This window comes from Limosilactobacillus pulli (genome assembly GCF_947381555.1).
GTDB lineage: Bacteria > Bacillota > Bacilli > Lactobacillales > Lactobacillaceae > Limosilactobacillus > Limosilactobacillus pulli.
Window position 1 is genome coordinate 1 of record NZ_CANCWQ010000015.1, and the last position, 45,606, is coordinate 45,606.

Sequence of the window (45,606 nt, forward strand, 5' to 3'; positions counted from 1 at the left end):
CAGCTCCATCAACCAATAATCAATTGGTCAGTATTATTTATTTGAGTCCAGTGGCTAACTTATTCTTGAAATTTAGGGAAAAATAAAAATTTTTTTACTCTAAAATATTACAAAATCAGCTATTTTTCGGTCGCGATGAAAACAAAGCGATACAAGACTATTATAATACGATTTATAACAAGTTTAGGCCAACCTAAAACGCTAAATGAAAGCGGATTACATTACACGCTTTTACAGAATTCACGATTTTTGAGATATTCCGGTAATTGCACGGTAAAGCTGAGGGGTTATAGTATTCATCGTTGATAAAGATAAAGAGCAAAAAACCTGAACTACAGATAAAAAAGGATGAATCTATTTTATGAAAATTTCAAAGAAAGCTGTTAAAATCTCTGCTGCTGTTGCTGGTGCCGTAGCTTTGGGTACGGTAGGTACGGCAATTACTGCCAATGCCGACACGGTTTACACGGTTCAGTCCGGCGACACGCTGTCTGGAATTTCCACTAAGCTGGGTCACAATCTGGACTTTGTTGACCAACTGGCATCTAAGAACAACATTGCCAACAAGAACCTGATCTATGTAGGTCAAAAACTGGTTATCTCTGACGATGGCGAAGTATCCTCAGCAACTTCTGAACAAGCTGCTACGCTGCCAAGTGCTACGGCTGAAAATACGGCCACGGCAGAAGACACGACTTCTCAATCTGCAGGTGCTGCTGACTCTACGGCAGTTGACTCCAGTGCTGACCAAGCTACCAGTGATGCCGCTGCTGTTCAGGCTGCTAGTGACGCTGGTGCTTCTCAAGCGGCCGCAGCTCAAACACAAGCCGCTCAACAGCAAAGTGCTCAAGTTCAAGCAACTACTTATAACAACTACAACAATAACAACTACAGCACTACCACGACCTACACTTCTACGGTCAGTGGCGATGAAGCGAGTGCTAAGGCTTGGATTGCCAACAAGGAATCTGGCGGCAGCTACACGGCCCAAAACGGTCAATACTATGGTAAGTACCAATTGAGTTCTTCTTACTTGAATGGTGACTACTCAGCCGCCAACCAAGAACAGGTTGCTGATAATTACGTTAAGAATCGTTACGGTTCTTGGACAAACGCACAACAATTCTGGCAGACTCATGGCTGGTACTAAAAATCAGCTTAATTTAATAAAATGAAAAGCAATGGCAATTTTTGACCATTGCTTTTTTTGCATTGCCATTTTTTGAATCAGCGCGTAAGCTGGGACAAATTGATAAATTGGCGCAACTAGCAGTAATCGGCTAGTCTGGGATGCCAAAAGATGCGGAATCAATTTGATGCGGAGCGGGTGCTGCTTTAAATCGGCAGTTTAGTTTAGACAGGTCAGTATAAGTTAGATAGACGGAACGCGTGAATGGTTCGTCATGTTATAAGAAAGCTAAAGCAGATGTGCGGGCGATTTCTAGTAGTGATAGAATAAAACGCAGATAATAATTGAGAAGAGGGATTTGTGATGACTGTAATCAGCTGTCAACAAACACGAATTGAAACAACGCACCGGATTTTGAATGGCGACTTGAATGAGCATGGGACGCTGTTTGGTGGTCGCCTGCTGGAAGCAGTGGATGCGGAGGCTTCAGTCGCGGCAATGCGGGTTGCCAGAGCCACTTTAGTCACGGCAGCCATGGATTACGTTCAGTTCGTCAAGCCGTTTCACTTGCAGGATGCCATGATTGTTAGGGCAGTGGTTACTGGACTGGGGCATCGGTCAGTTGAGGTATTCGTAAAGGTTTTGGGCGAGCACTTGATGACTGGCGAACGTTTTGTTGGCTTTACCTGCTTTTTGACCTATGTAGTGCCAAGAGCAGAGTCGGGGTTGGCCTACGATGAATTGATTGCTGATAACGATGAAACCAAATATCTGTTGGCAGGCTATCAGGATCGTCGTGCGCAGCGGGCCACGGTTCGTCAACAGGAGCGCGATTTGTTGGCTCATTTGAGTGGCAAATAGGTGGGCAGATTGATTTACTACGGTTTGGAAATTATTAAGATGCTGGCGGGGTTTATCGGTATCTCACGAAAAAACTCAGATCTGAGATTATGATATTGTCATGCGATCGATTGTGATAATGGATTGTCAGCTTATTAGTGATGATAAATACCCCAGATGAAACTTTTATGCAGAAGAATTTGCATAAAATGCCCAAAGAAAAACGGATTACCTACTTTTCGCAAAAATCAATGTATAAGTAGGTAAAAATCAAAAGTTTGGTGCGATCGAATATGCAGTTATCTATTATTAGCTAAAAACAGCGAATAGTAGGTAGTCTTAGAACCCGCACCTAGATCAAGCCCGATTTTTTCACAAAATTAGTTGCTTAGCGGTGAAAAGATGGTCGCCGACTGAATTCACAGCAACTGGCAGTGGGGGATGTTCGTTCTGATCTGCTGATTCGTCAACCACCATCGATTAAAGTCATGGAATTTCCAGCTAGAAATAATTAAAATCTTGTTAAATGAAAAAGAGACATCCTGTTGTCCAAACAAGATGTCTCTTTTCTTTTATACTTAGAAGAATCCAGAATATGGCTTTTGGCAAACTGACTGATGCAGCCAATTCATAAGCGTAATGAAATCAAATACCGGTCGCTTGGCCGCTGCTTGAATGGCCGCGGCATATGGTGGCAAATCACTGCATTCCAATAAGATGGCCCCGACTTCGGGATGATTGGCAACTACCGCTTGAGCTTTTTGCATTAAGGCTTTAGTCAGCGCGCCATTATCAAGAACGGTTTGTCCATAGCGAATAGCGTGAAATTCGGGTAAGCTGCCAATGTCAACAAAAATCACATTACGGTCATCAGCGTTGACGTTATTCAACAGCTTTTGATCAGCACCATTAATATCAGCGACCAGTACGGCGATTTTTTGATTGGCTCGCAGGCTGAGTGAGATTAATGGCAATTGCGCAAGACTGGAAAGAATAACCGGAACGTGCACGCTGGCTTGAACCTGACGCTGAAAGTTGGCAAAGTAGCCACACGCGCCGACGATTGCCTTAACGCCTCTTGCTTCGAGATTTTTAGCCGCATTAACGATTACCTTGACGGTTGCTGGATCGTTTTCAAAGAGCTGTTCGATTTCAAGATCGATTACTTCACAGTCAACGGGAAAGTTGAAAGTCGTGGCATTGGCGACATTACCGGGAAGCTTGGGATAATTGAGATTAACCGCAATAATACCGATTGCGTTGCCAGCAATGGGACTGACGCTGGGCGAGACGGATTGATTTTGATTGTTAAAGTTAATGTAGCCGTATGGATCAGCCATGGTTCTGCTCCTTAAAGTTGCCATTTACCAAGTAGTCTAATAATTCTTCTTTATTAAGATGAGCGATGCCTGACTCATCCAGGGTGACGCCAGTTTGGTAAAAATCGGTGCCAACCATTGCTGATCCTAATGTGATGATGCTGTCGATTACTGGTGTTGCAACACCGAATTTCTTGCCCAATTCATGGTAAACGTGGCAACCGACAGGAATGTCTTCAGTAACGTAGCGATCATGAATACTGAATGGGCCGGTACCAAAAGCCATTGGAAACTGATCGTCAAACGGTGCCTCGGCCCCATTACCCATATATTCAGGTCCTAAAATATTTGAGCGTGAGAAGAAGGTCTTCTTTGGATAATGGGCAATGCCGACGCCAATTGTTTTGGCCAGTTGAATTTCTTCTTGGTAAAAGGCATATTGAACTTCAGAGACGGATTCCGTATAAACATGAGAGTAAATGGAAAAGTCGCTCTTATCATTACCACCAAAAACGCGTCCATAGTTTTCCATTACGGCAGCGCCCAGGATCGTGCCAGGGCAGTGCAGGGTCGGATTAACGTTGCTAAAGCCAATATCGAGCACCGTCTTGCCGCCAACCGGACCATCTCCAAATGTAATCGAATCAAAACAGCCGATGTGCTGCGTACTTTCCAGGAATTTTTCTTGATCAGTCGAAGGCAGAGCTGCTCCCCGCAAAGAGATTGCTCGGTAGCGGAAGAATACCCGTTTAGTGTCAATGCCGGCTTCTTTAACAATCCGCGTGCCATACGGCGCACTTGACCAGCCGCCAATGATCACGTTGAGTTCGGGACGCTTTTCTCGCAACTGTTTGCGTAAACGCAGACTGCCAAAGTTGTCAGGGATGATATGGATGATTTGGCCATCTTCCAAGAGTGGCACCAGCTGTTCAAAGAAAGCGTTGTGGCCAACTGAAGGAACGGCGACCAAAATAATCTGTGCGCCGGCAACGACTTCTTTTAAATCATCAGAAACGAGATCGAACTTGGCAATACTGCTGCGTTTAAAGTTATAGCGGTTATATTCAAATCCTTGAATCTCAATGCCAGTTTTGTCGATATCCTTTAACGACGCTTTGGCAAATTCTGGCAGATCAAACAATCGGACGTGGTTGCCAGCCAGCTTACAGTCGGCGGCGACAGAACGGCCAACCGCTCCAGCTCCTAAAACGGCAATCGTATATTTGGATAAGTTTTGTGCTACCATTTGAATTCATCTTTTCTTAATAAACAAAAACGCCCCCAGCAATGCACTTAGTCACTGCTAGGGGCGTATTATACGCGTTACCACCCTAAATTCGATAAAGGATTACTCCCTTATCCTCAACTGGTGCCTCCAAATAGGAGAGACCAGAACGGAATGTCGACCGTTGACCGGAAACTGTTTACCATAAGCTCACAGTTTCTAAGACTCAGAGACCATCTTCATTAAGCATTTGCCAACAGTTTTCACCAACCACCGTCTCTCTAAAGGCATCCCCTTAATTACTCATCTCTTCGATGTCATTAATTAATTTTTCATAATTATATAATGTTAGATTAATTATGTCAACGGAAATTTTGAAAAAACAGAAGTATAACTCAAGCTGCCAGCAAAAATTCAAGAAAAAACCGTAATTTTGGGGCTGAAATCTTCAAAAATACAACTTTTTTATTACAAATTACGGCATCCCTAACTTTTTTAATGAAACATTTGTGAAAACAAGGCCAGTCGCCAATCAGGACGTTTTTACCACACATTGTTTAGAATCTTTGAAACCGGCTTACATTACGAAACATTACGAAAAAGGCTTATTTTGATATTTTTGATTAACCCACGTGTAACGTTGAACCTGTATAGTAGTCACCGTTGATAAACAAGCAAGACAAAAACAAACGAAAAAGGATGGATTTGACTAATTATGAAGTTTAACAAGAAAGCTATGAAGATTACCGCAGCCGTTGCTGGTGCCGTTGCATTGGGAACGGTAGGAGCAGCAACTACGGCCAACGCCGACACGACCTACACGGTACAAGCCGGCGACACGCTTTCCAGCATTTCATACAAGTTGGGTCACAACCTGGACTTTGTTGACCAACTTGCCCAAAATAACAACATCGCCGACAAGAATCTAATCTACGTTGGTCAACAGCTGACGATCAAAGACGATGGTGAAGTTGTAGTCAGTGATCAAAATGGTCAACAGACTACGGTCGCCCAAGTTCAAACTCAGCCAGCTGCTCAAACGACTGCTGTTGCGCAATCAGCTGCCAGCCAGGCACCAGCAAGCACGCAATCAACGTACACTTCCGCTGTTGCTGGTAGCGATGCCGCAGCCAAGGCCTGGATTGCTGCTCGTGAATCCGGTGGCAGCTACACGGCTCAAAATGGTCAATACTACGGTAAGTACCAACTGAGCTCATCTTACTTGAATGGTGACTACTCTGCCGCCAACCAGGAACGCGTGGCTGATAATTACGTTGCCAGCCGCTACGGTTCTTGGACGGCTGCTCAACAATTCTGGCAAAGCCACGGCTGGTACTAAAATCCAGCGGCATTTGCCTAATCATCCCTGATCATTTGATTTCCCAAAAAACGATTTTAATTAATAAACATATTTCCTTACCGAAAGAAGCGGCCGCATTTTGCGCGTCGCTTTTTTCGTACGTTGGATCGGGTAAAAGATGGTTCAGCCATGATAAAAAGTGGAAAACCGCCAATCCAAAGTGCTGACCTGATACAATCAAAGAAAACAATCTGTAAAGAGGAAAAAATGCTAACTATATTATGACTTGAAAAAACAAACCATGCTGAAACAGCCGGAATTCTTTGATCTGACAACGGCTTGTGATACCTTAAACGGCGTATTGTTTGTCGGTTTGTTAAGATTATTGAATAAGAGCTGTTACCGCGCTTTAAGCAGATTAAGCTGATCAGGATCAAAAGACGGGCCAGAATCTGAATCAGTTTTTTGATCTTTCGCGGCGCACAAAAGAACTCAAGAATGCCAGTGAGAAACTTCTGCGACGAATCACGGATGAAACGCTGCAGCTGCATTTTACCAAGGATCATTTATTTCACAGTAAGTATTTTATCTTTGAACACGTCGCGTTTACTGAGGGGGATAACTAGCGATTCAGCGTTTCAAAGGCCATCTTCAATAATCTTAAAGGCAGCACCTACGAAAACATCAACCAGACCCTGGATAACTACTATAATATGTTCCCATGCGAAGCAGGCGTAGCACTTGATTAATACGACAACGTCATGGTTTTAGACATCGACCGCTTTAACCATTTTGTCGACGAGCCGTTGATTCGTCGCTACTATGAGCAACTGCATCAAAAAGAAAACCAGCAGGATCAATTAACGCAACTGTTAAAAGCACAGGCCCAGCAGTCTGCTGAACAGGCGGAGCGCCAGCAAAAGCATGATGAGATGATGCTCAAAGCTATGGAACAGTTGGCTCAAAAAGAACAGCGGCCTAAAAAGCATGGTATATGGTCGCAATTGTTTAGATCAGATGATGATTAGCGGATCTAAGCAAGTTGATCGTAAATGCCAAAAAATGTCTCATGCGCTCAACAGTAAAGAGCGGTCGCGACTACGATGTTTAGGGGGATTTGGTAATGATTAAACTGATTGCAGTTGATATTGATGGCACGCTGCTTAATGATCAAGGACAGATTCTGCCAGCAACGATTCAAGCGGTCAAGCAGGCAACCGCAGCCGGCAAAAAAGTCGTGCTGTGCACTGGTCGGCCGCTTTGTGGCGTGACCGATTATCTCAAACAGCTGGGATTATGGCAGCAGGCAGACCAGTACGTGATCAGCTATAATGGCTCACTGATTCAGACCACGAATCAAGTAACGCTTTTAAGCCACCAGCTGCAGTTTAACGATTATTTGGACCTGCTTGAGCTTGCCCATCAAAATAAGGCGGCCTTCAGTCTGTTGACGCCGGACTGCATGTATGTCGAGCCAGAAGACGTCAATGAGATTATCTTAAAAGAGGCTGCTACAGTCAGCATCGAGCTGCAGCAGCAATCAGCAGCAAAAATGGAGACGCTGTCTGATCTGGTACCGGTCAAGGGGATGGTTTTAGATGAGCCGGCTAAGCTAGATCAATTGGAAAAAGTCATGCCAACGGAATTCAAGCAGCGCTTTACGGTACTGCGCAGTCAGATCGATCATCTAGAGTTTACGCACCCTTTGGCCAGTAAGGAATACGCATTGCAGCAGCTGGCCAAGCGATTAGGAATTAAACCAGCTGAGGTCATGGCTATTGGCGATGAAAAAAATGATTTGGGGATGCTCAAAACGGCTGGTATGGGGATTGCAATGGGCAATGCCGTTCCTGAGCTGCAGGCGCTTGCTGATCAAATAACGACCGATAACAATCATAATGGTGTTGGTGAAGCGATTGCTAAGTGGCAATAGTTGGCAGACAGTCAGTAAGGCGGAAAATGATCCAGTAGCTAATTAAGAAAAAACGGGTTTGATCAATGTGCTCAAACCCGTTTTGTTTTTGCATACAATGGTATATTTTCAGAATATTATACATATAACGACGGAGAACAGTTTTTGCTCTTATGAAACCTGTTGTTTATTTATTAAAAATACATCCGTTATAAAAGCGCTTAAACCGCCTAAACATAATTATTATTCAAAGAATATTAGAAAATAATCAAGAAAAGGTTGTCGAATTTTAATTCCTGCGTTATATTACTACCAACGATTTTATTAATTATTTATGCAATAACAACCAAGGAGGTCACAGATTATGAACGCAGCCATCATCGGAGTGACTGGCTATAGCGGCACGGTTTTGTACCAACTGCTCAACCAGCACCCAGCTGTTGAAAACATTCACTTGTACGGTCATCAAAAAGATGTTGCCAAGCCGCGCTTTTTGAATGATGAAGTAGAGGCCTTCTGTGACCGACGAATCTTGATTGAGCCTTATGATGTCCGAAAAATCATGGCTGAAAATGACGTTGTGTTTTTTGCCACGCCCGCCGGAGTCACTTCTAAGCTGGCCAAGCCTTACTTGGAAGCGGGCTTTCCGGTAATTGATCTTTCCGGTGACATGCGCTTAAAAGATCCCGCTGCCTATGAAAAGTGGTACCACAAGGATGCGGCACCGGCTGCTGAGCTGGCTCAAGCACAATATGGACTGGCTGATTTTAATGCCGTTCAAAAAGGCTACGTTGCCAATCCCGGTTGCTATGCGACGGCTACGCTTTTGGGACTGGCGCCGCTTATCAAGAGTCATTTGATTGAGCCGGATTCGATTATCGTTGATGCCAAGTCAGGGCTTTCCGGTGCCGGCAAGAAATTGACGACTAGCTCGCATTTTGCCTGGATTAATGAAAACTCGCAGCCATACAAGGTTAATCAGCACCAGCACATTCCGGAGATTATCCAGCAGCTGCAGGTCTGGGATCAAAACGTCAAGGCATTGCAGTTTACAACGACTTTAATTCCCGTTACGCGTGGCATCATGGCCTCGATTTATGCCAAACCGTTGCCAGGCGTTGATGAAATTCAGCTGGATAAAGCCTTTGAAGAATGCTACGGCAAGCGACGATTCATTCGTTTGATCAAAAACGGCTGGCCAAGCATCAAAGAAGTCAGCCATTCCAATTTCTGCGACCTGGGTTGGGCACTGGATCCAAACAGTCACACGATCCTGGTCGTTTCCGTAATCGATAATTTGATGAAAGGGGCTGCCGGTCAAGCAGTCCAAAACCTGAACCATATGTTTGAACTGGATGAGACGCTGGGGCTGCCAATGATTCCCAGCTGGCCATAATGAAAGGATGTCTTTAATATGATGGAACCACAAACTACACCTAATATTGCCTCAATTACCGAAACTGCCTTTACCTGGCCAAAGGGATTTTACAGTGACGGTCTGCATGCCGGTCTTAAAGCCGAAAAACCGGATCTGGGCTGGCTGTTTTCCAAGGTTCCGGCCAGTGCCGCGGGGGTTTATACGACCAACCAATTCTGCGCGGCCCCAACTGCCTTGACGAAAGAAACGATCAATCATGATCATCAGCTGCAGGGAATCATCGTCAACAGTGCAATTGCTAATTCTTGTACAGGTCCCCAAGGTAAGCTGGATGCTTTGAAGGAACAGGCACTGATGGCTAAAAAACTGGGGGTCAGTCAAAATCTGATCGGGGTGGCTTCAACCGGCGTGATCGGTGAAATGCTGCCAATGGATAAGATCAAGGCTGGAATTGCCAAGCTGAAGCAAACCAAATCAGCTAAAGTCACCGAAGCCGTTTTGACTACCGATACGCATACCAAAACGATTGCCGTTACGTTTGAGATTGCGGGCCACCAATGTACAATGGCCGGATTTTGCAAAGGCTCGGGAATGATTCACCCTAAGATGGCAACCATGCTGGGCTTTGTAATGACGGATGCCAAGATCAGCGGGGCCTGCCTGCAAGATCTGCTTAGCGAAGAAGTCGACACGACTTTTAATCAAATTACGGTTGATGGTGACAACTCTACCAACGATATGGTCGTTACGATGGCTAATGGGCTGGCAATGAAAGATGAAGAAGCTTTAACGCCAAATCACCCCGACTATTCAGTCTTTGCCCAGGCCTATCATCAAGTTTTGAGTGCCCTGGCCAAAGAAATTGCCCGTGATGGCGAAGGGGCAACCAAGCTGGTCGAAGCCAACGTCAAGGGTGCGGCCAATGATTTGGATGCTCAGCACGTCGCCAAGGCAATCGTAGGATCTAATCTGGTCAAGGCAGCTCTGTTTGGTCAAGATGCCAACTGGGGCCGGATCATGGGAGCGATCGGGGCTACAGATGCCGACTTGGACGTCAATCGCGTGGATATTAAGCTCAATGGCATCAATATTGTCTTGAGCAGCCATGGTGTTGAATATGACGAATGGCTGCTGCGGCAAAAACTGGCTAAAGATCAGATCAAAATCGATGTTGATCTGCACCACGGCTTTGGTAAGGGACAGGCATGGGGATGTGATCTGACTTACAAATATGTACAGATCAATGCCTCGTACCGGAGCTAGGGGGCTTAAATGAAAGATCTGATCATTATTAAGATCGGCGGCCAGGCCATCAGTGAGTTGACTGAGGATTTTTTTGAGCAGCTGGCCATCCGGCATGCCCAAGGGAAAAAGATTCTGCTGCTGCATGGCGGCGGGCCATTGATCACTAAGCTTTGCCAGCAGCTGCAGGTCCCAGTCGTTAAAAAAGATGGCGTGCGGATAACCGATATGCAGACCTTGGCGTTGACCAAGCTGGTTTTGCTGGGACAGGCTCAGCCATTGCTTTTACAAAAACTCAGTGCACACCACTTGCCAGTCGTTGGGCTAAATGCTGCGGACAATCAGATGCTGGTGGGCAAGTATCTGGATCAAAGCGTCTATGGTCAAGTGGGAAAAGTCGTTAGCGTCAATCAGTCAGCCTTGCTGAAGCTTTTAGACAGCTACATCGGGGTTTTGGCACCATTGGCCGTTACTAAAAACGGTAACTGGCTCAATGTCAATGCCGATCAAGCGGCAGCCGACACTGCCAGTCTGCTGGGGGCCAAAAAACTTTATTTGATGACTGACGTGGCTGGCGTCTTGAACCATCATCAATTGATTGCGCACCTCACTAAGCCGATCTCACAAAAATTAATTGCTGAAAAAATCATCAAAAGCGGGATGCAGCCAAAAATCAAGGCTGCCTTTGCTGCCTGTGCCGCGGGTGTTGAGCAGGTTGCTATCACCAATTGTCTAAAAAATCCCGGCACGATTATTACCAAGGAGTAACGATATGAATCATCTATTTCCAACTTATACCCGGTTCCCATTTGAAATCGTAAAAGGAACCGGCGCCCATCTATTTGATGAACAGGGTAATGAATATCTCGACTTAACCAGCGGCATCGGCGTCTGTGGCTTGGGCTACAACGTCAAGGAACTCAACGATGCCGTCGAACAGCAATTGCATCAGGTTTGGCACACGTCCAATCTGTATGAGAGCTCGTTGCAAGAAAGCGTTGCGGCCAAATTAGGCGTTGAATCCGACATGCTGGTAAGCTTTGCCAATTCAGGGACTGAAGCTAACGAAGCAGCTTTGAAGCTGGCGCGCAAGGCAACGGGACGACTGGATTTTCTGGCGTTTGACCACTCATTTCACGGCCGTTCCGCGGGATCATTAACGGTTACGGGCAATCAAGGTATTAAAGAAGGCTTCTTGCCACTGGTGCCGGGTGCACGCTTTGCTAAATATAACGATTATGCGGCTTTAGATGAGATCAAACCGGATCTGGCTGGGGTGATCTTAGAAGTTGTTCAGGGCGAAGGCGGCGTGATTGCGGGGGATGCCAAGTGGCTCAAGGCTGTTGAAGAAAAATGCCATGAAGTCGGAGCTTTGCTGTTGATTGACGAGGTGCAGACCGGGATGGGACGGACTGGTTCATTGTTTGCCTTTGAGCAGTTTGGCCTGCATCCGGATATCTATACAGTTGCTAAAGGGCTGGCCAATGGAATTCCGGTTGGGGCCATGGTTGGCAAAAAAGAACTTGGACAATATTTTGGCCCTGGCAGTCATGGTTCAACGTTTGCCGGTAATCCATTAGCAATGGCGGCCGCTCAGCAGGTATTAAAAATGCTGGATAATGATTTCTTGAATGCAGTTGGGCAAAAAGCTGCCGTGATGCATCAGACAATGGAAAATGAGCTGTTAGATCTGGACATGGTTAAATCAATCAGTGGATTGGGGCTGATGATTGGCATTCACTTGGATCAGTCGGTACCAGTCGGTCAGGTGCTGGATCAGTTGCATGCTCAGCGCGTCCTGGCGCTTTCGGCTCGTGACAATACCTTGCGTTTGTTGCCGCCATTGATTGCCAGTCAAGACGAGCTGCTGACTGGTGTCGATGAGATCAAAAAGGCGCTGAATGCAGTTGAATCGGCGACCACTACCGCATAAATAAAATCCGCCAAGCCAAAAATGGTTTGACGGATTTTTATCGTTGGGGATGATGGCGTGCTGCTTAACAAATTGGCTTGATGAAAATTGATTTTCTGAGTGAATCTAGTGGATTGATCTTGAATGATACCGATTTATCGAATGAAAGAAAAATCATATGATACAAAAATATTTTATTAGCTAGGACGTTTAAAGCCAATCGTCCCAACGATGAAAGCTCTTACTAGAGTAGGAGCTTGAATGAAAAGGTCAGCAAAGGTCAAACTGATTTTGCTGAGGAGCAGTGAATTTAGCAAAGTGAAGGGTTGTATTTTTTAATATACAAACTAAGATGAAAGTGTACAAATGATATGAGTTATTATAGGAAAGGAAGTTTTGGATATGGCTAATGAAATTCAACGTCATAACAACATGTTTGACGACGTAATGAGCGCTGGCATGCGCAACCTGCTGAACGACAATTTCTTCTCTGGCTTTAATGCTAAGGCAGATCATATGAAGACTGACATTGCGGAAACCGAGAAGAACTACGTCGTTAAAGTCGACATGCCCGGCTTTGACAAGAAGGACATTCACATCAATTATGAGAACAACATCCTGACGATCACGGGTCGCCGTGACACGTTTGACGACCTTTCTGATAAGGATGGCAACATTCTGCACAGCGAACGCAACCATGGTCAAATGAGCCGTTCATTCCGTCTGCCGGAAGTTGACCTGAAGAAGGCATCTGCTCACTATAGCGATGGGGTTCTGGTTCTGACGCTGCCTAAGCTGGCACCAGAAGCCGGTACGGGCACGCATATCGAAATCGAATAATTTAATTGACAAGTAATCTTTAAATGAGTAGCAGTTTTAAATTGCTACTCATTTTTTGTTTTGTCTATGTAAATGCTTTCACGAATTTGCTATAATTAATTTGTATAATTTAACAATTCTATAATCACTTTATTATCTTTATAGCTAAAGGAGGGGACGTTTTGGAAAACGCAAAGCCAACCAAAAAAACCGGTTTAAGATGCCATCCGCGTTTACGATTTTATTTTTCATTATCGTCGTCTTGGCAGTCTTAACCTGGTTTATTCCAGCCGGTAAGTACGCTACCGATTCAGCTGGCAACATTATTGCTCATACCTACCATACCGTTTCGCCACACCCACAAGGCATCTGGGATGTCTTCATGGCAATGGTCATCGGGATGATTGGTGACAGCAAGACGGAAGGGGCGATTCAGATCGCACTGTTCATCTTGGTAATCGGTGGGTTCTTAGGCGTTGTTAACAAAACTGGAGCTTTAAACAATGGGATTTCGGCTGTCGTTCATCGTTATGAGGGCCGCGAACGGACATTGATTCCAATTTTGATGATTATATTTGCTTTGGGGGGTACAACCTATGGCATGGGTGAAGAGACGCTGGCCTTTTACCCCTTGCTGATTCCAGTGATGATCGGTTGCGGCTTTGACTCGATCGTTGCGGTGGCCGTGGCTTTAGTCGGCACGCAGCTGGGCTGTCTAGCATCAACGGTCAACCCATTTGCCACTGGGGTTGCATCTGCTACATTAAAGATCTCGCCAGGTGAAGGCTTGATTCCACGGCTGATCCTGCTGGTAATCGTCACGGCACTTGGTATCTGGTACACGATGCACTATGCTGACCAGGTAAAAAAAGATCCAACCAAATCATTAGTCTACGCGCAGCGGACTGAAGATGAAAAACGGTTTGACATTTCCGAAAAGACGCAGGACACGCAGCCATTAACCAAGGTGCAAAAACGCGTGCTGTGGCTGTTTGGGATCACGTTTGTAATTATGATCATGGGGCTGGTGCCATGGACTGATCTGAACAAGCATTGGACGGCCTTTGATACGTTTACCAACTGGCTGCATGGCATTCCGTTCCTGGGCGTTTTGATCGGTAAAGACATCCCAGCCTTAGGGACTTGGTACTTTAACGAAATTACGCTGCTGTTTATCTTCATGTCAGTAGTCATCATGTTTGTCGCACATATGAAAGAAAGCGAATTTATCGACGCCTTCTTAAAGGGAATGGACGACCTGCTCAGTGTTGCGATTATCGTGGCTGTTGCACGTGGCATTCAGGTTATCATGAACAATGGTATGATCACGGCAACTGTTTTGCACTGGGGCGAAGTTGGACTGGGCGGCCTGTCGCGCAGTGCCTTCATCATTTTGACCTACATTTTCTACATTCCAATGTCATTCCTGATTCCATCAACTTCCGGTTTGGCTGCCGCTACGATGGGCATTATGGGGCCACTGGGACACTTCTGTCATGTTTCCAGCAGTCTGGTTATTACGGCTTACCAAGCAGCTTCTGGCTGGATTAACCTGATTACGCCAACTTCTGGCATCGTGATGGGGGCATTGGCAATCGCGCACGTCAACATCAGCGTCTGGTGGAAGTGGATGGCCAAGTTCATGGTGATCCTGTTCCTGGTTACCTGCGTCTTCTTAGGCGTTGCCGCGGTACTTTAGATTTTTTGATCATATCAGGGGGAATTAATATGGGAGCAGAATTGGTTCAAGAACAAGAGCGCAAGGCAGCTTTAAAGGCCTTAAAGCGGCTGGTAGCCAAGCCCTCTTATAATGAGGCTCCAGCACCGGGCGCACCATTCGGATCCAAGATCAGGGTGGCCTTGGATGAATTGATGAAAATCTGTGACGAACTGGGCTATCAGACCTATGAGGATCCGGATGGCTACTATGGCTATGCCGAAACCGGTACGGGTGATGAGACGTTTGGCATCATTGGCCATGTTGATACGGTACCGGCTGGCGATTTAAGCACTTGGGAGCATGATCCGTATTGTGGCGAGACTTTTGGCGATGTGGTCTATGGGCGCGGCGTACAAGATGACAAAGGTCCCGTCATTGCGGCTTTGTTTGCGGTTAAGGCACTGGAGAATCGCGGCTTGCAGTTTAATAAAAAAATCCGCTTTATCTTTGGTACCGATGAAGAAACGCTGTGGCGCGGGATTGCCAAGTACAACCAAAAAGAAGCGCCAATTGATTTGGGATTTTCGCCAGACGCTGAATTTCCGGTTACTTATGCTGAAAAAGGGCTGCAGCAGTCGTATCTAGTCGGCCCCGGCAGCGAGCAGTTGGTCGTAGATACCGGCAGTGCGTTTAATGCAGTACCGGATCGTGCTGAATATGCCGGACTAAAACAAAGCGAGGTCAAGGTGGCACTTGAAAAACATGGGTTTAAATATCATGAGGAAGATGGCAAATTAGTCGTTGAGGGACGAGCTATTCATACCATGCTGGCTCCTCAAGGCGTGAACGCGGTCTTAAGGTTAGCCATTGCCTTGGATGACGTTTTTAAAGGCTTTGGACCATTGGACTTTATTGGTCAGTGCTTTAAAGAAGATGCCACGGGAACCAATCTGTTGGGTGATGTCAAAGACGAGGCATCAGGACACTTGACGTTTAACATCTCAAGTCTGAAGATCACGCCAAAAGAGACGCGGATGCAGATTGATCTGCGAATTCCGGTGGCGATTGATCGGGATGCGCTGCTGGAAAAATTAAGTCAAAACGTTGCCAAATATGATTTGAAATACGAGCATTTTGACTATGTGGCACCGCTGTATGTTCCGAAAGACACTGAGCTGGTTAAGACACTGATGGCGGTTTATCAAGATCAAACCGGCGACACTAAGTCTCAGCCGCAAGTCAGCGGCGGGGCAACGTTTGCGCGGACGATGCATAACTGCGTGGCCTTTGGCGCCATGCTGCCGACCACGCCTGACTTTATGCATCAAGCCAATGAGCAGTGGCCGCTCAAGGATATGTTCAAGGCCATGGACATCTTTGCCGAAGCAGTCAAACGTTTGTGCGTAGACTAAAGGATTTTAAATAAATTAAAAAGCAGTCACGAGTCTATGCTCGCGGCTGCTTTTTTGAAAATCGGGTCTGCTTTAGATGTGTTCTTTAATGCCGTTGGGAAAGTCCTTATCGATTTCCTTTAAGATTGGCAATAAAGTGTTGATGTATTCATGATAGGCCTCAATTGGCTTGCGGTCCTTGCCGTTTGCCTGCAAAAGTGCAATGGCAATATCATGTGCACGTTGTTCATTGCTGATCATATTATTCACCTCAATTACAGTTTAACAAATTTTATCGTCAGCTGCGAAATCCAGCCAGCCAGAACCGTCGTTTTTAAAATGACCATAGTATAAAAGCCAACCAAAACGCCCGCGGTATTAGTAATGACGTCATCAATATCGACAAAGCGTTCAACATGAAAAAGAAGATCGCATAAAAATTGCGTGGTTTCAATTGAGATTCCCAGCAGGATGCCAAACAGCAGTACAAATTTGCAATCATGCCGATCACTCAGCAGATACCAATAGATGCCCGCTGGAACCGTCATGACGATATTTAAGAAAAAATCAGGCGACAAGGCTTGAAACGGAATGATGTTGCAGGGAACACCTAAGACGTGATAAAAAATCTTATGCGGACCGCCCCAGTTATACTGGGTTGGCGTAAAACAGAGATAGGCGATTGCCAAAGTATAGATTAAGGCACTCAACATCGTAAACCATTGCCAGCCATGGAGCGGTAGACGCAAGGTCTGATTAAGCATGGTGCCCCAGATGATTAATAGTATTATAAATGGAATCCAAGAACGCAAAATTAAAAATCTCCCCAATAACTCTAACTAAAATTTAAAAACGTGGTACAATAAAGATTCTAGGTTTTACCCTCCAGTCTAGCAAAAAATGCTGGGCAGGTTAAGAGAAGGAGGAAATTAAATATGGCGGAAAAGCAACCGGATCAGCAAACGCTGTCACGGGGCTTAAAGGATCGTCACGTACAGCTGATTGCTCTTGGTGGTGCGATCGGTACGGGACTGTTCTTGGGTTCTGGGAAATCCATTCACGCTGCTGGTCCTTCCATTCTGCTGGCATATCTGATTACGGGGATCATGTGCTTCTTGTTGATGCGGGCGTTGGGCGAGCTCTTGCTGGCCGACCTGCATTACAATTCTTTTGTTGATGCGATTCGAGATTATCTGGGATCACGGGTCTCATTTATCACCGGCTGGACGTACTGGCTGTGTTGGGTCGCAATCGCAATGGCGGAAGTTACCGCGATCGGTATGTACGTTCAATTATGGCTGCCAAATTGTCCACAATGGGTGCCGGGGCTGATTACGCTGGCCGTACTCTTGTGTGTCAACTTGATTACGGTTGGTGCGTTTGGTGAGGTTGAATCTTGGTTTGCACTGATTAAGATTTTCGCGATCCTGCTGCTGATCGTAATCGGGGTCGGGATGATGCTGGTGCGCTTCAAAAGCCCCAACGGCATTGTTACCTCGCCAAGCAACCTGGTATCGCATGGCGGATTTTTCGCGACTGGTCTGGACGGCTTTTTGAAGTCTTTTCAAATGGTCATCTTCTCGTTTGCCGGGATTGAAATGGTTGGGATGACGGCTGCCGAAACGGCTAATCCCCGCAGGGTCATTCCTAAGGCCATTAACGACATTCCGGTTCGGATTCTATTATTCTACATTGGCGCTTTGCTTGTGATTATGAGCATCTATCCATGGAATCGCCTGAACCCCAATGCAAGTCCGTTTGTTATGGTCTTTAAGGATATTGGCATTTCTTCAGCAGCCTCAATCATCAATTTTGTAGTGTTAACGGCGGCCGCTTCATCTTGCAACAGTGCTTTGTATACGACTGGGCGCATGTTGGCCGAATTGACGTCAACATCACGACGGCCTTCAATTCGTAAGATCAGCCGCATTTCCAAGAATTCGGTTCCCGCTACGGCGATCGTTATTTCAGCACTTTTGATGGGGCTGTCTTCGCTGTTGAACTACCTGATTCCTTCTGAAGTATTTACGTTGGTATCCAGTGTGGCGACGACCAGCTTCCTGTTTATCTGGGGAACGATTGTTGCAGCTCACCTGCGCTATCGTAAACTGCACCCAGAAGGCAGTGGCTTTAAGATGCCAGGGACACCAGTAACTGACTGGATGGTCTTGATTTTCCTGTTTGCCGTGGGCGTGATCTTGATGTTCAGCTATGACACGAGAATTGCCTTGATCATCGCGTTAGTCTGGCTGGCATTTATGACGATTCTGTCTATGACGTTTAAAGAATATAAATATAACTAACTAAAAAACTTCTCGATTTTTGGTCGGGAAGTTTCTTTTTTTGCTTCTTAAGTTTAATCACGTTGGCTTTGGCAGTGACTGTTGCAATAGCAGCGTTTCTCATCCAGCATATCGCAGTGACAGATGCCATCTGCACTGGCACAAGGACAGCCTTTTTGGCAGGTCATACCAGCCTTGCAGTATTCTTTTTCCATTTTCATCTCTCCATATTTGAAATTATCAACATAATACGCTGTTTAATCGGGGTTGGCTCATTGTCTGCTCAAATCTTTAGATATTTTTAGCAAACTTGATGGCTGTCAATTACCAAACGGCAAAATCTCCTTAAACTGTGATTAAACATTTGGAGAGGAGAAAAAATCATGTTCTTTGCCAAGCATAAAAAAGAAAGCGTCGTTTTAATGACGGCTTTGCTGATTATTGCCTACATTGGCCGCTTCACCAATCTGATCTGGCTATTTGATGTCTCGATGATCGCAATTGCCATTATCGGTGGCCTGCCACTGGTCTTTCGAGCAGTCGGGGCCTTGAAATTTAAAATTATCTCAATTGAGCTTTTGGTTTCAATTGCCGTAATCAGTGCCCTGGCAATTGGTGAATACAGTGAGGCCGGCATCGTGGTCTGGCTGTTTTCGGTTGGGGATTTGCTGGAAGAGATTACGCTTAAAAAAACCCGCAAGTCGATTCAAGATCTGGTTGATATGGCACCCAAGACGGCACTGAAGATTGAAAGTCCCAGTGATCGTTCGTTTGAAGAAGTTGACATTGACGAGATTGAAAAAGGCGATTATCTATTGGTCAAAACTGGTTCGCAGATTCCAGTCGATGGCCAAGTCGTCGCTGGCAATGGTCATGTTGATCAGGCCAGCATTACCGGCGAGTCCAAACCCAGCCACAAAGAAATCGGCAGCAGTGTATTTGCCGGCACGATTCTTTCCAGCGGAACGTTGGTTGTACAAGCCGAAAAGGTAGGCGAAGATACCACGTTTGGTCGGCTGATTGAATTGGTTGAAGAGGCTCAAGATAGTCAAACAAAGACCCAGCGTTTTATTGACCGCTTTTCACAATACTACACGCCATTGGTATTACTGTTGTCAATTATCGTAGGCCTGATTACCAAAGACTTACGCTTGGCAATTACCATTCTGGTCCTTGGCTGCCCAGGTGCTCTGGTAATCGGGGTGCCAATCTCGACGGTTGCCGGCATCGGCAGTGCAGCCAAACGAGGCATGATTGCCAAGGGTAGTGCTGCATTAGATGAGTTAACCAAGATTGATACGTTTGTTTTTGACAAGACCGGTACGCTGACGACGGGTCAGCCGAGTGTGGGAAAGGTTGTCAATGTCAATGGCGATCAGAATGAAAATCTAAAGATCCTGGCCAGCATTGAGCATGAGTCCAATCATCCGTTGGCCAAAGCCATTTTGGACTATTGGCAAAAAGATGACGTCTACCCGGTTAGCGACAGCCAGATTATTGATGGGCGCGGCATTCAGGCTGTCGTTAACCAGCACTCGGTTTTGGTTGGTAATGAAAGATTGTTAAACGAAGCCGGAATCGAAACGACCACCGATCAGCTTTCAAAGACCAGCTCACACGTTTTGCTGGCTGTTGATCACGAGCTGCGGCTGGTACTGGAGGTCAGTGATCAACTGCGTCCTGGGGCCAAAGCAGCATTGGACAATCTGAGAAAAATCAAGGACTATCGCCTCATCCTGCTTTCTGGCGATAACCAGGCAGCTGCTGAAAACATGGTGGCCGACCTGAACTTTAATGAAGTACGCGGTGATCTTTTGCCGGTCGACAAAGCAGCAGTCATCAAACAGCTGCAATCAGATGGCCATCAAGTGGCTTTTGTAGGGGACGGAATCAATGACAGTCCGGCATTAAGCGTGGCTGATCTAGGCATTGCCATGGGCAGTGGTACCGAAGCCGCCATTGACGTGGCTGATATTATCCTGGTCAACTCCAGTCCGGCTCAATTACCGATTGCCGTTCGTCATGCGCAAAAGACGATGCGCAACATGTATGAAAACATTGCAATTGCACTTTTGACGGTATTACTGTTGTTCATCGGTCTGTTTACCGGCTACATCTACATGGCGTCAGGGATGCTGGTTCATGAATTGAGTATTTTGATCGTCATCTTAAATGGTATGCGATTAATTCGTCATAATTGACCGTAATCAATTATTTATTAGAGTAAATCGACTAAGCTATATTCATAAATAAGCAAAGGGGAAATGAATCATGAAAAAAGTAACGTTAAAACTCAATGATCTGTCTTGTCCATCATGCATGAGCAAGATTCAAAAAGCCGTCAGCCAACAGCCTGGCGTATCCAATGCCGTGGTAATGTTTAATGCCGGCAAGGTCAAGGCTGAAGTTGATGAAAGCCAACTTGCACCAGAAGCATTGGGCGATGTTGTCAGCCAGCTTGGCTATCAAGTCGAAAAGATCATCGTTAAGGAGGCTTAATCATGAGTGAAATTGAAATTCGTTATGCAAAAGAACAAGAACGCAGCGACCATGAGCACCATGTTCCAACTGCTGGTGCCATGATCGGTCACATTACCGCCAACCTGGCAGTGCATGCTTTAAAGATTGAGCAGGTAGTTTTATTTGCCAAAGGGCCAGCCGTACTGTTTTTAGATCAGTATGGGCGGGCCTGGATTCAAAAAGAACTGGCTTTTTGGGATGATATCAATCGTGCCTTGCATGCCGAAGCAGATTTGGTGCCAACGACCAGTGAGGAGCTGCTTAAGTACAGCATGCTGACCGAAAATGGTGCTACTAAGTATGCTGATGGTAAAGATCAGCTGTTTGAGCTGGTTAAAGATTTTGATATGCAGCTATTGTTTATTACACGGGCCATTAAGCTGACCGAAAAAGAAGGGCATGAGGCGCAAAATCAACTGATGAAAGAGCTGTATGCCTGGATTAAGGAACAGATCAGGTTGACACAAAGCTTCTTGGGCCACGAACCAACCGAGGGCCTGCCATCTGCTGCAGAAGATGATGGCGATGATGCAGAATAAAATGTCTGATTTATAAAAGAGCTAAAGACTAGTAATAGAAATTATGCTTAAAGTGCACAAAAGTGTTTACTAGTGTGTAAACCATGTTATAATAGACTCATCTCAATAAAGCGAGGTGAGTCTATTTTTGGATAAGAAATATAAGGCTGGCGAGGCGGCTGAAATCCTTGGAGTATCGGTTTCTACTTTACAGCGTTGGGATCGTGAAGGACGGCTGAAGTCATACAGAAATGCAGCTAATCGGCGCTACTACACCCAAGAACAATTGAACAAGTATCTGGGCGTTACTAATGATGGCAGAAAAAATGTCATTTATGCCCGTGTGTCATCAGCTGGGCAAAAGCATGACTTAAAAGATCAAGAAGAATTTCTGATCGAGTATTGCAATGCCAAAGGCGTTATTGTGGATGAACATCTAAGTGACATTGGCAGTGGGTTAAACTACAATCGGCCTAAGTGGAACCAGCTTCTGCAGGACGTTGAAGACCGTAAGATTGACAAAATTTATGTCACATACAAGGATCGTTTTGTGCGATTTGGTTTTGATTGGTTTGCTAATTTCTGCAAGCGCCATGGAAGCGAGATTGTTGTCGTCAATAACCCTAAGACCAGTCCCGACAGAGAACTGGTTGACGATCTGGTAAGTATAATTCATGTCTTCTCTTATCGCTTATACGGCTTGAGAAGATACAAAACCAAGATTGAAGAAGATCCTAATCTGAAAGGCGGTGATAGCAAATGATGGCGAAAGCAGAAGAAGTGAAACTAGAAGAAACAGAAGAATCTACTACGGTAATCCAGACGAGAGTCTATGAGCTGCATCCTAACAAGGTTATGAGGCAGGCTTTGAATGAGGCGTGCGACTATCGTCGCTACTGCTTTAACCAAGGACTTGCTTTGTGGAATGAAATGTATGAAGCAAGACGGATTGCCAAAGCCACAAAACAGAAAGCCTTGCTTAAAGCATATCCATCACCAACTGAGCGAAAAGTTCGTGATGAATTGGTCGCCAATAAAGCCGACTGGCAGTACCAGTATTCAGCACACTTATTGCAACTTGCTATTACTGATCTTGCTAATGCTTGGAGCAATTTCTTTAATAAAGCCCAGCCAGATTGGGGCAAACCTAAATTCAAGTCAAAAAAAGAACCTAGGCAAGGTTTTAAAAGTGATCAGAGCAAGATTAAAGATGGAATTCTTTATTTAGAACGGGCAAGAGAAAGTACCATTCCAAAAGATCAATGGCGGGGCTTTAAGTTAAATGAAGAACCCCTGTCTGAGGAATTTGGCGTTGTCAGCTACTTTAAAGAAAAAGGTCGTTATTACGCTGCTATTCCGTATAAGATCAAGGCTGAGAATATTAAGACTTTGGATAAAACAGGCAAGGCAACGGCGGTTGACGTCAATGTTGGTCACTTTGACTACACGGACGGCCGAATAGTCGTTTTGCCTAAGCGTCTCAACAAAGTTTACAAGCGAATAAAGCATTATCAACGTCAGCTTGCCAGAAAACGAGTTGAAAATGGACAAGCAGCCTACAATAGCAAGAACTACTTGAAGACGAAAGCCAAGCTTCAAGCGTGCTATCGGAAGGCTGGTAATATCCAAAACAACTTGATGCAGAAGTTTACTACTGAGCTGGTCAAGGACTATGACAAGATCGTGATCGAAAGTTTGTCCGTGAAGGGCATGCTTATGAGCCACGTTGCCTCAAAAGGCGTTCATCGGTCAATGTTCGGCAAGTTTAAGCAGATCTTGACCTATAAGTGCGACTGGTACGGCAAGGAACTTATTCTGGCTAACAAGCTGTACCCGTCTACTCAGCGTTGTGCAGTCTGTGGCAACGTCAAAAAAGGTGATGATAAGCTCACTCTTTACGGTAACGAGAAGCACGGAACTAAGCACAATGAGTACGTCTGCTACAACGAAAAATGCCCGAACTACAACAAGGCCGTAGATCGGGACAAGAATGCGATGCTTAGCCTTTTAGCACTGGCCGAGCATCCGGAATTAAATCATGCACTATAAATTTTAATAGAAAGGAAGTTACGGTTATGGCTCCAGTCATAACCATGCGGGTTGGCTGTACCCGGGGAAGTGCGAGAGCCTTTCCAAGAAGTTGCAAGAGTGGCGCGCAAGTGCCTGCACTGGTCAATGCGATTACTCCCTTGTTGGAATATCGGAATACCGGCGATAACGGCAATAAGAAAAACGTCTGTATTTAAGTCTTCGGATATGTAGTCAAAATCAAAAATTGCCTACATTACACATGTTTTTTGCAGCAGCAGGAACAACTGGACGAAACTAAAAACTTTTCCTCTCAATATGAAAACCCGGATGATTCGCTAAGTAATGGTGGATCATCCGGGTTTTATTATGTAGGTATTGTCAGTCGCAAGTTAGCATTACAATTGCGTTTAAATTATTCTAAAGCTGATTTTTACTTAGCGACTGGGATGATTTGTTAACACATGAGCCAGGCTATGAATACGTGCTCGCCTTAAATACAATCGTAAAAAGATGCTGAAAAATACAGATGGCGTCATTTCAAACTCAAAAGTCTGAGATGACGCCATATTTTTAGTTAAGTAGAAAGTCGTTTTTTCAGCTGTTTAGCCTATGCCAGGCCCAGTTTCTTTTGGCAGGCTGGACAGATGCCATGGACTTCAATATCGCTTTGACTCACCAAAAAATTGGTTTTCTGACGAGTGATCTGCTGCAGATCTTTGGTTAATTCAGCAAAGTGATCATCAAAAACGTCTTGAATTAAGCCGCAGTTATCACAGACAACGTGATAGTGGGGATGACCAAAATAGTCGTAATGGGAGCTGCCATCACCGTTCTTCAATTCAATGACCAATTCATCTTCAACCAGCAGATTGATGGTGTTGTAGATCGTTGCCATGCTGATGTTGTCGGCTTCTTTTTTTAGATCAGCGTAAATCATCTCGACGCTAGGGTGCGTATGGTGATCGATCAAATAGCGCAGAATCAGTTTGCGCTGCGGGGTCAGACGAACATGTTTTTCACGCAGATGCTGCAGTGCGTGTTCATATTCTGAATTTGCCATTGCAACGATCATGCTCCTTTCACAGACGATTGATTCGACAAGTCATAATTATAGCATTGCCAAGGCAGATAATGCATTAGGAAATTAAATGTTTCTTTTTAGATAATAATAATTCTAAATTGATAAAAATAAAAACAATCTGCATCGCTAAGAGTTAGGCCCAAAATGTCAGTACCGTTGCTAATAGCTGCAATAAATTATAAAAAATCTGATTATGCGGTTCTGGCATTAATCGCTGCAACAGCCACCAGCTTAAGATCACCACGGCAATCGCCAAAAAAAGCGTGATCTTAAGTGGCCGCGTCAGCATTGCCAAAATCAATGCGATGCCAATGCCCCCCTCGATTAATGAAAAACGGGCCTCGTGTCGTAAAAACAATGGGGCATCGTAGAAACAAAAGATCAAAAGCAGTGGTACCAGTTTGATTAAATAGCTCCAAGACAAGAACTTCACTGAGATAAAAGTAAATGCCACTGGAATGCTCAAGGTCATCAAAAAGGCAAAAACGAATAGCCCGATTGGATTTTGAAACTCATGCAGATAAAGCTCACAGATCAAAAGATAGCAAGGCGGCAGTAAAAGCAGGACGAACAAAAAAACGTTACCGTGCAAAAAGCCGCTGATGGCAAACAAAAAGCTGAGCGCCAGCGGAATAATTGAGTTCAATGAACCGGACTGCTGATCAGAGATGATGGTCAAAGCTAGCGCAACGCAGGCCTGATAGGCAAACAAACTGTACAGGTCATGAGAAAAGACGGTGGTTTTGATCTGAATGGCATAGGCAAATGGAACATAAGACCAACAGCACATGATCAAGAAAACGTTAGGCAACAGATCGCGCCAGTTGATGTCTTGAAACTGCAGCCGAAAGCGCGATAGTAGATTTTGCAAAAAGATTCCTCCTGAACGAGTCGATGAATAATTTTATATTATTATACCAAATCCAATATTAAAAATTGATTATTATCACGTGACTATGTTAGGATGGTGAACGTTATAAAGCAAATTCCCGATAGGATTCACAGATTGTGAAGATGCCTTGTAACCGCAATAACCGAACTTTTTAGTTTAGAAAATGGGGGAATTATCAAAATGACTGAACGACACTTATTTACATCCGAATCAGTTTCGGAAGGACACCCAGACAAGATTGCTGACCAAATCAGTGACGCAATCCTTGATGCTGTGCTGACGGAGGATCCGGATGCGCGCTGTGCGATCGAGACCTCGGTTACAACTGGCCTGGTACTGGTATTTGGCGAAATGTCAACCACGGCTTACGTCAACATTCAACAGATCGTTCGCGAAACCATTCGTCAAATCGGCTACACGAATGGTCTTTACGGCTTTGATGCCGACAATTGTGCCGTAATTACTGCCATCGATGAACAGTCGCCTGATATCGCGCAAGGGGTTGACGACTCTTTGGAAACGCGGGGCGGTAATATTGATCCATTAGATAAGATTGGTGCTGGTGACCAAGGGCTCATGTTTGGCTATGCCACCGATGAAACGCCAGAATACATGCCATTGACTTTAATGCTCAGCCACAAGCTGATGCAGCGGATTGCCAAGCTGCGCAAGGAAGGTACGATTGCCTACCTGCGTCCTGATGCCAAGGCCGAAGTAACCGTTGAATACGACGAAAATGACCAGCCGTTGCGTGTCGACACGGTTGTTTTAAGTACACAGCATGATCCAGAGGTTTCTTTGGATCAGATTCGTCACGACGTTATCGAACAAGTCATCAAAGAAGTAATCCCGGCTGATCTGTTGGATGATAACGCCAAGTACTTCATCAATCCAACCGGCCGTTTTGTAATTGGCGGTCCACAAGGCGATGCTGGTCTGACCGGTCGTAAGATTATCGTAGACACTTACGGCGGGGCAGCACACCATGGTGGCGGGGCCTTTTCTGGTAAAGACGCTACCAAGGTTGACCGTTCGGCAAGCTATGCGGCTCGCTACATTGCCAAGAACTTGGTTGCAGCTGGCTATGCCAAGCGCCTGGAGATTCAGGTTGCCTACGCAATTGGGGTGGCGCAGCCAGTTTCAATTTCAATCAATACGTTTGGCACGGGTACCAAGTCAGAAGCAGAACTGATTGATGCCGTACGCAAGACGTTTGATCTGCGGCCAGCCGGAATCATCAAGATGCTGAATCTGAAGCGGCCAATCTACAAACAGACGGCTGCTTATGGTCACTTTGGTCGGACCGACATTGACCTGCCATGGGAACACTTGGACAAGGTTGACGAGTTAAAGGCTATTTTAGGCTAATATTTTCATTAAACAAGAAAACCATCGCTGCGGTTGGCAGCGATGGTTTTTTTATTTAATCTGCAACGAATTCAATATCATAGCTGTGATCAAGAATACGTACCTGATCTTGCTTTAGGCCAACGATTTTAACGTGACGATTCTGATCAACAAAGACGGCCCCCATGACGTCGGGATGATCTTTGACCCAGTTGGGAATTGGCTGACCAGCAAAAAAGAGGCGTCCGGTCTCAATCTCACCAGTAATCGACAGTCCAGAAAAGACGGTTACCCCCGCCAATTGTGTTTTTCTAGGGTGACCGGTAGCTGGATCGATGATATGGTGATAGTCTTGCCCATCGGCTTGCAGATGACGCTCATAAATGCCGCTGGTAACGGCAGAACATTCGGGCAGGGCAGCGACTAAAATTGACTGACCGCGCTTGGCACTAGGATCTTGAACACCGATACGCCATAGGCCGTCTTGGTGCTTAGGAGCCGTGCCATGCATTAAAATATTGCCGCCCAGATCAATGATGCCGGCACGGATGTCACGCGAGCGCCACAGATCCCGGATGCGATCGGCGATATAGCCCTTGGCAATGGCGCCCAGATCGATTTCCATACCTGGCTTTTTTAAAAAGATCGTCATGTCATCATCATTTAACTCAACGTCATGCGGATCGATCAGCTGCAGACGCTCTTGAATGGCTTTTTCGCTGGGAACGTGGGCATCATCAAAGCCAATGTGCCAAAGCTTGACCAATGGCCCAATCAAGGCATCAAAGCCATTGTCTTCCAAGCTGATCTCAATAGCTTTTTTGGCCAGATGATAGCTGGCATAAGAAACCTGAACCGGGCACTTACCAGCAGCCTGGTTGACGGCCATTAACTCAGAATGATCGCGATTAACGGTCAAAATGTCTTCATAGCGAGCAATTAATGCATAGGCATCGTCCAAGTCGCGCTGACTTGCACTGCCAAATGCTGTTAAGACAATATTGGTGCCCAGTCCATAATAGGTTTTTGAAATGGTATGCTGTGTCAGCTGATTGATGATTTGGGGATGATCGTTAGACCAAAGCGGGGTTTGATTTTCCATGATGGTGTCCTTTCTTGGCTTCAAGAATACTACTGTAATTATAACCTTAGATGCTTTGTCAACGTAATCGAAAATAAGTTAATTAGTGAACAACCATAAGACGAGATAGTCAGCAATATTGAAAATTATATTTTTATAAAAGCCGTTTTGATACCAATGAATTCGTTTGCGTTAAATTTGTCAAACATCTGAGAAATTGTTCACAATATCCCTGGAAAAAACCATTTAAAACGAGTAAGATGGACCCGTAAAGGTTAAATCAAGGAAGGGGTCTAGAGTCATGCATTCATTCTTAAGTATCGATGTCGGAGGGACAACGATTAAGTATGCCTTGCTGAACAACGCCGGTCAGATTACCAAAAAAGACAAGGTACCGACGCCAACTTCCAGCTTGACAGAATTCATGAAGTCGATTTATGCCATTATCGATCAGTATCAGTCTGAAATCAGCGGCTTGGCAGTCTGCGTACCAGGCAAGGTTGATCCTAAAAATGAGGTCGTTGTATTTAGCGACACTTTGCCGTTTTTAAAGGGTTGGGATCTGCCAAAGCTCTTTAAGGAACATTATCGTAAGATTCTGCCAATTATCGTAGAAAACGAAGGACGCGCGGCAGCGCTAGCCGAGTCCTGGCTGGGCAACCTGCATGGTGAAACGGATGCCGCGGCCATTCTTTTGGGAACGGACATCAGCTCAGGAATTATCACCAATGGCCAATTAAACTATGGTGCACATGCTGGTGCCGGGATGCTGAATTTTGTACCAACCAACTTTAAAGCTGAAGGAACCGATCGCTTGGCCGGCTTTAACGGCTCATCGGTCAAGATGATTCAAGACGTTATCAAAGCTTCTGGCCTGCCAGAAGGTGCCGATGGCCAGGCCGCCTTTCGGATGATTGAGGCTGGCAACCCAGATGCAGCCAAGGTCTTTAACGAATATTGCTACCAGATTGCCTGCTTGATTTTGAGCATGCAGGCAATCGTCGATTTGAACAAGGTCGTGATCGGTGGCGGAATCTCAGCGCAGCCGGTTCTGATCAAGACCATCAATGATCAATATGACCAGCTGGTTGACTCAATGCCAATCGTTAAAAAAGAAATGGTCAAGCCAAAGATCGAACCTGCCAAGTTCAAAAATGATGCCAATCTGTATGGGGCTTTGGACGCTTTGCTGCTGAAACTCGACGAGCAAAATTAAAAAATTATTAGAAAAGGGACTTGCACTTATTGACAGTCCTTGCTAGAATAGTTTGTAATCTTTGATCGTAGAGGAGTTAGTAGCCGATTTTTCTGCTTAAAGAGACCGGACGGGGGTGCAAGTCCGGAGCAGACCTTGGTGAACTGGCCTCAAAAAATTGCTGCTGAATCAATAGTAGGCGGCAACGTGAAATTCGCGTTAAGAATCTCAAGTGCCATGCATAATGCGTGGAATTCAGGTGGTACCGCGGATTTTAGATTCGTCCTGCATTTGTTGCAGGGCGTTTTTTTATACGATCAAGCCTACTGAAAATTAGGATTTTAAAAGGAGCAATAGCAATGGCTTACGATCACAAAACGATTGAAAAGAAATGGCAGCGCTACTGGAAGAAGAACAAGACCTTTAAGGCCGAGATCAACAAGGACCAAAAGAAGTACTATGCTTTAGACATGTTCCCATACCCATCTGGACAAGGGCTGCATGTTGGTCACCCTGAAGGCTACACCGCTACGGACGTGGTTTCTCGGATGAAGCGGATGCAAGGCTACAACGTACTGCACCCAATGGGCTGGGATGCCTTTGGTCTGCCGGCTGAACAATATGCCTTAAAGACTGGTCATAATCCGAAAGGCTTTACCAACCAAAATATCGACCACTTCAGAGATCAGATTCAATCGCTGGGTTTCTCATACGATTGGGATCATGAAGTCAACACGACTGATCCAAACTACTACAAGTGGACGCAATGGATCTTTGAACAGCTCTACAAGAAGGGGCTGGCCTACGAAGACGAGATCATGGTCAACTGGGCCCCCGACTTTATGGGTGGTACGGTTGTTTCCAATGAAGAAGTCGTTGATGGCAAAACAGAACGTGGCGGCTACCCAGTTTACCGTAAGCCAATGAAGCAATGGGTCTTGAAGATCACGGCCTATGCTGATCGTTTGATTGATGATCTGGACCTGGTTGACTGGCCAGAAAGCGTTAAGGAAATGCAGCGCAACTGGATCGGCCGTTCTGAAGGGGCTTCCGTCTTCTTTGGTATCGATGGTCATGATGACAAGATCGAAGTCTTCACCACGCGTCCCGACACGCTGTTTGGGGTTTCTTACGTTGTTTTGGCTCCTGAACTGGACCTGGTCGATGAATTAACGACGCCTGAACACAAGGCTGAAGTTGAAGCCTACAAAGAAACAACGTCGCGCCGCTCGGATCTGGAACGGACTGACTTAAACAAGGACAAGACTGGTGTATTTACCGGATCTTACGCCATCAACCCGGTTAACGGCGAAAAGCTGCCAATCTGGATTTCAGACTACGTTTTGGCCTCATACGGTACTGGTGCGGTAATGGCCGTGCCTGCCGGTGACCAGCGTGACTGGGACTTTGCCAAGAAGTTTGATCTGCCAATCAAGCCAATCATCAAGGGTGCCGACATTTCCGAAGCTGCTTATGATGGTGATGGTGAGCACATCAACTCTGGCTTCTTGGATGGCATGAAGATCGAAGAAGCCAAAAAGGCGATGATTGACTGGCTGGAAGAACATGATGCCGGCCACAAGAAGGTCAACTACCGGTTGCGTGACTGGATCTTCTCTCGGCAACGCTACTGGGGTGAGCCAATTCCGGTTATTCACTGGGATGACGGTACGACTTCATTGGTTCCAGAAGACGAGCTGCCATTAAAGCTGCCTGACATGAAGAACATTGAGCCATCTGGTACCGGTGAGAGTCCACTGGCCAACGCAACTGATTGGATCAACGTTTATGACGAAAACGGTCGTCATGGTCTGCGTGAAACCAACACGATGCCACAGTGGGCCGGCTCATCATGGTACTGGTTGCGCTACACGGATCCGCACAACGAAAAGGAATTTGCTTCCAAAGAGGCACTGGACTACTGGTCACCAGTTGATCTGTACGTTGGTGGGGCCGAACACGCCGTCTTGCACCTGCTGTACGCTCGTTTCTGGCACAAGGTTCTCTATGACTTGGGCTACGTGCCAACGCCAGAGCCATTTATGAAGTTGGTTAACCAAGGGATGATTCTGGGCTCCAACCACGAAAAGATGTCCAAGTCCAAGGGCAATGTCGTTAACCCAGATGACATCGTAGAACAATACGGTGCCGACACGCTGCGGCTGTACGAAATGTTTATGGGTCCTTTGACTGAGTCCGTGCCTTGGGATACTAAGGGATTGCACGGTGCCTACAAGTGGATCAACCGGGTATGGCGTTTGATGATGGATGACAATAACCATCTGCGTGACCGTGTTTCCAACTTTAATGATGGCAAGCTGACGCACATCTACAACCAGACCGTCAAGAAGGTTACGGAAGACTTTGAGCGGATGCATTTCAACACGGCGATTTCCCAACTGATGGTCTTTGTTAATGAGGCCTACAAGGTTGATGATCTGCCGGTTGAATACATGGAAGGTCTGATCAAGATGATCTCACCAGTTATTCCACACGTTGCCGAAGAACTTTGGAGTCAGTTCCACGTTTCCGATACGATTGCCTACCAGCCATGGCCAACTTACGATCCAAAAGCCTTGGAAGAAGCCACGGTTGAAATGATCGTCCAGGTTAACGGCAAAGTCCGGGCCCGAATCGAAATGCCAAAGGATGCCGATAAAGAAACGGCTCAAGCAAAGGCATTAGCCAACGAACACGTACAAAAGTTCATTGAAGGTAAAGAAATCAAGAAGGTTATCGTCGTACCAAACCACATTGTCAACATCGTGGTGAAGTAAGCGATGATTAATCAAAAGGTCGGCATTCGGCATCGTCGAAGCTGGCCTTTTTACTTTTGAGAAAGGAATTAAAAATGGAATTAGCCAGTTACGCAGCGGTTTTTACACCGACGGCAAAAGAGATTCAAGTTGATTTTCCCGATGTACCAGAGGCTTTTACGCAAGGGCAGACCATGGATGAGGCCATTGAAAATGCCAAGCTGGGTCTGGCAATCGTGATCAACGATAAATTAGGGCATTTTGAACCGGCGCCAAAAGTCACCCCACTTGAGCAGGTGCAAAAAGCATTTCCTGATCGTGAGGTGCGCATGGTTGAGGTTGATCTGGAAAAATATTGAGATGCTTAATTTAATTGCCGTAATGCCGGGAATTAAACGTAGCGGGATGTGTTTGGTAAAATGACTTACTAAAGATAAGAGGTTGACATTTGAAAACCAGCTCGCTATAATAAAGTCATTAATTTTTTAAGAGAATTTTAATCATTAAATCATTGCGGAAGGGAGGAATTTTCATGTTGAGTAATCAGTTTGCATCACGGAAAATTTCTGCCCTTGTGTCAATGATGGCCTGTTGTTAATCCATCCTCAGTCGATTGATCGATTTGAGGCCTTTTTGGGTTCCTGAATTTTTGGGGAACTCAAAAGGCTGTTTGAGGAAGGAAGAGACAGCAGGCCTTTTTTCATGCATTTTTTAGATTAGACACTATTTAACTAATTGTCTAAAAGGGAGTGAGGAGTTTGAGTTGGACGATCATTCAGCAAAGCCTGCCGGAGTTTGCCAAGGGCTTTCGACTGACGCTGTGGCTGTCGTTGGTCGGTATTTTAGGCGCCATGGTCGTTGGGATCATCGTCAGTCTGGTGCGGTATTTCAAGGTACCATATCTGGCAGGCATTCTGGGTGCTTATGTTGAGCTGGCCCGCAATACACCGCTTTTGATTCAGTTGTTCTTTTTATACTATGCCTTTCCGGTAATTGGCTGGAAAATGAGCGCGGCTACCTGTGGAATCGTTGGTCTGATCTTTTTAGGTGGCGCCTACATGGCAGAGGGCTTTAGCGGCGGCTTTAACGGGGTGGCCAAGACGCAGCTTGAATCTGGTAAGGCGCTAGGAATGAACGACTGGCAACTGGCCCGTTACGTAGTATTTCCACAAGGGTTCGCGCTTTCGGTACCGGCCCTGGCTGCCAACGTGATTTTTTTAATTAAGGAAACCTCGATTTTTTCGGTGATTGCCATTCCAGAATTAACGAACACGGCCCTGGATCTGATCGGTCTTTACTACCGTTCCAACGAATATCTTTTCGTTTTGGTGATCGCCTACGCAATTATCTTGATTCCACTGTCCTTGATTTTGACCTGGCTGGAAAGGAGGGTTCGCTATGGCACATTCGGGAATTAATGTTTTGTTTGAGGGCCACAATTTTGTCCGACTGCTAGGCGGATTATGGACCACGGTTTGGATCGCAGCATTATCTTTGCTGATTGGGTTGGCGTTGGGCGCGCTGCTGGGGATCTTGCGGACGTTTAAGAATCGGCTGCTGCGCTTGATTCTACGGCTTTATCTAGAATTTTTCCGGATCGTGCCCACGGTTGTGCTGCTGTTTTTGGCCTATTACATCCTGCCAAGAATGATGCATGTGGCCAACCTCCCTGGATCTTTGATGGCCGTTGTTGCCTTTGCCTTATGGGTAGCCGCGGAATTCAGCGATATCGTTCGAGGAGCTTTGATCTCGGTTCCTAAGCATCAGCGGGAATCGGGTATGGCGTTGGGCTTGAACCGCCACCAGCTGTTTTACTACGTTTTATTTCCCCAAGCATTTCGCCTGGAGCTGCCGGCAACGATCAATCTGGCAACGCGGGTGATTAAAACGACCTCACTTTTGATGATGATCAGCGTGATGGATGTCATCAACATTGGTCAGCAGATTATCGAGGCCAATAATCATCTTTATCGAACAGGGGTCTTTTGGGTCTATGGTTTGATTTTCGTGTTTTATTTCCTGGTGGATTATCCACTGTCGCGCTGGGCAAAAAAGATGGATGCCAAACAAGCAGATTAAGGGGGATGTCTTTTGACTGAAGAAATTTTAAAAGTAGCACATTTAAACAAGTTTTACGGTAAACGTCAAGTCTTGTTCGATATTAACTTTGATCTCAAAAAAGGTGAGGTGCTGGCACTGCTGGGACCTTCTGGATCGGGCAAGAGTACGACGATTCGCACGTTGAACGGCTTAGAGGACTTTCAAAGCGGTCAGATCACTTTTGAAGGCCAAAACGTGATTCCAGATGAAAAGCATTGGCAAGAGCTGCGGCAAAAGATCGGCATGGTTTTTCAAAGCTATGACCTGTTTCCAAATATGACGGTTTTAGAAAATATCGTCCTGGCACCAACCAAGGTTCAGCACCGGGAACAAAAGGAGGCAGAAGCTGAAGCCAAAAAACTGCTGGCCATGGTTGGCTTGAGCAATTATGCGCAGTCTTACCCGCGGCAGCTGTCAGGTGGGCAAAAACAGCGGATTGCCATCGTCAGAGCGCTGGCGATGCATCCGGATTTGATGCTGTTTGATGAGGTCACGGCCTCATTGGATCCTGAGATGGTAAGAGGAGTCTTGGAGATCATCAAGAAACTGAGTGACGAAGAAGACATGACGATGCTGATCGTAACCCATGAGATGAATTTTGCCGCCCAGATTGCCGATCGGGTGCTGTTTTTGGAAGATGGTCATATTTTAGAGGATACGCCGGGTCAGCAGTTCTTTAAGCAACCGCAGACCGAGCGTGCACAGAAGTTCTTAGAGAGTATGGATTTTTAAGTGTTTTTGAGAAAAGGGGAATTAATTATGAAAAAGCAGAGTCTAAAAAAACTGATTCAAACGCTGGTATTGGCCCTGGGAGCATTTCTGTTGGCATTTGCACCATTGGCAAGTACTTTGACGGCCCATGCCGCTGATAATCAAAATTCGGTTTCGGCAATCAAGAAGCGTGGCTATATCAAGATTGCCGTCTTTGGCGACCTGCCGCCATATGGCTGGGTCAACAAGGATGGCAAGCGCGTAGGATATGATCTGTATCTGGCACGGCGGATTGCCAAGGACTTAGGCGTCAAGGCCAAGTTCGTACAGGTTAACGCCAACAACCGAGTTGACACGCTGAACTCCAACAAGGCGGATCTGGTTTTGGCCAACTTTACGGTCACGCCGGAACGTAAGCAGACGGTTGATTTTGCTAAGCCATACATGAAGGTTTCCGTTGGAGTCGTTTCTAAAAAGAGCGATCCAATTACTAAGGTCAGCCAATTGAAGGGACAAAAGCTGATCGTCAACAAGGGAACGACGGCGGAACAATACTTTACTCAACACCAGACCGGCGCCAGTCTTTTGAAGTTTGACTCCAAGACGCAGCAGTTCAACGCGCTTAAAAATGGTCGGGCCAAAGCATTGGCTGACGATAACTCTTACCTGTACGCTTGGGTCAAGAACAATCCTAAGTACATGGTCGGCATTAAGCAGTTGGGTAAGAGCTCATACATCGCCCCAGCTGTTAAGAAAGGGAACAAGTCGCTTTTGAACTGGACTAACAAGGAAATCACCAAGCTTAACGGTGAAAACTTCTTTGAAAAAGACTACAATCAAGAGTTGAAGCCTTACTTCGGTTCCGAGGTTAAGGCTAGCGACATCATTTTGACTAATCAAAAATAGTCATTGATGAATGCTCTAAAATATGAACTGTAAAAATGTCGTCGGTTAATTGCCGCGGCGTTTTTTAATTGATTGATGGATGAATGTGATTTACTAAATTTTTAATACAGAGTAAAAAATTTAGTTGACATGAGAAAACTACGTGACTATAATGAGTAAAAATTAAGAAAATCATTAAATGATAATTACAAAAGCGTTGAAGAGAAGAGTAGGTTGCTTTATTAGTGTTTCAGCGACTGCCGTTAGTGAAAGGGCAGCACGAACCAGCAGCTGAAGATGAGCTTGGAGCAAGGCGTTTGGTCAAATTGGCTGAATTCCCGGCAGGATCCGTTACCATCCCAGACATCAATTGGTGTTGTTGAGGCCGCTGTGGGCAATCCAGCGGTAAAATCGGGTGGTACCACGTCGGATCAGCTGCGTCGTCCTGAATCTATCAATTAGGTTCAGGGCTTTTTTATTGCCTTGAGAAAGGGGAAAGACATGACAGAATTTAATACCAGACTGGTACACGGACCAGCCCAAAACGACAACCAAACTGGAGCGGTCAACGTACCTATCTATACTTCAACGACCTACCGCTATCCTAAAATTGGGGCACCGGTACAGTATGACTACGGACGTTCGGGCAATCCAACGCGCCAGTACTTGGAAGATCAATTAGCGGCTCTGGAACATGGCACGCGGGGATTTGCGCTTTCTTCTGGGATGGCGGCGATTCATACGGCATTGGCGATTTTTAAAGCCGGCGATCATATCATTGTTGGCGATCAGATCTATGGCGGCACGTTTCGGCTGCTTAATCAGTTCTTTAAGCACTGGGGACTGAGTGCAACACCGGTTGACACCAGAGATCCGGCTGCCATTGAACGCGCGATCCAGCCCAATACCAAAGCCGTTTATTTTGAGCCGGTTACCAATCCGCTGCTACAGGTGACACCAATTGCTGCTGTGGCTAAGGTTGCTAAAAAACACCACTTGCTAACGATTGTTGATAATACCTTTTTAAGTCCCTATCTTTGTCAGCCATTGACTTTAGGCGCCGATATTGTCATTCATAGCGCGACTAAGTATCTGGCTGGTCATTCCGACGTTAGTGCCGGGGCGGTGATTACCAATGATGAAGAACTGGGCAAACGACTTTACTTTATTCAAAACGCATTAGGAGCCGTGCTTTCACCAGAAGACAGCAATCTGGCGCGGCGCGGACTGCAGACGTTAAGCGTCAGAATGGATCGCCAGCAAGAAAACGTACGAGCCATTATTGAATACTTGCAGACCAAAAGCACCGTCAAAAAGATCTATTATCCAGGCGTGCCAGATCAGCCAGGTTATGCAACGCTAAGCACGCAGGCCAAGGGAGCGGGTGGCGTGCTTTCAGTTGAATTAAGCGATGACGTGGATGCGGTTAGGTTCGTCAATTCATTGCAGCTGTTTCAATTAGCGGTCAGTTTAGGATCGGTTGAAAGTCTGGTTGAACTGCCAAGCAAGATGAGTCACGCGGAGCTTTCACCAACCGAACAGCTCAAGGCTGGGATTACGCCAGGGCTGATTCGCTTGGCAGTCGGTATCGAAGACCAGCGTGATCTGATTGCCGATCTTGATCAGGCATTGGCTAAGGCGCGCTGATTTAATAACTGGGAGTTTGAGAATTTAGGAAAGAAGGAATCTACTTATGTGTGAATGTCAAAAGAATGAGTCTGAACTGTCACTGGCAACGATTGCGGCTCAAGCAGGTAATCATGAAGATGAAAGAGGCGCGGTTTCGTTGCCGATCTATCTGTCATCCAACTATCGCCACCCAACATTAAAAGAAGCCATCAATTTTGATGCGACCAAAAACTACACCTATTCACGTTTATCGACGCCTAATCGTCGGGCTGTCGAAAAAACACTGGCCAGCCTAGAAGGTGGTACGACCGGCTTTGCTCTTAGCTCTGGGATGGCTGCCGTACAATTGGCACTAAGCATTTTAAAGACGGGTGATCGTTTGATTTCTTTAGATGATCTATACGGTGGGGACTTTCGCTACTTTGACTATCTCAAAAAGCATGCCGGTATTGAGTTTGATCAATGGAACGGGCAAAAGATTTCAGAGTTGGTTGCAAAGCTGACATCAGATACCAAAATTATCTGGCTGGAAACACCATCCAACCCAACAATGAAAGAAATCGACATTCACGCAGTGGCTACAGCAGTTCATGAATACGATCCACAGATTAAAGTAATTGTCGATAATACGTTTTATACGCCAATCTATCAGCGGCCATTACTGGAAGGTGCCGATGTAGTGATTCATAGTGCGACTAAGTACCTGTCCGGTCACAATGACTTGTTGGGCGGTGCCGTTGTCGTTAAAGATGAAAAACTCGCTGATGAATATTACGACTACTACATTACGACAGGTGATACGCTGGACTCATTTGACTCATGGCTGCTTTTGCGAAGTCTTAAAACGCTCAAGGTACGCATGGCTCAGCATACTAAAAACGCCCAAGCCATCGTTGAATATCTTAAGCAGGCACCTGAAGTTGAAAAAGTGCTTTATCCAGGCAAAGGCGGCATGGTCAGCTTTTATTTAAAAGAAGAGTCACAAGTCGAAAGGCTGTTGAACAACGTCAAGGTGATCACGTTTGCCGAAAGTCTGGGCGGTATTGAGAGTCTGATTACGATTCCATACTACCAGACGCATGCCGACGTTCCAGTCAAGCAACGTCAGCGCCTAGGGATCACGACCAAATTATTGCGGCTTTCAGTTGGCTTAGAGGATGCTGATGATCTGATCGAAGATATCAAGCAGGCACTGGCTTATCGTTAAGCTTTTCTTAACAATTTATTAATTAATTTGCGCTATCTGCCAAATCAAGCTAGAATGGTTAGGATTATTTTTTGAAATTTTAACAATTAAAAAGGTAGGAAAGCAGCAAATTATGGATGCACAACAAAAAACGGCCCCGAGCAAACAGGCCACGGCCAAGGCAAAAATGCTCAGTGGGTCGGCCTGGATGACAGCGGGGAGCGTATTGTCGCGAGTGCTGGGTGCACTCTACATTATCCCTTGGGTTACCTGGATGGGTGCCTACAGTGATCAGGCCAACGCGCTTTATGCCAAAGGGTACAACATCTACAATCTGTTTTTGGTGATTGCAACGGCTGGGATTCCTTCGGCGATGTCCAAACTGGTCGCTCACTATAATGGGATAAATCAGACCAATATCAGTAAAAAGCTATATCATACCGGGATGTACGTTTCGATGGCAACTGGGGTGATTTCAGCTTTGATTATGATGTTTGGCGCGGCACTGCTTGATGGTGGTGATCCCAACGAAATTCCAGTGATTCGCTCGCTGGCCTGGGCCGTACTTTTAATTCCCAGCATCAGTATTTCAAGAGGGTATCTGCAAGGGTACAGCTGGATGGCACCGTCAGCAATCTCGCAATTGATTGAGCAGCTCTTGCGTATCATCTACATGCTGGGCGCCACTTATCTGGTCATGAAGATCCAAAAAGGGAGCTGGGTTCTGGCCGTTACGCAATCGACTTTTGCTGCCTTTATCGGCGCCTTGGGGGCGGCTGCCGTTTTGATTTTGGCACGAATTCACTACCGGAAACCGATGGAAGAAATGGCAAAAAGCAGCTTGGATGCAGCTGATATCTCAACGCTGCAGCTGATTGGCAAGATTGTCTACCAAGCGATTCCATTTATCATAATCGAGTCGGGGATTACGATCTTCCAACTGATTGATCAATACACCTTCTTTAAAATGATGCCATTGGTTGGTCACTTTACCTACTATCAGATGAATACGGTCTATGCCATGTTCAGCTTCAATGCCAATAAGCTCTATATGATTATTATTGCTGTGGCATCATCAATGGCAACGACTGTAATTCCACTGCTGGCTCATGCACGAGCTAAAAACGATCAAGCCGGGATGCGGACACAAATCGAAAACGCCTTAGAGTTGTTTTACTTTATTATGGTACCGGCCTCTTTAGGACTGGTTGCCGTGGCACCACAAGTCTATACCGTCTTTTACCGTTATAATCAAGCCGGGATTGTCATCTTGGAGTTTGCCGCGTTTGCTTCGATTGCAATGGGACTCTACAGTGTAGCCGCGGCCATGATGCAAGGAATCTCGGAAAACCGTAAGATGATGAAGATCCTTGGCATCGGGCTGATCATCAAACTGGTTTTACAGTTCCCATGCATCTGGCTGTTAAAAGGGATGGGGCCATTATTGGCAACGGCATTGTCCATGGTCATAATGAATTATCTGATCTTACATTCGTTCAACATGGAATTTGGTCTGCACTTTGAAGAAATGACCAAGCCGACCAATCAGATTCTGGCCTTTTCATTGGTGATGTTTGTAGTCACCAAGCTGGTGATGGCCGGTCTGGGACTGTTGGTTAACCCGCATGGTCGCTATGCTGCATTCTTCTTGTTGGTAGTTGGTGTGGCCGTTGGTGGCGGTATTTATGCCTACCTGGCCTTGAAGTCGCGCTTGGCCGATCATCTGCTGGGTGCACGTGCTGAGCTTTTGCGAGAACGATTGCATATGAGTTAGTGTAATCAAAGAAATCCTCGTCTTAATTTAAGACGGGGATTTCTTTGATACTAGAGCAATTCGTAATGGCTTTCTTCAGTAGTTGCTACTAGATCGTCATTGTGGTTATCCAGGTAAAAAATGGGATGTTTTGTTTTGCATTAATATTTGGTCAAAAAAGGTCAAAATATTTAACAAGCTGATCAAGACGTGCTAAAACGTAGTCGTAAACAAGAAAGGAGAGCTGATTTTATTATGGAAATCAATGAAACAACGATTAGCCAGATGAAGAAGTCTCATTTCGACGTTACGGACAGCAACAACCAAGAAGTTGATCTGACCAAGCTGAATGAAGAGCCAAAAGACGCCAAGCTGGAATTGCGGGCTTCAGGTCAGATCGTTCAAGATAACATGACGCCAAAACAGATTGCCATCTCGGTTAATGATCTGTTTGCCGCCTAAATTAACGAATATAAATTAAAAACCATGATGCCTTGCTTAAGGCATCATGGTTTTATTAGTTATTAGTCCATAAAGCCAATATGCGTTTCACTGCCTTGGTTAGCTACTTTTTTCATGAAGCCAGGCAAGGCATGACTAATCTGGTGCGGCAAGACGATGTACTGGTTTTCGGCAATCTGATCAGCCACGGCACTGTGCGCATAAACGGCGGCCAAAACAGCATTTAATCCGGCATCCTTAAATTCAGCCGTGAATGCACCAACCATTCCGGCCAAAGTATCGCCCATGCCACCAACGGCTTGGGCTGCTGAGCCGATTGGCAGCTTAAAGACTTGATCGCCACGATAGATCTCGGTATGATGCTTTTTCAATACCACGGTTGCATCCAGTGCTTGGACGGCTTTTTGATTGGCTGCAACGGTCTGATCAGCAATCTTGATTCCTGAAAGCCGCTGCCATTCCATTTGATGAGGCGTGTAGACGACGTTGATGTCACAGGCTGGCTGCTTGAGATGCTCGCGAGCCATCAAGGTAATTGCCGAACCGTCAATTACCAGTGTCTGGCCATCATGCACGTACTCAAAGACGTTTTTTAGAATATGCAGACTTTGGGCATTGTCACCCAGTCCTGGGCCAACGACTACCGTGTCTGCTGCTACGATCAGGTCGCCAACCAACTGATCGTCGTTAAAGTCGGCAAACATGGCTTCCGGCAGCTGAGCATGTAGGGCTGCCGAGTTGGCTGGATCGGTAGCGGCCGTAACCAGCCCGGTACCGCCATATACCGCTGCCGTTGCTGCCATAATGATGGCACCACCAAAGTTTTCGTTGCCACCAACCAGCACGATCTTGCCAAAGGTGCCCTTAAAGCTTTCCTGTGGGCGAGCTTTAATGACTTGATGCAGAATTGACTCATCCAGATTTTGCATTTTGATACTCCCTTTAATTAATCCAATAAAATCCACTGACGATTGATCCGTAAATCAACCTCAAATAATGTTATCATTAATTTTAACAATGTGACTAATATTGGAGGTTTTTTTATGACTGATTGGTTAAAAGCCGCACAATCCCAAAAAGAAGAATATCTGAATGATCTGACTGCGCTGATCAAGATTCCCAGCGTGCGCAATGATGATGAGGCTACGCCAGAATACCCACTTGGTCCAGCACCGTCTTTGGCATTGAAGACGTTTTTGGAAATGGCTGAACAAGACGGCTTTCGCGTTAAAAACATCGACAATGTAGCTGGTTTTGCAGAGTGGGGCGAAGGTGATCAGACCCTGGCTATTTTGGCTCACTTGGACGTTATGCCGGCAGGAAAAGGCTGGGAGACCGATCCATTTGATCCCGTGATTAAAGATGGCAATTTATATGGTCGGGGCGTTTCTGATGACAAGGGACCAGGAATGGCTGCCTACTATGCACTGAAGTATTTAAAGGATCATGGGGCCGTCTTTAAGCAAAAGGTGCGCTTTATCGTTGGTACCGATGAAGAAAATGACTGGACGGGGATGAAGCGCTACTTTGAAGTTGAACCGGCTCCAACCTATGGCTTTTCACCAGACGCCGAATTTCCACTGATTAATGGTGAAAAAGGGCAGGTGTCCTTGCTGTTGGACATTGATGGCGGCAATGATGGCGAGGTGATCTTAAAGCGCTTTGACTCTGGGCTGCGCTTCAACATGGTGCCACGCGATGCTGAAGCCGTAATTGAAGCCGCAGACAATGAAGCCATTGCCACGGCCTTTACCGACTTTTTGGATGAAAACCCAATTACTGGAAGCATGGAAACCGATTCTGAAGGGATTAAGCTGATCGTAGTCGGCAAGGCAGCCCACGGTATGGAACCAGAAAAAGGCATCAATGCCGGTACCTATTTGGCGACGTTCTTAAAGCAGCTTGATATTCGTGGTCATGCTGGTGACTTTATCGATTTTGCCGCCAGCTACCTGCATCTGGATACGCGCGTCAATAACTTCAACGCGGCGTTTGCAACGGATAAGATGGGTGAAATGACGATGAATGCCGGGATCTTGAAGTTTGATCAGCACGATGGCGGCCACATTGACATGAACTTCCGCTATCCGGAAGGCATCACGGCTGATGAGATCCTTAATCGCATCAAGCCGGTTGCCCAAGATCATAATTTTGCCATCAGTCGTAATCAAGGCGAAGTGCCACACTATGTTGATGCCGATGATCCAATCGTTACTACGCTTTTGAAGGCTTACATCGACCAGACTGGCGATCAGACGGCTCAAGCCGAGGTTGTTGGTGGGGGAACCTATGGCCGCTTAATGAGCCGCGGGGTTGCATTTGGAGCTTTAATGCCAGACACGCCAAATACGATGCATCAGCCAAATGAGTTCCAGCCCGTTGATGATCTGATCAAATCAATGGCCATTTATATGCAGGCAATTCATGACTTAGTAGTTGAATAAGGAAAACATATTGTTCAAGAAACCGTTTTCGTGGTAAAATAATAGCAAGGAAAACCAATGTAGATTTTCTTAATTAAGGTTGTTTTATGGAGGTGGCAATAATGAGTGAATACAAGAACTTGTTAGTTGGTGTCGATGGCTCCGAACAATCCAAGATGGCAGTTCAAAAAGCGATCGACATTGCTAAGCGCAATAACGCTAAGCTGCATCTGTTAAGCATCGTCAACGGTGAACGCTATCCAAACACGAGTACGGTTGGCTATGGCTTCATTGATCGTGACATCTACAAGAAAGCTACGGACGAAATGACCAAGGAGCTTGCCGAGATGAAGAAGAAGGCAGAGGCTGCTGGGGTCACAGATGTCGTTACCGATGTCAAGATCAGCAATGCCAAGCTGGAACTGACGGAAGGTTATGCTAAGGAACATGACGTTGACCTGATTTTGGTTGGGGCAACGGGTCTGAACATGATTGGTCGGATGATTGTCGGCTCCACGGCAGCTTATGTAATTCGTCAAGCCAACTGTGACGTCATGGTTGTCAAGACCGATGAAAACAACAAGAAGCTCAACGTTAAGATGGAAAGCTACCCAGAAATCTAGCAGCAAAACAATTAAGGCTGAACTTTTCTAAACAGAGGTTGGGAATTAACCCAACCTCTTTATTGTTTTCTGGATAATAATGCCTCAGCGCAGTAGCTGGCTGGCAGTTCAAATGCTGATAAATCAGCATTTGACCGACCTAGCCAGCCTTGCGGAGTTTTTTCTCACTCTCTTTTTTAATGCAGCGGTTGAGAAGATCTGGCTGAAATTATGATATCCTTAGCCGAGGTAATGTTATATAATTGGCACTGCACAAGGTTAAGGGTAAGGGAGTGGAGTACATGAACTCGCGCACGAAAATGTCTTTGGGCATTATCGCAACGCTTCTGGTCATCATAATTGGAGTGATGACCTGGCATCAAAGAACTCATTTTAACAAGAATACAACCATCAATGGGGTAGCCGTTGGTGGAATGACTGCTCAGCAGGCTTATGATAAGGTTGCTAAGACCAAATTGACCAATGAGGTAACGCTGGATGGCAAGGTGATCTATCAAGGCGAGTCCAGCAGTGCCAGCTTTACTAAAAACGATTTGAGCAAGTTTGAAAAAGCACTTAAAAAGCAAGCAACGTTCTTTCCTTCCAGCAAGGCCAAAAACGTCAAGGTGGTGCCAAGTCATGTTGATAGCACTCGGCTTGCGGCCATGCGTGCGGCTTTAAAGGCCAATATCGAAAAAGAAAATGCTGGTCGCAAGGCACCGGTTGATGCCAAGGCCGTTTTGGCAAATAGCAAGGTAACGATTAAGCCGGCCCGAAAAGGCAATCGCTATGATACGGAAGCATTGCTAAAAGACTTTGACCAAAATTCGGCCAACGTCAAAATCGTATTGCACAAACAGTATCAACAGCCGCTGACAGCCAATAGCAAGACCGTTAAGCAAGAAGCCGTTAAGCTAAAGGCTTTGTTAAATCAAAAGCTGACCTACCAGGTAGAAAACAAGACCTATACGCTGACGACCAATGATATTATTACCAAAGCTACGTATCTGAATCATCAATATCAATTTGATACGACAGCGCTAAACAAGCTGGTCAAAAAGGTCAATCAGAATCAGTCAACGCTGGATAAGAGCTTTACGTTTACCACGCATAGCGGCAAACAAATCAAAACGGCTACGGGCGGATCATATGGCTGGCGGCTCAGCGATACCAAGGCAGCTGCCACGCTGACCAAGGCCTTGATCAACCACCAGACCAGCGTTAATGCCAAAAGCGACGTCTATGGGGTTGGCTATAACACTGGTGGCATTGGCTATGGTACGACCAGCAATCACGGGATCGGCAATACCTATGCTGAGGTTTCGATTTCAGATCAACACGTCTGGTTCTACAAAGACGGTAAATGCGTTTTTGATGCCAGCGTGGTTACCGGTAAGCACAGCAGCGGTGATGATACGCCTAAAGGAGTCTGGTACATCATGTACAAGCAGCGCAATACCACCTTGCGCGGGACCAGTGACAATGGCTCAGCTTATGCCTCACCGGTCAGCTACTGGGCACCGTTTACCGACAGTGGTTGTGGCTTCCATGATGCCAGTTGGCGAACGGACTGGTCGAGTACGGCTTATCTCAACAACGGCTCCAATGGCTGCGTCAATATGCATCCAAGCGATGCCGGCACGGCCTACGATGCATTGAGTCAATATGAACCGGTTATCGTTTACTAGATAAAAAAGGCTGGGAATTAACTCAACCTCTTAACTATTTTATGGATAATAACGCCTCAGCACAGTAGCTGGCTGGCAGTTCAAACGCTGATAAATCAGCATTTGACCGACCTAGCCAGCCTTGCGGAGGTTAGAAGACAAACTCTGGAAATCGGTCGCAAGCTGATTTTCGGAGTTTTTTCTCACTCTCTTTTTTAATGCCAACGATCGTTTTTTGACGTAAAGAATACCAGAGGGAATAGAAAGGATGATTTCAATGTGGCAGATTGTAAAATTTAAGTTGAACATTTAAGTGGACAGAAAAACCCATAAAGGTCTTTAATGGTGTTGCTAAACT

Annotated in this window: 42 protein-coding genes, 1 riboswitch and 2 other annotated features; of the genes, 34 read left to right on the forward strand and 8 right to left on the reverse strand. The window is 45.8% G+C overall.

The window, feature by feature from the left end; genetic code table 11:
• Positions 1-361 precede the first annotated feature (361 nt).
• Entirely contained in the window at positions 362-1,150 is a 789-nt protein-coding gene (gene apf, locus QOS03_RS05780; RefSeq protein ID WP_283575679.1) for an aggregation-promoting factor, read from the forward strand.
• A 342-nt stretch (positions 1,151-1,492) separates the two neighbouring features.
• Positions 1,493-1,990, forward strand: coding sequence for an acyl-CoA thioesterase (locus tag QOS03_RS05785; protein WP_283575680.1), 498 nt, complete (start codon positions 1,493-1,495; stop codon positions 1,988-1,990).
• A 557-nt stretch (positions 1,991-2,547) separates the two neighbouring features.
• Here the strand turns inward: QOS03_RS05785 and QOS03_RS05790 are convergent.
• Together QOS03_RS05790 and QOS03_RS05795 are read right to left on the reverse strand one after the other, a co-directional pair.
• The gene (locus tag QOS03_RS05790; RefSeq protein ID WP_283575681.1) at positions 2,548-3,309 is read right to left on the reverse strand and encodes an aspartate/glutamate racemase family protein; all 762 of its coding nucleotides are present in this window, start codon (positions 3,307-3,309) and stop codon (positions 2,548-2,550) included.
• Complete coding sequence (locus QOS03_RS05795) at positions 3,302-4,534, reverse strand: NAD/NADP-dependent octopine/nopaline dehydrogenase family protein (protein ID WP_283575682.1); 1,233 nt, start codon at positions 4,532-4,534, stop codon at positions 3,302-3,304. Before QOS03_RS05795 ends, QOS03_RS05790 begins: the two co-directional genes overlap by 8 nt.
• Positions 4,535-4,590: 56 nt before the next feature.
• Positions 4,591-4,837, reverse strand: a binding site (T-box leader).
• Positions 4,838-5,228: 391 nt separating this feature from the next.
• Here QOS03_RS05795 and apf (QOS03_RS05800) point away from each other — a divergent pair.
• The 10 genes from apf (QOS03_RS05800) (at position 5,229) to QOS03_RS05845 (ending at position 16,148) form a co-directional block, all read left to right on the forward strand.
• Entirely contained in the window at positions 5,229-5,852 is a 624-nt protein-coding gene (gene apf, locus QOS03_RS05800; protein WP_283575683.1) for an aggregation-promoting factor, read from the forward strand.
• A gap of 722 nt (positions 5,853-6,574) precedes the next feature.
• Positions 6,575-6,841: a hypothetical protein gene (locus QOS03_RS05805; RefSeq protein WP_283575684.1), complete on the forward strand. Its 267-nt coding sequence runs from the start codon at positions 6,575-6,577 to the stop codon at positions 6,839-6,841.
• 95 nt (positions 6,842-6,936) lie between these two features.
• Entirely contained in the window at positions 6,937-7,746 is an 810-nt protein-coding gene (locus QOS03_RS05810; RefSeq protein WP_283575685.1) for a Cof-type HAD-IIB family hydrolase, read from the forward strand.
• Positions 7,747-8,089: 343 nt separating this feature from the next.
• On the forward strand, positions 8,090-9,121 hold the full coding sequence (gene argC / locus QOS03_RS05815; RefSeq protein WP_283575686.1) for an N-acetyl-gamma-glutamyl-phosphate reductase: 1,032 nt from the start codon (positions 8,090-8,092) through the stop codon (positions 9,119-9,121).
• A 21-nt stretch (positions 9,122-9,142) separates the two neighbouring features.
• A complete protein-coding gene (argJ, locus tag QOS03_RS05820) occupies positions 9,143-10,366 on the forward strand; it encodes a bifunctional glutamate N-acetyltransferase/amino-acid acetyltransferase ArgJ (RefSeq protein ID WP_408612076.1) in 1,224 nt (407 codons plus the stop codon).
• A gap of 9 nt (positions 10,367-10,375) precedes the next feature.
• Positions 10,376-11,113 (forward strand): acetylglutamate kinase, encoded by a 738-nt coding sequence (gene argB / locus QOS03_RS05825; RefSeq protein WP_283575688.1) that lies wholly within the window; start codon positions 10,376-10,378, stop codon positions 11,111-11,113.
• A gap of 4 nt (positions 11,114-11,117) precedes the next feature.
• Complete coding sequence (locus tag QOS03_RS05830; RefSeq protein WP_283575689.1) at positions 11,118-12,278, forward strand: acetylornithine transaminase; 1,161 nt, start codon at positions 11,118-11,120, stop codon at positions 12,276-12,278.
• 381 nt (positions 12,279-12,659) lie between these two features.
• Complete coding sequence (locus QOS03_RS05835) at positions 12,660-13,097, forward strand: Hsp20/alpha crystallin family protein (RefSeq protein ID WP_283575691.1); 438 nt, start codon at positions 12,660-12,662, stop codon at positions 13,095-13,097.
• A 199-nt stretch (positions 13,098-13,296) separates the two neighbouring features.
• Positions 13,297-14,775: a YfcC family protein gene (locus QOS03_RS05840; RefSeq protein WP_283575692.1), complete on the forward strand. Its 1,479-nt coding sequence runs from the start codon at positions 13,297-13,299 to the stop codon at positions 14,773-14,775.
• Between the two features lie 29 nt (positions 14,776-14,804).
• Positions 14,805-16,148 carry a M20 family metallopeptidase gene (locus QOS03_RS05845; RefSeq protein ID WP_283575693.1) on the forward strand — a complete coding sequence of 448 codons (1,344 nt, stop codon included), beginning with the start codon at positions 14,805-14,807 and terminating at the stop codon, positions 16,146-16,148.
• 72 nt (positions 16,149-16,220) lie between these two features.
• Here QOS03_RS05845 and QOS03_RS05850 read toward each other — a convergent pair whose 3' ends face one another.
• Entirely contained in the window at positions 16,221-16,388 is a 168-nt protein-coding gene (locus tag QOS03_RS05850) for a hypothetical protein (protein WP_006500145.1), read from the reverse strand.
• A gap of 14 nt (positions 16,389-16,402) precedes the next feature.
• Positions 16,403-16,939, reverse strand: coding sequence for a VanZ family protein (locus QOS03_RS05855; RefSeq protein ID WP_169462584.1), 537 nt, complete (start codon positions 16,937-16,939; stop codon positions 16,403-16,405).
• Positions 16,940-17,062: 123 nt separating this feature from the next.
• Between QOS03_RS05855 and QOS03_RS05860 the strand changes: the two genes are divergently transcribed.
• From QOS03_RS05860 to QOS03_RS05885, 6 genes are all read left to right on the forward strand, one after another.
• Positions 17,063-18,430 (forward strand): amino acid permease, encoded by a 1,368-nt coding sequence (locus QOS03_RS05860; RefSeq protein WP_283575694.1) that lies wholly within the window; start codon positions 17,063-17,065, stop codon positions 18,428-18,430.
• A gap of 362 nt (positions 18,431-18,792) precedes the next feature.
• Positions 18,793-20,610, forward strand: coding sequence for a heavy metal translocating P-type ATPase (locus QOS03_RS05865; protein ID WP_283575695.1), 1,818 nt, complete (start codon positions 18,793-18,795; stop codon positions 20,608-20,610).
• A gap of 70 nt (positions 20,611-20,680) precedes the next feature.
• Positions 20,681-20,908 carry a heavy-metal-associated domain-containing protein gene (locus tag QOS03_RS05870; protein WP_039945889.1) on the forward strand — a complete coding sequence of 76 codons (228 nt, stop codon included), beginning with the start codon at positions 20,681-20,683 and terminating at the stop codon, positions 20,906-20,908.
• Positions 20,909-20,910: 2 nt separating this feature from the next.
• A complete protein-coding gene (locus QOS03_RS05875) occupies positions 20,911-21,468 on the forward strand; it encodes a DNA-binding protein (RefSeq protein WP_283575696.1) in 558 nt (185 codons plus the stop codon).
• Between the two features lie 127 nt (positions 21,469-21,595).
• Positions 21,596-22,210 (forward strand): IS607 family transposase, encoded by a 615-nt coding sequence (locus tag QOS03_RS05880; protein WP_283575697.1) that lies wholly within the window; start codon positions 21,596-21,598, stop codon positions 22,208-22,210.
• Complete coding sequence (locus QOS03_RS05885; RefSeq protein ID WP_283575711.1) at positions 22,210-23,496, forward strand: RNA-guided endonuclease InsQ/TnpB family protein; 1,287 nt, start codon at positions 22,210-22,212, stop codon at positions 23,494-23,496. The genes QOS03_RS05880 and QOS03_RS05885 overlap by 1 nt, the downstream gene beginning before the upstream one ends.
• A 589-nt stretch (positions 23,497-24,085) precedes the next feature.
• Here the strand turns inward: QOS03_RS05885 and QOS03_RS05890 are convergent.
• Positions 24,086-24,538 carry a Fur family transcriptional regulator gene (locus QOS03_RS05890; RefSeq protein ID WP_283575698.1) on the reverse strand — a complete coding sequence of 151 codons (453 nt, stop codon included), beginning with the start codon at positions 24,536-24,538 and terminating at the stop codon, positions 24,086-24,088.
• A 154-nt stretch (positions 24,539-24,692) separates the two neighbouring features.
• Positions 24,693-25,430: a hypothetical protein gene (locus QOS03_RS05895; protein WP_283575699.1), complete on the reverse strand. Its 738-nt coding sequence runs from the start codon at positions 25,428-25,430 to the stop codon at positions 24,693-24,695.
• Between the two features lie 98 nt (positions 25,431-25,528).
• A riboswitch (SMK box riboswitch) is annotated at positions 25,529-25,634 on the forward strand.
• On the opposite strand from QOS03_RS05895, the gene metK reads away from it, so the two are divergent.
• Positions 25,632-26,819 carry a methionine adenosyltransferase gene (metK, locus tag QOS03_RS05900; protein WP_283575700.1) on the forward strand — a complete coding sequence of 396 codons (1,188 nt, stop codon included), beginning with the start codon at positions 25,632-25,634 and terminating at the stop codon, positions 26,817-26,819. Its footprint overlaps the riboswitch before it by 3 nt.
• A 55-nt stretch (positions 26,820-26,874) precedes the next feature.
• Here metK and QOS03_RS05905 read toward each other — a convergent pair whose 3' ends face one another.
• Entirely contained in the window at positions 26,875-27,900 is a 1,026-nt protein-coding gene (locus QOS03_RS05905; RefSeq protein WP_283575701.1) for an FAD:protein FMN transferase, read from the reverse strand.
• Between the two features lie 280 nt (positions 27,901-28,180).
• Here QOS03_RS05905 and QOS03_RS05910 point away from each other — a divergent pair, with 280 nt between their 5' ends.
• The 12 genes from QOS03_RS05910 to QOS03_RS05965 all read left to right on the forward strand — a co-directional run bounded on the left by QOS03_RS05910 (position 28,181) and on the right by QOS03_RS05965 (position 40,556).
• Positions 28,181-29,095 (forward strand): ROK family protein, encoded by a 915-nt coding sequence (locus QOS03_RS05910; protein WP_128513028.1) that lies wholly within the window; start codon positions 28,181-28,183, stop codon positions 29,093-29,095.
• A 55-nt stretch (positions 29,096-29,150) separates the two neighbouring features.
• Positions 29,151-29,365: a binding site (T-box leader), on the forward strand.
• A 68-nt stretch (positions 29,366-29,433) separates the two neighbouring features.
• Positions 29,434-31,851, forward strand: coding sequence for a leucine--tRNA ligase (gene leuS / locus QOS03_RS05915; protein WP_283575702.1), 2,418 nt, complete (start codon positions 29,434-29,436; stop codon positions 31,849-31,851).
• A 74-nt stretch (positions 31,852-31,925) separates the two neighbouring features.
• Positions 31,926-32,189 carry a type II toxin-antitoxin system HicB family antitoxin gene (locus QOS03_RS05920; RefSeq protein WP_283575703.1) on the forward strand — a complete coding sequence of 88 codons (264 nt, stop codon included), beginning with the start codon at positions 31,926-31,928 and terminating at the stop codon, positions 32,187-32,189.
• A 399-nt stretch (positions 32,190-32,588) separates the two neighbouring features.
• Positions 32,589-33,248 (forward strand): amino acid ABC transporter permease, encoded by a 660-nt coding sequence (locus tag QOS03_RS05925; protein ID WP_283575704.1) that lies wholly within the window; start codon positions 32,589-32,591, stop codon positions 33,246-33,248.
• Positions 33,229-33,909, forward strand: coding sequence for an amino acid ABC transporter permease (locus tag QOS03_RS05930; protein ID WP_283575705.1), 681 nt, complete (start codon positions 33,229-33,231; stop codon positions 33,907-33,909). Before QOS03_RS05925 ends, QOS03_RS05930 begins: the two co-directional genes overlap by 20 nt.
• A gap of 12 nt (positions 33,910-33,921) precedes the next feature.
• A complete protein-coding gene (locus tag QOS03_RS05935; protein WP_272225829.1) occupies positions 33,922-34,662 on the forward strand; it encodes an amino acid ABC transporter ATP-binding protein in 741 nt (246 codons plus the stop codon).
• Positions 34,663-34,689: 27 nt separating this feature from the next.
• Entirely contained in the window at positions 34,690-35,547 is an 858-nt protein-coding gene (locus tag QOS03_RS05940) for a transporter substrate-binding domain-containing protein (protein ID WP_283575706.1), read from the forward strand.
• 276 nt (positions 35,548-35,823) lie between these two features.
• A complete protein-coding gene (locus QOS03_RS05945) occupies positions 35,824-35,988 on the forward strand; it encodes a hypothetical protein (RefSeq protein ID WP_283575707.1) in 165 nt (54 codons plus the stop codon).
• A gap of 39 nt (positions 35,989-36,027) precedes the next feature.
• Complete coding sequence (locus tag QOS03_RS05950) at positions 36,028-37,173, forward strand: trans-sulfuration enzyme family protein (RefSeq protein ID WP_283575708.1); 1,146 nt, start codon at positions 36,028-36,030, stop codon at positions 37,171-37,173.
• 46 nt (positions 37,174-37,219) lie between these two features.
• The gene (locus QOS03_RS05955) at positions 37,220-38,362 is read left to right on the forward strand and encodes a trans-sulfuration enzyme family protein (protein WP_283575709.1); all 1,143 of its coding nucleotides are present in this window, start codon (positions 37,220-37,222) and stop codon (positions 38,360-38,362) included.
• Positions 38,363-38,474: 112 nt separating this feature from the next.
• Positions 38,475-40,115, forward strand: coding sequence for a putative polysaccharide biosynthesis protein (locus tag QOS03_RS05960; protein ID WP_272208324.1), 1,641 nt, complete (start codon positions 38,475-38,477; stop codon positions 40,113-40,115).
• Between the two features lie 234 nt (positions 40,116-40,349).
• A complete protein-coding gene (locus QOS03_RS05965) occupies positions 40,350-40,556 on the forward strand; it encodes a hypothetical protein (protein WP_169462612.1) in 207 nt (68 codons plus the stop codon).
• Positions 40,557-40,618: 62 nt separating this feature from the next.
• Here the strand turns inward: QOS03_RS05965 and QOS03_RS05970 are convergent, their stop codons facing one another.
• Positions 40,619-41,485 carry an NAD(P)H-hydrate dehydratase gene (locus QOS03_RS05970; protein ID WP_272217662.1) on the reverse strand — a complete coding sequence of 289 codons (867 nt, stop codon included), beginning with the start codon at positions 41,483-41,485 and terminating at the stop codon, positions 40,619-40,621.
• A 114-nt stretch (positions 41,486-41,599) separates the two neighbouring features.
• Between QOS03_RS05970 and pepV the strand changes: the two genes are divergently transcribed.
• The 3 genes from pepV to QOS03_RS05985 all read left to right on the forward strand — a co-directional run bounded on the left by pepV (position 41,600) and on the right by QOS03_RS05985 (position 45,269).
• Positions 41,600-43,000 carry a dipeptidase PepV gene (gene pepV / locus QOS03_RS05975; protein WP_272215745.1) on the forward strand — a complete coding sequence of 467 codons (1,401 nt, stop codon included), beginning with the start codon at positions 41,600-41,602 and terminating at the stop codon, positions 42,998-43,000.
• 101 nt (positions 43,001-43,101) lie between these two features.
• Positions 43,102-43,602, forward strand: a complete 501-nt coding sequence (locus QOS03_RS05980; RefSeq protein WP_240936906.1) for a universal stress protein — start codon at positions 43,102-43,104, stop codon at positions 43,600-43,602.
• 281 nt (positions 43,603-43,883) lie between these two features.
• On the forward strand, positions 43,884-45,269 hold the full coding sequence (locus QOS03_RS05985; RefSeq protein ID WP_283575710.1) for a L,D-transpeptidase family protein: 1,386 nt from the start codon (positions 43,884-43,886) through the stop codon (positions 45,267-45,269).
• The last annotated feature ends 337 nt before the right edge of the window (positions 45,270-45,606 follow it).

What these genes read in the sequence shown, in the direction of transcription:
- apf (WP_283575679.1), top strand. Translation starts at nt 362, where the DNA reads ATGAAAATTTCAAAGAAAGCTGTTAAAATCTCTGCTGCTGTTGCTGGT.
- QOS03_RS05785 (WP_283575680.1), top strand. Translation starts at nt 1,493, where the DNA reads ATGACTGTAATCAGCTGTCAACAAACACGAATTGAAACAACGCACCGG.
- QOS03_RS05790 (WP_283575681.1), bottom strand. Translation starts at nt 3,309, where the DNA reads ATGGCTGATCCATACGGCTACATTAACTTTAACAATCAAAATCAATCC.
- QOS03_RS05795 (WP_283575682.1), bottom strand. Translation starts at nt 4,534, where the DNA reads ATGGTAGCACAAAACTTATCCAAATATACGATTGCCGTTTTAGGAGCT.
- apf (WP_283575683.1), top strand. Translation starts at nt 5,229, where the DNA reads ATGAAGTTTAACAAGAAAGCTATGAAGATTACCGCAGCCGTTGCTGGT.
- QOS03_RS05805 (WP_283575684.1), top strand. Translation starts at nt 6,575, where the DNA reads ATGGTTTTAGACATCGACCGCTTTAACCATTTTGTCGACGAGCCGTTG.
- QOS03_RS05810 (WP_283575685.1), top strand. Translation starts at nt 6,937, where the DNA reads ATGATTAAACTGATTGCAGTTGATATTGATGGCACGCTGCTTAATGAT.
- argC (WP_283575686.1), top strand. Translation starts at nt 8,090, where the DNA reads ATGAACGCAGCCATCATCGGAGTGACTGGCTATAGCGGCACGGTTTTG.
- argJ (WP_408612076.1), top strand. Translation starts at nt 9,143, where the DNA reads ATGGAACCACAAACTACACCTAATATTGCCTCAATTACCGAAACTGCC.
- argB (WP_283575688.1), top strand. Translation starts at nt 10,376, where the DNA reads ATGAAAGATCTGATCATTATTAAGATCGGCGGCCAGGCCATCAGTGAG.
- QOS03_RS05830 (WP_283575689.1), top strand. Translation starts at nt 11,118, where the DNA reads ATGAATCATCTATTTCCAACTTATACCCGGTTCCCATTTGAAATCGTA.
- QOS03_RS05835 (WP_283575691.1), top strand. Translation starts at nt 12,660, where the DNA reads ATGGCTAATGAAATTCAACGTCATAACAACATGTTTGACGACGTAATG.
- QOS03_RS05840 (WP_283575692.1), top strand. Translation starts at nt 13,297, where the DNA reads ATGCCATCCGCGTTTACGATTTTATTTTTCATTATCGTCGTCTTGGCA.
- QOS03_RS05845 (WP_283575693.1), top strand. Translation starts at nt 14,805, where the DNA reads ATGGGAGCAGAATTGGTTCAAGAACAAGAGCGCAAGGCAGCTTTAAAG.
- QOS03_RS05850 (WP_006500145.1), bottom strand. Translation starts at nt 16,388, where the DNA reads ATGATCAGCAATGAACAACGTGCACATGATATTGCCATTGCACTTTTG.
- QOS03_RS05860 (WP_283575694.1), top strand. Translation starts at nt 17,063, where the DNA reads ATGGCGGAAAAGCAACCGGATCAGCAAACGCTGTCACGGGGCTTAAAG.
- QOS03_RS05865 (WP_283575695.1), top strand. Translation starts at nt 18,793, where the DNA reads ATGTTCTTTGCCAAGCATAAAAAAGAAAGCGTCGTTTTAATGACGGCT.
- QOS03_RS05870 (WP_039945889.1), top strand. Translation starts at nt 20,681, where the DNA reads ATGAAAAAAGTAACGTTAAAACTCAATGATCTGTCTTGTCCATCATGC.
- QOS03_RS05875 (WP_283575696.1), top strand. Translation starts at nt 20,911, where the DNA reads ATGAGTGAAATTGAAATTCGTTATGCAAAAGAACAAGAACGCAGCGAC.
- QOS03_RS05885 (WP_283575711.1), top strand. Translation starts at nt 22,210, where the DNA reads ATGGCGAAAGCAGAAGAAGTGAAACTAGAAGAAACAGAAGAATCTACT.
- QOS03_RS05890 (WP_283575698.1), bottom strand. Translation starts at nt 24,538, where the DNA reads ATGGCAAATTCAGAATATGAACACGCACTGCAGCATCTGCGTGAAAAA.
- metK (WP_283575700.1), top strand. Translation starts at nt 25,632, where the DNA reads ATGACTGAACGACACTTATTTACATCCGAATCAGTTTCGGAAGGACAC.
- QOS03_RS05905 (WP_283575701.1), bottom strand. Translation starts at nt 27,900, where the DNA reads ATGGAAAATCAAACCCCGCTTTGGTCTAACGATCATCCCCAAATCATC.
- QOS03_RS05910 (WP_128513028.1), top strand. Translation starts at nt 28,181, where the DNA reads ATGCATTCATTCTTAAGTATCGATGTCGGAGGGACAACGATTAAGTAT.
- leuS (WP_283575702.1), top strand. Translation starts at nt 29,434, where the DNA reads ATGGCTTACGATCACAAAACGATTGAAAAGAAATGGCAGCGCTACTGG.
- QOS03_RS05920 (WP_283575703.1), top strand. Translation starts at nt 31,926, where the DNA reads ATGGAATTAGCCAGTTACGCAGCGGTTTTTACACCGACGGCAAAAGAG.
- QOS03_RS05930 (WP_283575705.1), top strand. Translation starts at nt 33,229, where the DNA reads ATGGCACATTCGGGAATTAATGTTTTGTTTGAGGGCCACAATTTTGTC.
- QOS03_RS05940 (WP_283575706.1), top strand. Translation starts at nt 34,690, where the DNA reads ATGAAAAAGCAGAGTCTAAAAAAACTGATTCAAACGCTGGTATTGGCC.
- QOS03_RS05945 (WP_283575707.1), top strand. Translation starts at nt 35,824, where the DNA reads ATGAGCTTGGAGCAAGGCGTTTGGTCAAATTGGCTGAATTCCCGGCAG.
- QOS03_RS05950 (WP_283575708.1), top strand. Translation starts at nt 36,028, where the DNA reads ATGACAGAATTTAATACCAGACTGGTACACGGACCAGCCCAAAACGAC.
- QOS03_RS05955 (WP_283575709.1), top strand. Translation starts at nt 37,220, where the DNA reads ATGTGTGAATGTCAAAAGAATGAGTCTGAACTGTCACTGGCAACGATT.
- QOS03_RS05960 (WP_272208324.1), top strand. Translation starts at nt 38,475, where the DNA reads ATGGATGCACAACAAAAAACGGCCCCGAGCAAACAGGCCACGGCCAAG.
- QOS03_RS05965 (WP_169462612.1), top strand. Translation starts at nt 40,350, where the DNA reads ATGGAAATCAATGAAACAACGATTAGCCAGATGAAGAAGTCTCATTTC.
- QOS03_RS05970 (WP_272217662.1), bottom strand. Translation starts at nt 41,485, where the DNA reads ATGCAAAATCTGGATGAGTCAATTCTGCATCAAGTCATTAAAGCTCGC.
- pepV (WP_272215745.1), top strand. Translation starts at nt 41,600, where the DNA reads ATGACTGATTGGTTAAAAGCCGCACAATCCCAAAAAGAAGAATATCTG.
- QOS03_RS05980 (WP_240936906.1), top strand. Translation starts at nt 43,102, where the DNA reads ATGAGTGAATACAAGAACTTGTTAGTTGGTGTCGATGGCTCCGAACAA.
- QOS03_RS05985 (WP_283575710.1), top strand. Translation starts at nt 43,884, where the DNA reads ATGAACTCGCGCACGAAAATGTCTTTGGGCATTATCGCAACGCTTCTG.